The organism is Bradyrhizobium sp. S3.3.6, assembly GCF_040546905.1.
Lineage (GTDB): Bacteria > Pseudomonadota > Alphaproteobacteria > Rhizobiales > Xanthobacteraceae > Bradyrhizobium > Bradyrhizobium cytisi.
Map to the genome: position 1 here is coordinate 1 of NZ_JBEPOT010000024.1, position 46,430 is coordinate 46,430.

General features: G+C 64.8%; 46 protein-coding genes. 24 read left to right on the forward strand and 22 right to left on the reverse strand.

Going from position 1 to position 46,430, the window contains the following annotated elements; genetic code table 11:
• Positions 1–183: 183 nt before the first annotated feature.
• The 10 genes from ABID59_RS36690 to zapE form a co-directional block, all read right to left on the reverse strand.
• Positions 184–714 carry a hypothetical protein gene (locus ABID59_RS36690; protein WP_354086587.1) on the reverse strand — a complete coding sequence of 177 codons (531 nt, stop codon included), beginning with the start codon at positions 712–714 and terminating at the stop codon, positions 184–186.
• Between the two features lie 32 nt (positions 715–746).
• The gene (lpdA, locus tag ABID59_RS36695) at positions 747–2,147 is read right to left on the reverse strand and encodes a dihydrolipoyl dehydrogenase (protein WP_354086588.1); all 1,401 of its coding nucleotides are present in this window, start codon (positions 2,145–2,147) and stop codon (positions 747–749) included.
• Between the two features lie 57 nt (positions 2,148–2,204).
• Positions 2,205–2,966 (reverse strand): SDR family oxidoreductase, encoded by a 762-nt coding sequence (locus ABID59_RS36700; protein ID WP_502916859.1) that lies wholly within the window; start codon positions 2,964–2,966, stop codon positions 2,205–2,207.
• 55 nt (positions 2,967–3,021) lie between these two features.
• The gene (gene odhB, locus ABID59_RS36705) at positions 3,022–4,260 is read right to left on the reverse strand and encodes a 2-oxoglutarate dehydrogenase complex dihydrolipoyllysine-residue succinyltransferase (protein WP_354031118.1); all 1,239 of its coding nucleotides are present in this window, start codon (positions 4,258–4,260) and stop codon (positions 3,022–3,024) included.
• Between the two features lie 199 nt (positions 4,261–4,459).
• Positions 4,460–7,429 (reverse strand): 2-oxoglutarate dehydrogenase E1 component, encoded by a 2,970-nt coding sequence (locus ABID59_RS36710; protein ID WP_354086590.1) that lies wholly within the window; start codon positions 7,427–7,429, stop codon positions 4,460–4,462.
• Positions 7,430–7,566: 137 nt separating this feature from the next.
• Positions 7,567–8,451: a succinate--CoA ligase subunit alpha gene (gene sucD / locus ABID59_RS36715; RefSeq protein WP_148755124.1), complete on the reverse strand. Its 885-nt coding sequence runs from the start codon at positions 8,449–8,451 to the stop codon at positions 7,567–7,569.
• Between the two features lie 34 nt (positions 8,452–8,485).
• On the reverse strand, positions 8,486–8,965 hold the full coding sequence (locus ABID59_RS36720) for a DUF1579 family protein (protein ID WP_148755123.1): 480 nt from the start codon (positions 8,963–8,965) through the stop codon (positions 8,486–8,488).
• Positions 8,966–8,969: 4 nt separating this feature from the next.
• Entirely contained in the window at positions 8,970–10,166 is a 1,197-nt protein-coding gene (gene sucC / locus ABID59_RS36725; protein WP_148755122.1) for an ADP-forming succinate--CoA ligase subunit beta, read from the reverse strand.
• A gap of 214 nt (positions 10,167–10,380) precedes the next feature.
• Positions 10,381–11,349 carry a malate dehydrogenase gene (gene mdh / locus ABID59_RS36730; RefSeq protein ID WP_063980412.1) on the reverse strand — a complete coding sequence of 323 codons (969 nt, stop codon included), beginning with the start codon at positions 11,347–11,349 and terminating at the stop codon, positions 10,381–10,383.
• A 286-nt stretch (positions 11,350–11,635) separates the two neighbouring features.
• Complete coding sequence (gene zapE, locus ABID59_RS36735; RefSeq protein WP_354086591.1) at positions 11,636–12,823, reverse strand: cell division protein ZapE; 1,188 nt, start codon at positions 12,821–12,823, stop codon at positions 11,636–11,638.
• A 193-nt stretch (positions 12,824–13,016) separates the two neighbouring features.
• On the opposite strand from zapE, the gene ABID59_RS36740 reads away from it, so the two are divergent.
• Positions 13,017–13,271, forward strand: a complete 255-nt coding sequence (locus ABID59_RS36740) for a type II toxin-antitoxin system VapB family antitoxin (protein ID WP_148755119.1) — start codon at positions 13,017–13,019, stop codon at positions 13,269–13,271.
• Entirely contained in the window at positions 13,271–13,675 is a 405-nt protein-coding gene (locus tag ABID59_RS36745; protein ID WP_148755118.1) for a type II toxin-antitoxin system VapC family toxin, read from the forward strand. Before ABID59_RS36740 ends, ABID59_RS36745 begins: the two co-directional genes overlap by 1 nt.
• 18 nt (positions 13,676–13,693) lie before the next feature.
• Here ABID59_RS36745 and thpR read toward each other — a convergent pair whose 3' ends face one another.
• Both thpR and ABID59_RS36755 read right to left on the reverse strand, forming a co-directional pair.
• The gene (gene thpR / locus ABID59_RS36750) at positions 13,694–14,230 is read right to left on the reverse strand and encodes an RNA 2',3'-cyclic phosphodiesterase (protein WP_148755117.1); all 537 of its coding nucleotides are present in this window, start codon (positions 14,228–14,230) and stop codon (positions 13,694–13,696) included.
• A 175-nt stretch (positions 14,231–14,405) separates the two neighbouring features.
• Positions 14,406–15,041: an arylesterase gene (locus tag ABID59_RS36755; RefSeq protein WP_187435309.1), complete on the reverse strand. Its 636-nt coding sequence runs from the start codon at positions 15,039–15,041 to the stop codon at positions 14,406–14,408.
• Positions 15,042–15,096: 55 nt separating this feature from the next.
• On the opposite strand from ABID59_RS36755, the gene ABID59_RS36760 reads away from it, so the two are divergent.
• The 4 genes from ABID59_RS36760 to ABID59_RS36775 all read left to right on the forward strand — a co-directional run bounded on the left by ABID59_RS36760 (position 15,097) and on the right by ABID59_RS36775 (position 20,210).
• Complete coding sequence (locus tag ABID59_RS36760; protein ID WP_148755116.1) at positions 15,097–15,819, forward strand: ABC transporter ATP-binding protein; 723 nt, start codon at positions 15,097–15,099, stop codon at positions 15,817–15,819.
• Positions 15,816–18,386, forward strand: a complete 2,571-nt coding sequence (locus ABID59_RS36765; protein WP_354086592.1) for an ABC transporter permease — start codon at positions 15,816–15,818, stop codon at positions 18,384–18,386. Before ABID59_RS36760 ends, ABID59_RS36765 begins: the two co-directional genes overlap by 4 nt.
• Positions 18,387–18,659: 273 nt before the next feature.
• Entirely contained in the window at positions 18,660–19,451 is a 792-nt protein-coding gene (locus ABID59_RS36770; protein WP_148755114.1) for a Bax inhibitor-1/YccA family protein, read from the forward strand.
• A 228-nt stretch (positions 19,452–19,679) separates the two neighbouring features.
• The gene (locus ABID59_RS36775) at positions 19,680–20,210 is read left to right on the forward strand and encodes a GNAT family N-acetyltransferase (protein ID WP_354086593.1); all 531 of its coding nucleotides are present in this window, start codon (positions 19,680–19,682) and stop codon (positions 20,208–20,210) included.
• Between the two features lie 110 nt (positions 20,211–20,320).
• On the opposite strand, the gene ABID59_RS36780 is transcribed toward ABID59_RS36775, so the two are convergent.
• The 3 genes from ABID59_RS36780 to acnA form a co-directional block, all read right to left on the reverse strand.
• Positions 20,321–20,692: a DUF2794 domain-containing protein gene (locus ABID59_RS36780; RefSeq protein WP_148755112.1), complete on the reverse strand. Its 372-nt coding sequence runs from the start codon at positions 20,690–20,692 to the stop codon at positions 20,321–20,323.
• A 519-nt stretch (positions 20,693–21,211) separates the two neighbouring features.
• On the reverse strand, positions 21,212–21,991 hold the full coding sequence (locus tag ABID59_RS36785; RefSeq protein ID WP_148755111.1) for a DUF1223 domain-containing protein: 780 nt from the start codon (positions 21,989–21,991) through the stop codon (positions 21,212–21,214).
• A gap of 230 nt (positions 21,992–22,221) precedes the next feature.
• A complete protein-coding gene (gene acnA / locus ABID59_RS36790) occupies positions 22,222–24,942 on the reverse strand; it encodes an aconitate hydratase AcnA (RefSeq protein ID WP_148755110.1) in 2,721 nt (906 codons plus the stop codon).
• A 243-nt stretch (positions 24,943–25,185) separates the two neighbouring features.
• Between acnA and ccmA the strand changes: the two genes are divergently transcribed.
• The 5 genes from ccmA (at position 25,186) to ABID59_RS36815 (ending at position 28,314) form a co-directional block, all read left to right on the forward strand.
• A complete protein-coding gene (ccmA, locus tag ABID59_RS36795) occupies positions 25,186–25,788 on the forward strand; it encodes a heme ABC exporter ATP-binding protein CcmA (RefSeq protein WP_354086594.1) in 603 nt (200 codons plus the stop codon).
• Between the two features lie 277 nt (positions 25,789–26,065).
• Complete coding sequence (gene ccmB / locus ABID59_RS36800; protein ID WP_148755108.1) at positions 26,066–26,734, forward strand: heme exporter protein CcmB; 669 nt, start codon at positions 26,066–26,068, stop codon at positions 26,732–26,734.
• Between the two features lie 76 nt (positions 26,735–26,810).
• Positions 26,811–27,542 carry a heme ABC transporter permease gene (locus tag ABID59_RS36805; protein WP_354086595.1) on the forward strand — a complete coding sequence of 244 codons (732 nt, stop codon included), beginning with the start codon at positions 26,811–26,813 and terminating at the stop codon, positions 27,540–27,542.
• Positions 27,539–27,724, forward strand: a complete 186-nt coding sequence (gene ccmD / locus ABID59_RS36810; RefSeq protein WP_148755106.1) for a heme exporter protein CcmD — start codon at positions 27,539–27,541, stop codon at positions 27,722–27,724. The genes ABID59_RS36805 and ccmD overlap by 4 nt, the downstream gene beginning before the upstream one ends.
• Positions 27,721–28,314, forward strand: coding sequence for a DsbE family thiol:disulfide interchange protein (locus tag ABID59_RS36815; protein ID WP_148755105.1), 594 nt, complete (start codon positions 27,721–27,723; stop codon positions 28,312–28,314). Before ccmD ends, ABID59_RS36815 begins: the two co-directional genes overlap by 4 nt.
• A gap of 136 nt (positions 28,315–28,450) precedes the next feature.
• Here ABID59_RS36815 and ABID59_RS36820 read toward each other — a convergent pair whose 3' ends face one another.
• Together ABID59_RS36820 and ftsY are read right to left on the reverse strand one after the other, a co-directional pair.
• The gene (locus tag ABID59_RS36820; protein WP_148778471.1) at positions 28,451–29,053 is read right to left on the reverse strand and encodes a septation protein A; all 603 of its coding nucleotides are present in this window, start codon (positions 29,051–29,053) and stop codon (positions 28,451–28,453) included.
• Between the two features lie 127 nt (positions 29,054–29,180).
• The gene (gene ftsY / locus ABID59_RS36825; RefSeq protein ID WP_354086596.1) at positions 29,181–30,128 is read right to left on the reverse strand and encodes a signal recognition particle-docking protein FtsY; all 948 of its coding nucleotides are present in this window, start codon (positions 30,126–30,128) and stop codon (positions 29,181–29,183) included.
• Positions 30,129–30,175: 47 nt separating this feature from the next.
• On the opposite strand from ftsY, the gene ABID59_RS36830 reads away from it, so the two are divergent.
• Positions 30,176–30,877 (forward strand): RluA family pseudouridine synthase, encoded by a 702-nt coding sequence (locus ABID59_RS36830; protein WP_354086605.1) that lies wholly within the window; start codon positions 30,176–30,178, stop codon positions 30,875–30,877.
• A gap of 104 nt (positions 30,878–30,981) precedes the next feature.
• Positions 30,982–32,091 carry a DUF2336 domain-containing protein gene (locus ABID59_RS36835; protein ID WP_354086597.1) on the forward strand — a complete coding sequence of 370 codons (1,110 nt, stop codon included), beginning with the start codon at positions 30,982–30,984 and terminating at the stop codon, positions 32,089–32,091.
• Positions 32,092–32,259: 168 nt separating this feature from the next.
• Here the strand turns inward: ABID59_RS36835 and mtaB are convergent, their stop codons facing one another.
• Positions 32,260–33,513 (reverse strand): tRNA (N(6)-L-threonylcarbamoyladenosine(37)-C(2))-methylthiotransferase MtaB, encoded by a 1,254-nt coding sequence (gene mtaB / locus ABID59_RS36840; protein ID WP_354086598.1) that lies wholly within the window; start codon positions 33,511–33,513, stop codon positions 32,260–32,262.
• Positions 33,513–34,388: a diaminopimelate epimerase gene (dapF, locus tag ABID59_RS36845; RefSeq protein WP_148756088.1), complete on the reverse strand. Its 876-nt coding sequence runs from the start codon at positions 34,386–34,388 to the stop codon at positions 33,513–33,515. Before dapF ends, mtaB begins: the two co-directional genes overlap by 1 nt.
• Positions 34,389–34,601: 213 nt before the next feature.
• Here dapF and ABID59_RS36850 point away from each other — a divergent pair, with 213 nt between their 5' ends.
• On the forward strand, positions 34,602–35,345 hold the full coding sequence (locus ABID59_RS36850) for a GyrI-like domain-containing protein (RefSeq protein WP_354086599.1): 744 nt from the start codon (positions 34,602–34,604) through the stop codon (positions 35,343–35,345).
• A gap of 5 nt (positions 35,346–35,350) precedes the next feature.
• On the forward strand, positions 35,351–36,067 hold the full coding sequence (locus tag ABID59_RS36855) for an SIMPL domain-containing protein (RefSeq protein WP_354086600.1): 717 nt from the start codon (positions 35,351–35,353) through the stop codon (positions 36,065–36,067).
• Positions 36,068–36,229: 162 nt separating this feature from the next.
• Here the strand turns inward: ABID59_RS36855 and ABID59_RS36860 are convergent, their stop codons facing one another.
• Positions 36,230–37,291 carry an MBL fold metallo-hydrolase gene (locus tag ABID59_RS36860; protein WP_354086601.1) on the reverse strand — a complete coding sequence of 354 codons (1,062 nt, stop codon included), beginning with the start codon at positions 37,289–37,291 and terminating at the stop codon, positions 36,230–36,232.
• A 438-nt stretch (positions 37,292–37,729) separates the two neighbouring features.
• Between ABID59_RS36860 and ffh the strand changes: the two genes are divergently transcribed.
• The 6 genes from ffh (at position 37,730) to leuC (ending at position 43,353) form a co-directional block, all read left to right on the forward strand.
• Positions 37,730–39,277, forward strand: coding sequence for a signal recognition particle protein (gene ffh, locus ABID59_RS36865; RefSeq protein ID WP_148756085.1), 1,548 nt, complete (start codon positions 37,730–37,732; stop codon positions 39,275–39,277).
• Between the two features lie 99 nt (positions 39,278–39,376).
• Positions 39,377–39,709 (forward strand): 30S ribosomal protein S16, encoded by a 333-nt coding sequence (gene rpsP / locus ABID59_RS36870; protein ID WP_100181398.1) that lies wholly within the window; start codon positions 39,377–39,379, stop codon positions 39,707–39,709.
• 9 nt (positions 39,710–39,718) lie between these two features.
• The gene (gene rimM / locus ABID59_RS36875; RefSeq protein ID WP_354086602.1) at positions 39,719–40,264 is read left to right on the forward strand and encodes a ribosome maturation factor RimM; all 546 of its coding nucleotides are present in this window, start codon (positions 39,719–39,721) and stop codon (positions 40,262–40,264) included.
• A gap of 109 nt (positions 40,265–40,373) precedes the next feature.
• Entirely contained in the window at positions 40,374–41,129 is a 756-nt protein-coding gene (trmD, locus tag ABID59_RS36880; protein WP_354086606.1) for a tRNA (guanosine(37)-N1)-methyltransferase TrmD, read from the forward strand.
• Positions 41,130–41,238: 109 nt separating this feature from the next.
• Positions 41,239–41,619 (forward strand): 50S ribosomal protein L19, encoded by a 381-nt coding sequence (gene rplS / locus ABID59_RS36885; RefSeq protein WP_148756083.1) that lies wholly within the window; start codon positions 41,239–41,241, stop codon positions 41,617–41,619.
• 327 nt (positions 41,620–41,946) lie between these two features.
• Positions 41,947–43,353, forward strand: coding sequence for a 3-isopropylmalate dehydratase large subunit (gene leuC, locus ABID59_RS36890; protein ID WP_354086603.1), 1,407 nt, complete (start codon positions 41,947–41,949; stop codon positions 43,351–43,353).
• A 137-nt stretch (positions 43,354–43,490) separates the two neighbouring features.
• Here the strand turns inward: leuC and ABID59_RS36895 are convergent, their stop codons facing one another.
• Both ABID59_RS36895 and ABID59_RS36900 read right to left on the reverse strand, forming a co-directional pair.
• A complete protein-coding gene (locus tag ABID59_RS36895) occupies positions 43,491–43,751 on the reverse strand; it encodes a hypothetical protein (RefSeq protein ID WP_148756081.1) in 261 nt (86 codons plus the stop codon).
• Between the two features lie 21 nt (positions 43,752–43,772).
• Positions 43,773–44,066: a hypothetical protein gene (locus ABID59_RS36900; RefSeq protein WP_354086607.1), complete on the reverse strand. Its 294-nt coding sequence runs from the start codon at positions 44,064–44,066 to the stop codon at positions 43,773–43,775.
• Positions 44,067–44,222: 156 nt separating this feature from the next.
• On the opposite strand from ABID59_RS36900, the gene ABID59_RS36905 reads away from it, so the two are divergent.
• The 3 genes from ABID59_RS36905 to ABID59_RS36915 all read left to right on the forward strand — a co-directional run bounded on the left by ABID59_RS36905 (position 44,223) and on the right by ABID59_RS36915 (position 46,174).
• Complete coding sequence (locus ABID59_RS36905; RefSeq protein ID WP_148756079.1) at positions 44,223–44,621, forward strand: metallopeptidase family protein; 399 nt, start codon at positions 44,223–44,225, stop codon at positions 44,619–44,621.
• Between the two features lie 79 nt (positions 44,622–44,700).
• Positions 44,701–45,306, forward strand: coding sequence for a 3-isopropylmalate dehydratase small subunit (leuD, locus tag ABID59_RS36910; protein WP_148756078.1), 606 nt, complete (start codon positions 44,701–44,703; stop codon positions 45,304–45,306).
• An 82-nt stretch (positions 45,307–45,388) separates the two neighbouring features.
• Complete coding sequence (locus ABID59_RS36915) at positions 45,389–46,174, forward strand: glycosyltransferase family 32 protein (protein WP_354086604.1); 786 nt, start codon at positions 45,389–45,391, stop codon at positions 46,172–46,174.
• Positions 46,175–46,430: the final 256 nt, after the last annotated feature.

The following is a 46,430-nucleotide window of genomic DNA, read 5'->3' on the forward strand; positions in this document are numbered from 1 at the left end:
ATGCCCGCCGGCCTCCCGTCCCGGCGGGTAGCTTGAATCACCAAAACGCTGATTTGTGAATCCCCAACGATTCAGTCAGATGGGCTAACGCGCTAATCTCGCTGTCTCTGGAATACTGGATCGCCCGCCCCAGTGCGCAAGTGCGCACAAGGCGGGCAACGACAGTGAGTGTGTGGCGAACGGCTACCGCGCTTCGTGCACGCTCTTGCGGAAGCGCTGGATCAGGCGGAGCGTGCGCGAGGACCAGCCTTCGCCGTTGCCTCTGACGAGCTCCTTGATGCGCCGCTTGACCGGATCGACGATCTCGGCGGCCTTGGCGCGCAGCTTCAGCACCAGCTCGTAGAGCCGCTCGAACCAGTGCATCTCCAGAAGCTTGTCGCGCGTGACGTCGAACACGAAGGCGGTGACGCCGACGCCGAGCATCTTGGCAAACAGGATCGTGAAGAGCGCGCTGGTCCAGTATTCATGTGTGAGCAGCCACAGGCCGACCAGCTTGAGCGGAAACAGCGGGATGATCGGGACGACGAAGACGATCAACGTCATCGCCGGGGAGAGCGCGTCGACGCGCTCCGAAAGCCAGTCCTTGAACCGGGCGAGCGGGATCAGCGCGACAACCCGCGCAACGATCGGCTCGCAATGGTCCCACAGCCAGGCTTCGATCAAAAAGATGATCGCCAGCAGGACCCAGACCGGTTGAAGAAGGCGGCGCAGCATATGTTTCCCGCCCGATTCGGCTCTGGGCGAACCTACATATGGATGGCCCGCTTGCCGACTGCAAGCGCGGCTTCCTTGATGGCTTCCGAGCGGGTCGGATGCGCATGGCAGGTGCGGGCGAGATCCTCCGCACTGCCGCCAAACTCCATGAGAACGCAGGCTTCATGGATCATTTCGCCGGCCTCGATGCCGATGATGTGCACGCCGAGCACGCGATCGGTCTTCGCATCCGCGAGGATCTTCACAAAACCGTCAGTGGTCTGATTGACCTTGGAGCGGCCGTTGGCGGTAAAGGGAAACTTCCCGACCGTATAAGCCACGCCGGCCTGCTTCAGCTCTTCCTCGGTCTTGCCGACGCAGGACACTTCCGGGGTGGTATACACGACGCCTGGAATAACGTCGTAGTTCACGTGACCGGCCTGGCCCGCAATGATCTCCGCAACGGCTACGCCTTCATCCTCGGCCTTATGTGCGAGCATCGGGCCGGCGACGACGTCGCCGATGGCATAGACCCCCTTCAGGCTGGTGGCGAAATGCGGATCGATCTGCACGCGGCCACGGGGATCGAGCGCGACGCCGGCTTCCTTCAGGCCGAGCCCGTCGGTGTAGGGCACGCGGCCGATGCAGACGAGCACGACGTCGGCTTCGAGCGTCTCGGCGGCGCCGCCGGCCGCCGGCTCGATGGTCGCCTTCAGCGTCTTGCCTGAGGTGTCGACCGCGGTGACCTTGGCACCGAGCTTGAACGCAAAGCCCTGCTTCTCGAGGATGCGCTGGAATTGCTTGGCGATCTCGCCGTCCATGCCGGGCAGGATGCGGTCCAGAAATTCAACGACAACGACCTCGGCACCGAGCCGCTTCCAGACCGAGCCGAGCTCGAGCCCGATCACACCGGCGCCGACGATGAGAAGCTTGCCCGGGACCTTGTCCAGCGACAACGCGCCGGTCGACGACACGATGCGCTTCTCGTCGATCTCGATGCCCTTGAGGCGCGCGATGTCCGAACCGGTGGCAATCACGATGTTCCTGGTCTCGATCACCTGCGACTTGCCGTCGGCGGAGACTTCGACCTTGCCGGTGCCCAAAATCTTGCCGGTGCCCTTGAGCACGTCGACCTTGTTCTTCTTCATCAAGAACTCGACGCCCTTGACGTTGCCGTCGATGCCCTGCTGCTTGAAGTTCATCATCGCCGGCAGCTCGAGCTTCGGCGTGGAGACGGACACGCCCATCTTGGCAAAGGAGTGCCCGGCTTCCTCGAACATCTCGGAGGCGTGCAGCAGCGCCTTCGACGGCATGCAGCCGACATTGAGGCAGGTGCCGCCGAGCGTTGCGTCCTTTTCGACCACGGCGACCTTCATGCCGAGCTGGCTGGCGCGCACCGCGCAGACATAACCGCCCGGTCCGGTGCCGATGACGACGAGATCGTAGGGTGCCATGAGAGAAAGTCCCGTAAGTTTAGCGTGATGAGGATGTGTCAGCGTCCGCGCGGCGCGTCAGCGTCCGCCGGACACATCGAAAATGGCTGAGGTGACGTAGGAGGCATCGTCCGACATCAGCCAGACGATGGCATTGGCGATTTCATCAGCGGTGCCGACGCGCTTCATCGGCACCAGATGGGCCAGGCGGTGGTGCCGGTCCGGCTCGCCGCCGGAGGCGTGGATTTCGGTATCGATCAGGCCGGGGCGAATACCGGCGACGCGGATGCCTTCGCTGGCGACCTCATAGCCGAGACCGATGGTGAAGGAATCGATCGCGCCCTTGGACGCGGCATAGTCGACGTAAGTGTTCGGTGCACCGAGCTTGGCAGCAACCGATGACAGATTGACGATGACGCCACCCTTGCCGCCATGCCTAGTCGACATCCGCTTCACCGCTTCGCGCGCACAGAGGATGGACCCGGTAACGTTGACCGCCATGACGCGCTGGATGCGCTCGGCCGACATCTCGTCGACGCGCACGCCGCTCTTGCCGACGATGCCGCCATTGTTGACAAGTGCGGCAAGCGTGCCGAACTGGTCGGCTTGCTTGAACAGGTCGACGATATCGCTTTCCTCGCCGACATCGCATTTCACCGCGATGGCCTTGCCGTTGCCGGCCATGATCGCGGCGACGACCTCGTCGGCGGCCTTCCTGTTGCTGGCATAGCCGACCACGACGCGGTAGCCGCGCGCGGCTGCCGCAAGCGCGGTCGCCCGCCCGATGCCGCGGCTGCCGCCGGTGATGACAACGATTTTATCGGTCACGCGCGCCTCCATGGTTCGACACACGCCGTCGCGCAAAGCGGCGACGGCGCTGGCAGAGCATCGGGGATCAGAGGTCCAGCACCAGGCGCGCCGGATCTTCCAGGCTCTCCTTGACGCGAACCAGGAAGGTCACGGCTTCCTTGCCGTCGATGACGCGGTGATCGTAGGACAGCGCCAGATACATCATCGGGCGGACCTCGACCTTGCCGCCGACGACCATCGGGCGATCCTGGATCTTGTGCATGCCGAGAATGCCGGACTGCGGCGCGTTCAGGATCGGGGTCGACATCAGCGAGCCGTAGATGCCGCCATTGGTGATGGTGAAGGTGCCGCCCTGCATCTCGTCGATCTTGAGCTGGCCGTCACGGGCGCGGCGACCGAAATCGGCGATGCCCTTCTCGATGTCGGCAATCGACTTGTTGTCGCAATCGCGCACGACCGGCACGACGAGACCCTTGTCGGTGCCGACGGCGACGCCGATGTGATAATAGTTCTTGTAGATCAGGTCGGTGCCGTCGATCTCGGCGTTGACGGCCGGGATGTCCTTCAGCGCCTGCACGACGGCCTTGGTGAAGAAGCCCATGAAGCCGAGCTTCGAGCCGTGCTTCTTCTCGAACGCATCCTTGTAGTGGGCCCGCAGCGCCATGACGTTGGTCATGTCGACCTCGTTGAAGGTCGTCAGCATGGCCGCGGTGTTCTGCACGTCCTTGAGGCGGCGCGCGATGGTCTGGCGCAGGCGGGTCATCTTGACGCGCTCTTCGCGGGCGGCGTCGTCGGCCGGCGAGGCGCTGCGCACCTGCACGGCGGCGGCGGGCTGGTTGACCGGGGTCGGCGCAGACGCCGCACGCTCGATCGCGGCGAGCATGTCGCCCTTGGTGACGCGGCCATCCTTGCCCGAGCCCGGAACGGTCGAGGCATCGACGCCGGTCTCGGCGGAGAGTTTTCGCACGGACGGGGCGAGCGGCGCATCGGCCGGCGGCGCCTTCGCAGCCGGAGCGGGAGCCGCAGCAGCAGGCGCCGGAGCAGCGGCGGCGGCCTTGGCGGGAGCAGCAGCCGGCTTTGCACCGGCGGCACCTTCGGTGATCTGGCCGAGCAGCGCGCCGACCGCAACGGTCGTACCGTCAGCGGCGATGATCTCGCTCAGCGTGCCGGCGGAGGGCGCCGGGACCTCGATGGTGACCTTGTCGGTCTCGAGCTCCACCAAGGGCTCGTCGACGGCGACGGGATCGCCGGCCTTCTTGAACCAGCGGCCGATGGTGGCCTCGGTGACGGATTCGCCGAGCGTCGGCACACGAATTTCAGTCATGGTCTTTTCCTTAAGGGATCGCCAATGCGGTCGTGAATTTCATACGTCATTGCCCGCCTTGTGCGCGCTTGCGCACGGGGGCGGGCAATCCAGTACGCCGAGACTTTCGTGATTAAAACGAGCGCCGCGGAATACTGGATGCCCCGCCCTTGTGCGCGATTGCGCACTGGGCGGGGCATGACGACGTCTTGAAAACTTCTTAGCTCAATGCTTCGTCCAGGAACGCCTTCAACTGCGCCTGATGCTTGGACATCAGACCAGTGGCGGTCGCGGCGGAAGCGGCGCGGCCGACATACCGCGGACGCCGGCTCACGCCGTTCACCTGGTTCAGCACCCATTCCAGATAGGGCTCGATGAAGTGCCACGCGCCCATATTGCGCGGCTCTTCCTGGCACCAGATCACTTCGGCCTTCTTGAAGCGGGACAGCTCCGCCACCAGCGCCTTCAGCGGCACCGGATAGAGCTGCTCGACGCGCATCAGGTAGATGTCGTCGATGCCGCGCTTCTCGCGCTCCTCGTAGAGGTCGTAATAGACCTTGCCCGAGCACAGCACGATCCGGCGGATCTTGTCGTCCGGAACGAGCTTGTTGGCCTCGCTCGGCTGCATCTGGGCGTCATCATAAAGGATGCGGTGGAACGTCGTTCCCTTCGCGAGCTCCTCCAGACGCGACACCGCGCGCTTGTGGCGCAGCAGCGACTTTGGCGTCATCACGATCAGCGGCTTGCGGATCTCGCGATGAAGCTGGCGGCGCAGCACGTGGAAGTAGTTCGCGGGCGTGGTCGGATAGACTACCTGCATGTTGTCTTCCGCGCACATCTGCAGATAACGCTCCAGACGCGCCGAGGAGTGCTCCGGCCCCTGGCCCTCATAGCCGTGCGGCAACAGGCAGACGAGACCGGACATGCGCAGCCATTTGCGTTCACCCGAGGAGATGAACTGGTCGAACACGACCTGCGCACCGTTGGCGAAATCGCCGAACTGGGCTTCCCACAGGGTCAGCGTGTTCGGCTCGGCCAGTGAATAACCGTATTCGAAGCCGAGCACGGCTTCTTCCGACAGCAGCGAGTTGATGACCTCGTAATGGCCCTGCTCGTGGCCGAGATGGTTGTACGGCGTGTAACGGCTCTCGTCCTCCTGGTCGATCAGGACCGAGTGGCGCTGCGAGAAAGTGCCGCGCTCCGAATCCTGGCCTGACAGGCGCACGTGGTGATTCTCGTTGAGCAGCGTGCAGAACGCCAACGCCTCGCCGGTTGCCCAGTCGATGCCGGCGCCGGTGTCGATCGCCTTCGAGCGGTTCTCGAGAAACCGCTGGATGGTGCGGTGAACGCGGAAACCGTCCGGCACCTTGGTGATCTTGCGGCCGATATCCTTCAGCGCGCTGACGTCGACGCCGGTGACGCCGCGCCGCGCATCCTCTTCCTGGTCCGCGATCTTGAACCCGGCCCACTTGCCGTCGAGCCAGTCGGCCTTGTTCGGCTTGTAGGAGGTGCCGGCCTCGAACTCTGCATCGAGCCGCGCGCGCCAGTCGGCCTTGGCCTTGTCGACCTCGCCCTCGGTCATCACGCCTTCGCCGATCAGGCGGCGGGCGTAGAGCTCCAGCGTCGTCGGATGAGCCGCGATCTTCTTGTACATCACCGGCTGGGTGAACGCCGGCTCGTCGCCTTCGTTGTGGCCATGCCTGCGGTAGCAGAACATGTCGATGACGACGGGCTTGTGGAATTTCTGCCGGAACTCGGTCGCGACCTTGGCCGCGAACACTACGGCTTCCGGATCGTCGCCGTTCACGTGGAAGATCGGCGCGTCGATCATCTTCGCCACGTCCGACGGGTAAGGCGAGGAGCGCGAATAGCGCGGATAGGTGGTGAAGCCGATCTGGTTGTTGACGATGAAGTGCACGGAACCGCCGGTGCGGTAGCCCTTCAGGTCCGACAGACCAAAACATTCCGCGACCACGCCCTGGCCGGCGAACGCGGCGTCGCCATGCATGAGCAGCGGCATCACCGAGATGCGCTGGTCCGGCGGATCGCCGTGCTGGTCCTGCTTGGCGCGAACTTTTCCGAGCACGACGGGATCGACGATCTCGAGATGCGAGGGGTTCGCGGTCAGCGACAGATGGATGCGGTTGCCGTCGAACTCGCGGTCCGAGGACGCGCCGAGGTGGTACTTGACGTCGCCCGAGCCTTCGACGGCGTCGGGATTGGCCGAGCCGCCCTTGAATTCATGGAACAGCGCGCGATGGGCCTTGCCCATCACCTGCGTCAGCACGTTGAGGCGGCCGCGATGCGGCATGCCGACCACGACTTCCTTCACGCCGAGATTGCCGCCGCGCTTGATGATCTGCTCGAGCGCGGGGATCAGCGATTCAGCGCCATCGAGGCCGAAGCGCTTGGTGCCGGTGAACTTGGTATCGCAGAATTTCTCGAAGCCTTCGGCTTCGACCAGCTTCATCAGGATGGCGCGACGGCCTTCGCGGGTGAAGGAGATTTCCTTGTCCGGACCCTCGATGCGCTCCTGGATCCAGGCCTTCTGGGCGGCATTGCTGATGTGCATGAACTCGACGCCGAGCGTCTGGCAGTAGGTGCGCTCGCAGATCGCGGTGATCTCACGCAAGTTGGCGTATTCGAGACCGAGCACGTGATCGAGGAAGATCTTGCGGTCGAAATCGGCCTCGCTGAAGCCGTAGGTGCGGGGATCGAGCTCTTCGCGGTTGCGCGGGGCTTCGATGCCGAGCGGATCGAGCTTGGCGTGGAAGTGACCGCGCATGCGGTAGGAGCGGATCAGCATCAGCGCGCGGACCGAATCGCGCGTGGCCTGGAGCACATCTGGGGAAGAGACATCCGCGCCCTTGTCAGCCCCCTTGGCTTGCGCCTTGGCGGCGATCTTGGTGCCGATCGCCTTCTCGACCTCGGCCCAGTTGCCGTCGAGCGCGGAGGTCAGGTCGTCCTTCGGGGTCAGCGGCCAGTTGGCGCGTTCCCAGGACGGGCCTTCGGCGTTCTTGCGGACGACAGCGGGCTGGTCGTTGAGGCTCTTGAAGAACTCCTGCCACTCGGCGTCGACCGAGGACGGGTCCTTCTCGTAGCGGGCGTAGATTTCGTCGATGTAGGTGGCGTTGGTGCCCTGCAAAAAGGACGAGAGGGCAAAGGCTGCGTTCGCGTCTTGGCGAGACATACTTGAGTTCCTGGCGATTTCGGTTCGCGCATAACAAACGGCGCTCACGCTGAGCTCCCCGGCAGGGGCTCAGCGCGACAGGCACCATTTATCCTATTTGCTGCGAAACTTCGCCCGGAAAAGCACGAAGGAGTGAATTAGCCTTTCAACTTTTCGGCAAGCGTGTGGCCAAGACGCGCCGGAGACGGCGACACTGTAATCCCTGCGGATTTCATCGCGTCGGTCTTGGAGCCGGCATCGCCCTTGCCACCGGAGATGATCGCGCCGGCATGGCCCATGCGGCGGCCGGGAGGTGCGGTCACGCCGGCGATGAAACCGACCATCGGCTTCTTGCGGCCGCGCTTGGCCTCGTCCTTGAGGAACTGGGCGGCGTCTTCCTCGGCGGAGCCGCCGATCTCGCCGATCATGATGATCGATTCGGTCTTGGGGTCGGCCAGCAGCATTTCCAGGACGTCGATGAACTCGGTGCCCTTGACCGGGTCGCCGCCAATGCCGACCGCAGTGGTCTGGCCGAGGCCTTCCTGGGAGGTCTGGAACACGGCTTCATAGGTCAGCGTGCCCGAGCGGGAGACGATGCCGACCGAGCCGGTCTTGAAGATGTTGGCGGGCATGATGCCGATCTTGCACTCGCCGGCGGTCATGACGCCCGGGCAGTTCGGCCCGATCAGGCGCGACTTGGAGCCGGCCAGCGAGCGCTTCACCCGGACCATGTCGATGACCGGGATACCTTCGGTGATGCAGACGATCAGCGGGATCTCGGCGTCGATGGCTTCGCAGATCGCGTCCGCGGCACCCGGCGGCGGCACGTAGATCACCGAGGCGTCGGCGCCGGTCTTCTCGCGCGCCTCGCGCACGGTGTCGAACACCGGCAGGCCCAGATGGGTCGCGCCGCCTTTGCCCGGCGAGGTGCCGCCGACCATCTTGGTGCCATAGGCAATCGCGGCCTCCGAGTGGAAGGTACCGTTCTTGCCGGTAAAGCCCTGGCAGATGACCTTGGTGTTCTTGTCGATCAGGATGGACATGAGGTCTGCTTTCGCGAAACTAACGAGTGAGAGGTCAGTGGATGCGGCGGTAGACGCCGGTGAGCACGTCAGCCCAGCCTTCCGCGTCCGGCGAGAACTGGATCTTCAACGAGTAGGAATTGTCGTCGATGATCTCGTAGACGTGGCGCGCATTGCCGCGGAGCGAGCCGCGCACCAGCGTCAGGGTCTTACCGACCCACCCGCCGGAGGCGGGCGAGGGCGGCGTGTAGCCGAGTGAATCGTACCAGAACAGCTTGTAGGTCCGGTCGTCGCGGTCCCAGGTGAAGAGGCCGTGAGTGGCGAAGCTCTGCTTGCCCTCACGCATCTGCACCGAGTCCTGGATCAGATAGAAGCCATTGAGATCCATGCGCGCCACGATGCGCGAGGTCGCCGGCCCGCCTTCCATCCAGCGCGACGGAAAGACCACCTCTTCGCCGTTCCATTCACCGGCGAACGCGGCGAGACGCGCATGCTCTGCAAGTGGGGCTGATGCGGAGAGATGGTCCTGGGTCATGGCCTTAGCCTCCCTTGACGGCCTTCACGATCTTCTGCGCGGCGTCGTCGAGATTGTCGGCCGGCACCACGTTCAGGCCGGATTCACGGATGATCTTCTTGCCGAGCTCGACATTGGTGCCTTCGAGACGAACCACCAGCGGCACGCTGAGGCCGACCTCACGCACGGCGGCGGTGACGCCCTCGGCGATCACGTCGCACTTCATGATACCACCGAAGATGTTGACCAGGATGCCCTTCACGTTGGGATCCGCGGTGATGATCTTGAACGCGGCCGCCACCTTCTCCTTGCTGGCGCTGCCGCCGACGTCGAGGAAGTTCGCCGGCGCCATGCCGTAGAGCTTGATGATGTCCATCGTCGCCATGGCGAGACCGGCGCCGTTGACCATGCAGCCGATATTGCCGTCGAGGGTGACGTAGTTGAGGTCGTACTTGGACGCCTCGATTTCCTTGGCGTCTTCCTCGGTCTCGTCGCGCAGCGCGAGCACATCGGGATGACGGAACAGCGAATTGTCGTCGAACGACACCTTGGCGTCGAGCACGCGGAGCTGGCCCTGCTTGGTCACGACGAGCGGGTTGATCTCCAGCATCGACATGTCCTTGGCGACGAAGGCCGCATAGAGCTGCGCGGTGAGCTTCTCGGCCTGCTTGGCGAGATCGCCGGAAAGCTTCAGCGCGTTGGCAACGGTGCGGCCGTGATGGCCCATGATGCCGGTCGCGGGATCGACCGAGAAGGTCACGATCTTCTCAGGGCTATTGTGCGCGACGTCCTCGATGTTGACGCCGCCCTCGGTCGAGACCACGAACGAGACGCGGGAGGTCTCGCGGTCGACCAGGATCGAGAGATAGAATTCCTTCTCGATGTCGGAGCCGTCCTCGATGTAGAGGCGGTTGACCTGCTTGCCGGCGGCGCCGGTCTGGATCGTGACGAGGGTGGCGCCGAGCATCTGCTTGGCGAATTCGGTGACCTCGGCGGCCGACTTGGCGATGCGGACGCCGCCCTTGTCGCCGGCCGAGGCTTCCTTGAACTTGCCCTTGCCGCGGCCGCCGGCATGGATCTGGCTCTTCACCACCCAGACCGGGCCCGGAAGGGCCTTGGCGGCGGCTTCCGCGTCAGCGGCCTTCAGGACCGGAACGCCCTTCGAGATCGCTACGCCGAACTCGCTCAGCAGCGCTTTGGCCTGATATTCATGGATATTCATATGGTCGCTCCCTGAACCCGCGGGCGGAGACCCCTAGGGGCCCACCTCAGTCTTGTGGCTGGCATACCATATACCACAGGAACTGCAACCCGGATTCTATGACATCGAAATCGCGGAACCGGAACCCGCCAGCCTTCACCAAGAGTTGCAGCCGGGGCCCGGAAATGAAACCGCCGAAGACCGGGTTTCGATCTTCGGCGGGATTGGTTGGCCCTTAGCGGCCGAGAAGATCGGGTGCGATCTTCTTGCAGGCATCGACGAGGCCCTGCACCGCGCCGACTGACTTGTCGAAGGCCTCGCGGTCCTTGCCTGTGAGCTCGATTTCGACGACGCGCTCGACGCCCTTGGCGCCGATCACGACGGGGACGCCAACATACATGTCCTTCACGCCGTATTCGCCGTTCAGGTACGCCGCCGAGGCCAGCACGCGCTTCTTGTCGCGCAGATAGCTCTCGGCCATCGCGATTGCGGAGGCCGCCGGCGCGTAGAAGGCCGAGCCGGTCTTGAGCAAATTGACGATCTCGGCGCCGCCGTTGCGGGTGCGGTCGACGATCTCGTCGAGGCGCGCCTGCGAGGTCCAGCCCATCTTGACGAGGTCGGGCAGCGGGATGCCGGCAACGGTCGAGTACTTCACCAGCGGCACCATGGTGTCGCCATGGCCGCCGAGCACGAAGGCGGTGACGTCTTCAACGGAGACGTTGAACTCGTCGGCCAGGAAGTAGCGGAAGCGCGACGAGTCGAGCACGCCGGCCATGCCGACGACCTTCTTGTGCGGCAGGCCGGAGGCCTTCTGCAGCGCCCAGACCATCGCGTCGAGCGGGTTGGTGATGCAGATGACGAACGCGTCGGGGGCGTACTTCTTGATGCCGGCACCGACCTGCTCCATGACCTTGAGGTTGATGGAGAGGAGGTCGTCGCGGCTCATGCCGGGCTTGCGTGGCACGCCGGCAGTGACGATGCAGACCTTGGCGTTGTCGAGCGCTTCGTAGGAGTTGGCGCCGGTGTAGTGCGCGTCAAAACCGTCGACCGGCGAGGACTGCGCGATATCCAGCGCCTTGCCCTGTGGCACGCCCTCGGCGATGTCGAACATCACGACGTCGCCCAGTTCTTTCAGGCCGATGAGGTGAGCCAGCGTTCCGCCGATCTGGCCGGAGCCAATCAAAGCAATCTTGTCGCGCGCCATGTGAACCTGTCCTTTAGACACGTGAGGAGGAAAAACTGAATGGGTGGTTATCCCTTTCGCTTCCGCCGTTCAAGTCGCCGGATGCTCAATTGTCGGGCTTGCCGAGATTGCAGCCAGCATACCCCGTCCGTCATTCCGGGATGCGCCGACAAGCGCAGGCCCGGAATCCATTGGGCGGCAGAGTTGGTGGCACGATGGATTCTCGGGTGCGCGATTGCGCACCATAGCTCGCGACTTCGTCGCGCCCCGGAATGACACCGGCTGGAGGCGGCGGCGAGGATAGGACTTAAGTCTCCACCAGGCCCTTGGTCGAGCCGCTGGCGGCGGAATCCTTGCGGCCGTGAGGCAGCGCCAGATAGGATTCCGAGCTCATCTCGATCAGGCGCGACGCGGTCCGCTTGAACTCGTTGGCCTCGTTGCCCTCATCGGCGAGGTAGAGCGAGATCGGGTTGGCATCGGCCGAGGCCATCAGCTTCACGGCATTGTCATAGAGCGTGTCGATCAGCGTGATGAAGCGCTTGGCCGCGTTGCGCTGGGAAAAGTCCATCACTGGAATATGGTCGACCAGGATGGTGTGATAGTCGTGCGCCAGTCTGAGGTAGTCGGATGCGCCCAGCGGCTTCTCGCAGAGATCGGCGAAGGCAAAGCGCGCCACGCCATGGGCCGAGCACGGCACGTGCAGGATGCGGCCCTTGATCGAAATGTCGCGCGACTTGCATTTGGCGTTGCCGGTCATCTTCGACCAGGCGCGGTCGAGCGCGGCGTGGGCGTCGCCGTCCGCCGGCGTCAGCCACATCGGCACGCCCTGAAGTTTCTCGAGCCGGAAATCGGTGCGCGCGTCGAGCCGCCGCACGTCCATGTGGTCGGTGATCTGCTTGATGAAGGGCAGGAACAGCGCGCGGTTCAGGCCGCCCTTGTAGAGATCGTCGGGCGCGACGTTGGAGGTCGCGACCACGACGGTGCCGAGCTCGAACAGCTTTGCGAACAGGCGGCCGAGGATCATCGCGTCCGCAATGTCGGTGACGTGGAACTCGTCGAAGCAGAGCAGCCAGCTCTCCTCGAAGATCGCATGCGCGGTCAGCGCGATGACGTCGCCGTCGGCGGTCTCGCCACGCGCGATGCTCTGGCGATAGTCGTAGATGCGCTCATGCACGTCCGCCATGAATTCGTGGAAATGCGCGCGCCGCTTGTGCTCGACGGTCGAGTGCTGGAAGAACAGATCCATCAGCATGGTCTTGCCGCGGCCGACCTCGCCATGGACGTAGAGCCCGCGCGGCGCCTCGTCCTTGTCGCCGCCGTTGAACAGGCGGGCGAGCAGCCCCTGCTTGCGCGGCGGCTTGTAGCTCGCGAGCCTGAGGTCGAGCGCCGCATAGGCCTCGGCCACCTCGGCCTGTGCAGCGTCGGGCTCGATCGCGCCGGAGGCAATCTGGGTTTGATAGACTTCGCTGAAGGAGGAACTGGGCGTGGAGAGCATCGCTCTTTACCGCCAGAGACCGGCGGAAATTGCAACTGCGTATTGGCGCAACGGCTTATGCGTCCCGTCCTTCGCGGGCAGATGGCGCGGAGGAGAAGGACCTACCTGCAGGTCTGTTGGGTCCGCCGAACGGATCTATTGTTGCGCTCAACTGGGCTAGAATATACCTATTGAGGAACCAAGGAACCTCAGCATGGCACTTAGCATCAAGGACCCCGAAACGGAGCAATTGGCCCGGAGCCTGGCGCAATTGACCGGCGAGAACATCACGACAGCAACCAGGCGCGCCATTGAGGAGCGATTACGCCGGCTGGGCGGTCAAACTCACAAAGACGCGTTACTGCAGGACATGGCCGAGATCAGGCGACGCTGGAGCGAAATGCGAGTCGTGGATGACCGCACGCCCGAGGAAATTCTCGGATATGACGAGCATGGATTGCCGCGCTGATGGTGATTGATACGTCGGCGATCGTGGCAATCGCGCTCAACGAAGACGATGCAGCAGATATTGAGCGACTGATCGTGGATGATCCGATCCGCCTGATCTCCGCGGCAACCGTACTTGAAGCAACTATGGTGATCGAGACGCGACTGGGCGATGCGGGTGGCCGCGAGTTCGACCTTTGGCTCGTCAAGATCGGCGCCGAGATCGTGTCGGTCGATGCCGGACAAGCCGATGCAGCACGGCGCGCGTGGCGGCGCTACGGGAAGGGGCGTCACGCCGCGTCGCTCAACTACGGTGACTGCTTTTCGTACGCGCTGGCCATCACCCGCAGCGAACCATTGCTGTTCAAAGGCGAGGACTTTGCGAAGACCGACATCAACCGATCGGGCGTGGCGCCGCTGCGATAGCGCGCCGAGGTGAAGACCTTACTCGCACAGCTCGTAGGCGTCCTCGACCACATACGGGCCGCCGCCGGTCGACGCGCGGGACGAGAACAGCACGAACCGCTCGGCCGTGAACGCCTTGCTTGGAAAATAGCCGCGTAGCGACAGATAGTCGGCGACGTCGCGGTCGGTGGCGTCATGCAGCCGGGCCAGCGTGACATGCGGAATGAATTTGCGCCCTTCGGGATCGAGGCCGATCCGCTGCATCAGGCGCTCGAGCTCGGCCTGCAACTCCATCAGCGGCTTGCTCGGCGCGATGGTGGCAACCACCGCGCGCGGCTTGCGGCCGCCGAAGCTTTGCAAGCCCTGCACTTTCACTTCGAAAGGCTTGCGGTCGACGCGAAACAGCATCGATGCGATCTCGTTGGCGGAGACGCCGTCGATATCGCCGATGAAGCGCAGGGTGACGTGATAATTTTCGGGATCGATCCAGCGGGCGCCTGGAAGGCCACCTCGCAAATTGGAAAGCGTCTGGCAGACCTCGGCCGGGATTTCCAGACCAGTGAACAAACGCGGCATCGTTTCGCACTCCCGATGCTTGGGCATGATCCGAGGGTAAGGATCATATCCAAATTTTAGAGCCGGCGACGAATCATCTGTACTTCAATTCCTATCGCAGTTGTGTGACTCTGCGAAGAGTGCCCGAGGCTACACCGGGAAAACCCTGGTTGTCAGGGTTGGCGCTGCCTGCTTTTCAGCGGCGTTGCTCGCCGATCGTGCGCAGGAATGCCTCTACCGTGGGCAGCATGTTGTCGACGATGATGTCGACGCCTTCGGCAGTCGGGTGAATGCCGTCGGCCTGGTTGAGCTTGGCGTCGGCCGCGACACCGTCAAGGAAGAACGGATAGAGCGGCACGTCGAACTGTTTCGCCAGATCCGGATAAATCGAATTGAAGCGCGCGCCATAATCCGCGCCCAAATTCGGCGGCGCCTGCATCCCACACAGCAACACGGCGATCTTGCGCGCCTTGAGACGCCCGACGATGTCGGTCAGCGCCGCGCGCGTCAAGCCGGGGTCGATGCCGCGCAGCGCGTCATTGGCGCCGAGCTCGACGATGACGCCCTCGGTTCCGTCGGGCACCGACCAGTCGAGCCGGTCGCGGCCCCCCGACGAGGTGTCGCCGGACACGCCTGCGTTGGTCATGTCCACGGCTATACCTTTGGCTTGCAAGGCTTTTTGCAGCCTGGCCGGAAACGCGTCCTGGGCCGGAAGGCCGAGACCGGCACTCAAGGAATCGCCCAAAACAACAAGCTTGATCGGCTTGGTCGCTTCTGCCCAAGCCGGGTTCACGACCGTCATCAAAGCGAGCATCAACACGGCTATGTGCATGAAGAATCCGTAACGCCTCTCGACCGCGCGTGCGGAGTTGCCATATGACCGGACCATGGACAGTCGCATCGAATCCTCTTCGCTCGCCGGCACCGCGCCGGACACCATCGCCATCTCCAACGTCAATCTCTCATTGGGATCGGGGGCGGCACGCGTTCACATCCTCAAGGATATCAGCCTGCGCGTCGGCTCGGGGGAGACGATCGGCCTGATCGGCCCGTCAGGCTCGGGCAAATCCACGCTGCTGATGGTGATGGCGGGGCTGGAGCGTCCTGATAGCGGAGAGGTGGTGGTCAACGGCACGCCTTTCAATGCCCTCGACGAGGACGCGCTGGCCCGCTTCCGCGGCCGCCAGGTCGGCATCGTCTTCCAGTCCTTCCATCTGATCCCGACCATGACGGCGCTGGAGAACGTCGCCGTGCCGCTCGAGCTCGCCGGCAATCCCGATGCCAACAAGCGCGCAGCCGAGGAGCTGCAATCCGTCGGGCTCGGTGATCGCCTGCATCATTATCCAACGCAGCTCTCCGGCGGCGAGCAGCAACGCGTGGCGCTTGCGCGCGCGCTGGCACCCGATCCCGCCATCCTCGTCGCCGACGAGCCGACCGGCAATCTCGACGAGACCACGGGAAAGCAGATCATCGATCTGCTCTTCACCAAGCATGCCGAGCGCGGCATGACGCTGGTGCTGGTCACGCACGATTCCTCGCTCGCGCATCGCTGCGATCGCGTGATCCGCCTGCGCTCGGGCCGCATCGACACGCAGACGACCAAAGCATGAGCATTGCTGTCGAACCGATTGCGAAGCCGAACGGCGTCGCACTGTCGCTGCGCTACGCGCTGCGCGAATTGCGCGGGGGCCTGCGCGGCTTCTACGTCTTCATCGCCTGCATCGCGCTCGGCGTGATGGCGATCGCCGGCGTCGGCTCGGTGTCGGCGAGCCTGAGCGACGGCCTCGCGCGCGAGGGGCGCACGCTGCTCGGCGGCGACGTCTCCTTCGTGCTGTTCCAGCGCGAGGCCAAGCCCGAGGAAGTTGCCTTCCTGCGCTCGCGCGGCACCGTCTCCGTGGCCTCCACCCTGCGCGGCATGGCGCGCTCGGCCGAGGGCAAGCTGGCGCTGGTCGAGATGAAGGCGGTCGACGATACCTACCCGATGCTCGGCCAACTCACGCTGGCGCCGCAACTGCCGCTGACCGAGCTGCTCGCGGAGCGCGACGGCGCCTTTGGCGCCGCCGCCGATCCGACGCTTCTTGCGCGTCTCTCCCTCAAGATCGGCGACCGCGTCACCATCGGCTCCGCGACCTTCCAGATCCGCAGCAGCGTCGAGGCCGAGCCCGATAAGCTCGCCGGCGGCATCGGTTTCGGCCCGCGCTTCCTGATCAGCGAGGCCGCCCTGCGCGCCACCGGCCTGATCCAGCCCGGCAGCCTGGTGCGCTGGGTCTACCGGGTGAAGCTGCCGGATAGCGCCAACAGCGACCGTGCCACCGATGCCTTCATTGCGGACGCGCGCAACGCGGCGCCGCAGGCCGGCTGGGAAGTCCGCAGCCGCTCCAACGCCTCGCCACAGCTCGAGCGCAATATCGGCCGCTTCACGCAATTCCTGACCCTGGTCGGGCTCGCTGCGCTTTTGGTGGGCGGCGTCGGCGTCGCCAACGCGGTGAAGAGCCATATCGACCGCCGGCTCGAGGTGATCGCGGCCCTCAAGGCCGTTGGCGCCACGGGGCGCGACGTGTTCGGCATCTATCTCGCGCAGGTCGTCCTGCTCGCCGGGATCGGTTCGGTGATTGGCCTGGCGCTCGGCGCGGCGATGCCGTTTGCCATCGTCGGCCTGTTCGGCAAGCTGTTGCCGCTGCCGGTGGTGCCGGCCGTGCATGCCGGCGAGCTCGCGCTGTCCTTTGTCTACGGCCTTTTGACCGCGCTCGCCTTCGGCCTGTGGCCGCTTGGACGCGTGCACGACGTGCCGGTCGCCGCGCTGTTCCGCGACACCATCGCTGCCGAATGGCATCGGCCGCGGTGGAGCTACCTCGCTTTCATGGGCGTCGTCGTCGCGCTGCTGGTTGCGGTCGTGATCGGCCTGTCCTTCGACAAGCGCATCGCGGCGGTGTTCGTGGCCTCCTCCGTCGTCGTGTTCGCAGTGCTGCGCGGTGTCGCCGCCGTGCTGATGGCCATCGCGCGACGGCTGCCGCGCACGCGCTTCACCATGCTGCGGCTTGCGATCGCCAACATCCACCGGCCGGGCGCACTGACGCCCTCGGTCGTGCTCTCGCTCGGTCTCGGCCTTGCCGTGCTCGTCACCATCACCCAGATCGACGGCAATCTGCGCCGGCAGTTTTTGGCGGCGCTCCCGGACCATGCCCCGTCCTTCTACTTCATCGACATTCCGAGCACCCAGGCCGCACCGTTCGACGATTATCTGCGCCAGATCGCCCCTGGCGCGAAGGTCGAGGACGTGCCGATGCTGCGCGGGCGCATCGTCGGTGCGCGCGGCGTCCGCGCCGAGGACCTCAAGCCCACCACCGATTCCGAATGGGTGCTGCAGAGTGACCGTGGCCTGACCTACACCGGCGAGCTGCCGAAGGGCTCCAAGGTGGTCGAGGGCGAATGGTGGGGCGCCGACTATTCCGGCCCGCCGCTGGTCTCGATGGAGAAGAAGATCGCCGACGGCCTCGGCCTCAAGCTCGGCGACGAGGTCGTGGTCAACGTGCTCGGCCGCGACATCCCGGCGAAAATCGGCAATCTCCGCACCATCGACTGGCAGGGGCTCGGCATCAATTTCGTGCTGGTGTTCTCGCCGAACGCCTTCAAGGGCGCGCCGCATACCCACATCGCGACGCTGACCGAAGCCGGCGGCGATGCGACCGGCGACGGCAAGATCATCAAGCAGGTGGCGGATGCCTATCCGATGGTGACGAGCGTGCGCGTGCGCGAGGTGATGGAGACGGTCGGCGCGGTCGTGACCAACCTCGCGCTCGCGATCCGCGGCGCCAGCGCCGTGACCCTGATCTCGGCGATCCTGGTGCTGGGCGGCGCGCTCGCCGCCGGTCACCGCCATCGGGTCTATGACGCGGTGATCCTGAAGACGCTGGGCGCCACGCGGCTGCGGCTGCTCGGCGCTTATGCGCTCGAATATCTCCTGATCGGGCTCGCCACCGCCGTATTCGGCGTGATCGCCGGCAGCATCGCGGCCTGGATGATCGTAACCCGGCTGATGACGCTGACCTTCGTCTGGCAGGCCGGCAGCGCGGCCGGCGTGGTGGCCGCCGCCCTGATCGTCACCGTCGGGCTCGGGCTCGCCGGCACGCTGCTGGCGTTGAACAAAAAGCCTGCCACGGTGTTGCGCAATTTGTGACAAAAGGTAGCGGGAGGCTGCGCCGGACCGGAATCGCGCGATTCCCCGCGCTTAACCACGTCTGCTCGTCAGGATTGCGCGCCAAGGGCGACATTCGGCCGCGCGTGGACGGTTGCACCGAATGTGTTAGTTTCCCACATATCGGATGGGTTCGGAGCCCCGATTGTTAGCCAAATTTAATGTCGGCAGACATCGGTATCCGAGATAGAGTTTGACGAACCGGCGGCATGGCGACCCTCATGCCGGACCGGGCCAACCAACGGGAATTCGACCATGTCGGACCTAGACCGCAATTACGCTTCTCCTTTCGGCAGGGCCGCCGGGCGTGTTGACGCCGCGACGGTCGATGCCGGTCTGCGCGCCTATATGCTGCGCATCTACAACTACATGAGCATTGGCCTCGCCATCACTGGCCTCGCCGCACTCGGCGTCTACATGGCTGCCGTGACCGACGTTCCGACCGCGGAAGCCGTCCGCGTCGGCAAGCTGTTCCTGACGCCGTTCGGCTACGCGATGTTCGTGAGCCCGCTGAAGTGGCTGTTCATGCTGGCGCCGCTCGCCATGGTGTTCGTGATCTCGGCTGGCATCAACCGTCTCGCCCCCTCGACCGCCCAGATCCTGTTCTGGGTGTTCTCGGCGCTGATGGGCATCTCGCTGTCCTCGATCTTCCTGGTGTACACGCACACCTCGATCGTGCGGGTGTTCTTCATCACCGCGGCGACCTTCGGCGCGCTGAGCCTCTACGGCTACACCACCAAGCGTGACATGAGCGGCATGGGCTCGTTCCTGTTCATGGGCCTGATCGGCATCATCATCGCGAGCCTGGTGAACCTGTTCCTGGCCAGCACGGCGCTGCAGTTCATCGTGTCGGTGGTCGGTGTGCTGGTGTTCGCGGGCCTCACCGCCTGGGATACGCAGCGGCTGAAGAACGACTACATCTACGGCTACGCTTCGGCCGGCGGCGACATCGCCGAGCGCGCGGCGATCTCCGGTGCGCTGTCGCTGTACCTGAACTTCATCAACCTGTTCACGCTGCTGCTGCAGCTCCTCGGCCAGCGCGACTAAGCGCCAGACCTGAGAGAACGGATCCGAACCCCGGCCGCGAGGCCGGGGTTTTTGTTTGGGGCCGAGCTGTCCCCACAAACACCGTCATTGCGAGCGAAGCGAAGCAATCCAGACCCCCCGCGGATGCATTTCTGGATTGCTTCGTCGCAAGGGCTCCTCGCAATGACGGAGTGCGTGGAAACACCGTTGCCTCTTCCAGCCGCCGCACGAACGCTCTAATCTTCGCCCATGTCCACACCCGATATCAGGCCCACAACCGAGGCCGACCTTCCCGCCATTACCGCCATCTATCAGCAGGCCGTCCGCGAGGGCACCGCGACGTTCGAGATCGAGCCGCCTGACCTCGCCGAGATGATGCGCCGCTATTGCACGCTGGTCGACGGCGGCTATCCCTATTTCGTCGCCGTCCTCGACGGCCGCGTTGCCGGCTACGCCTATGCCGGCGCCTACCGGCCCCGCCCGGCCTACCGCTTCACGGTCGAGAACTCGATCTATCTCGATCCCGCCTTCCACCGCCGCGGCATCGGCGCGCTGCTGCTGGAGCGGCTGATCATCGAATGCGAGGCGCGCGGCTTCCGCCAGATGATCGCGGTCATCGGCGATTCCGCCAATGCCGGCTCGATCGGCGTGCATACCAGAGGCGGCTTCAAGATGATCGGCACGCACCCGAATGTCGGCCTGAAGTTCGGCCGCTGGCTGGATACCGTGATGATGCAGCGCGACCTCGGCGAGGGCGCGAGCACCGTGCCGGCGAAATAACCCGGACTCGTAGGGTAGGCAAAGCGTAGCGTGCCCACCGCGGCGATTGAGGAGAGATGGTGGGCACGGCGCTTTGCGCCTTTGCCCACCCTACTGCAGCGTTGGTGTGGCTACACCACCGCCAGTTTCCGGTCGATCACCAGCAGCACGCGGTCGAGCTCGTGGCCGCGGCGCAGGATCAGGCCGGTCGCCGCGATCACGCTGTACATGCCCTGCTTGCGGGCCAGTCGCGGATCTTTCTCGATGCGGTAGATCGGCACTTCGGAGGCGCGGCGATAGACCGAGAACACCGCGCGGTCCTTCAGGAAGTCGATGGCATAGTCGCGCCACTCGCCGTCGGCGACCATGCGGCCGTAGAGATTGAGAATTCGGCTCAACTCGAGCCGGTTGAACGTCACCCGGCTCAGTTGGGCATTCGCAGCGGCGGGGCGCGCCACTGCGCGCTGCTCGCTCGGATCGGCATCCTCCGGCGTCAAGCTCATGCAGCGCCTCCTGTCGCATCAGCACGACCCGCCTCCGCGAAGACCGTCCCCGGAGCCGCGGATCATGACAATGGCATGATTGCGCCAACTGTTCCCCGCCGCAAGAGGCTCTTGAAGGGCTCTTTTGGAGCGCTCTTGAAGGACCGTGGCTTATCTCGCGGACCGGTTGCGAATCATGACACATGCAACGGTGGAACTCCTCAGCGGCAAACCGTCACGGGATCGTTAGCAGGAATCACAGGATCGCCGCTTTTCCGCCCACCGCCCGCCGCCCTGCACTGCGAAAAGACCTCTGTGCGTTGACCCGGTCCTTTCGGTTCCGGATTCCTCAGCCCCCAGCCCCCCGGGGTCGAACAGGATCGGGTCTGTACGCGCGACAAGGAGGGCCAACGCAAGTTGGTCCTTTTTTGTTTGTGTCGGGGTGTCGCTGGCCGCAATTGCGCACCGTAGTTCGCGCTTCGCGCGCCCCGGAATGACGACAGACAAATTGTCTTGAGACGATCTTGAGCGCGCGTCGCTTCAGTGCAGTGACGTGTACGCCGCGCCCAGCATCGCGCCCGGCTTCTCGCGGCTGCCGTCCTGGACATAGACCACCGCACCATCGACGCCATCGCGCGAGGTGAGGTTCTCAAGCGGCACCGTCCAGGTTTCCGGATGTCCGTTCCAGTCGCCGACCTTGAGCAGATTGCGCACCACGTTGTGGTAGGTGATCTGCTGTCCGCGATTCTCGCCGCGGCTGATCTCGATTGGCACCGATTTCGCAATCGAGCAGATCCAGACCTCGCCATGCGAGATCGCCGGCTCGTTGCCCGCGGCCACCGATACATTGATCTGCTTGCCTGCCAGCGACATCGTCACCGGCACGCTCATCACGCCAGTGCCCCTGTCGGTCTTGCCGATCGCGCTTTCGATGCCGGCCCGATCGCTGCCGATGACATGCACAGCGCCATTGACCACGACCTGCGGCGTGTAGACCTCGCGGTCACCGCGCATGCGTGAATAGGCGCGCTGCCGCGCCGAGAAACGCGAATCTGCCAGCGTGTCCTTCCAGCCGAGATAGTCCCAATAATCGATCGGCATGCTCAGCGCGATGATCGAGGGATCCTTGGCGAGGTCGCCGATGACCTTGTCGGCGGGCGGGCAGGAGGAGCAGCCCTGCGAGGTGAAGAGCTCGACCACGGCGCGGGGATCGGCCTGGGCGGGACGGATGACGGCGACGATTGCGCAGATGCCCAGTGCTCCCGACCAGAGTGCGCCGGACCATCGCGAAACCAAATGAGAAGCCATCATTCCAGTCATGTCGAACGTCACATCTCGTCTTCGTGGAGGGATATCCTATCGCCCGATGGTCACCGTAGTCTTACGGGCACGGCGGTCTTACGGGCATGGCGCATTCCGCCCGATGCGAAGTGTCCGCCGGGTGGGCCCATCTGAAGCATGCCGTAATGCACGAAGGCGGCCTTGTGATAGGCCGCCTTTGTTTAACCTTCTACTCACGTCGCAGTGAGCCACCGTTCACAAATTCGCGCTCAGGCCGCGAGCTTGCGCAGCACATAATGCAGAATGCCGCCGTTCCGGTAATAATCGAGCTCGTCCAGCGTATCGATGCGGCAAAGCAGCGAAACGCGCCGCAATGAACCGTCCCCGGACACAATCTCCGCGGTCAGCTTCTGGCGCGGCCTAAGGTCGCCGACGAGGCCACGCAGCGTGACCTTCTCGTCGCCCTTCAGGCCGAGCGACGACCAGGAGGTGCCGTCCTCGAAGGTCAGCGGCAGCACGCCCATGCCGACCAGGTTGGAGCGATGGATGCGCTCGAAGCTCTGGCAGATCACGGCGCGCACGCCGAGCAGACGCGTACCCTTCGCAGCCCAGTCGCGCGAGGAGCCGTTGCCGTATTCGGCGCCGGCGAACACCACCAGCGGCACCTGCTCCTGCTGGTACTTCATCGCGGCGTCGTAGATCGACATCTGCTCGCCGTCGGGCCAGTGCTTGGTGAGACCGCCCTCGGGGATGTTTCCATCCGCGCCCTTGAGCATGAAGTTCTTGATGCGGATGTTGGCGAAGGTGCCGCGCATCATCACCTCATGGTTGCCGCGACGCGTGCCGTACTGGTTGAAGTCGGCGGGCCGCACCTGGTGCTCGCTGAGATATTTGCCAGCGGGCGAGGTGAGCTTGATCGAACCGGCCGGCGAGATGTGGTCGGTGGTGATCTTGTCGCCGAACATGGCGAGGATGCGCGCCTCGACGATATCGGTGACCGGCTCCGGCTCCTTCTTCATGCCGTCGAAATAGGGCGGGTTCTGCACATAGGTCGAAGACATGTTCCAGCGATAGGTCTCGCTCTCGACCGTCTTGATCTTGCGCCAGTTGGCGTCGCCCTTGAACACGTCGGCATACTTCTTCTTGAAGATCGCCGCGGTCACGAACTTCTTCATGAAGGCGTTGATCTCCTTCGTCGTCGGCCAGATGTCCTTCAGATACACCGGCTTGCCGTCCTTGCCTTCGCCGAGCGGCTCGACGGCGAGGTTCTTGGTGACGCTGCCGGCGAGCGCATGCGCGACGACCAGCGGCGGCGAGGCCAGATAGTTCGCCTGCACGTCCGGCGAGACGCGGCCTTCGAAGTTGCGGTTACCCGAGAGCACAGCAGCGGCAACGATGCCGTTGTCGTTGATCGATTTTGAGATCTCCTCCGGCAGCGGGCCGGAATTGCCGATGCAGGTGGTGCAGCCGAAGCCGACGAGGTTGAAGCCGACCTTGTCGAGATCGGCCTGCAGACCGGAATCGGCGAGATAGCCCGCGACCACCTGGCTGCCCGGAGCGAGCGAGGTCTTCACCCACGGCTTGGCCTTGAGGCCCTTGGCCGCTGCGTTGCGCGCGAGCAGGCCGGCACCGATCAAGACGCTCGGGTTCGAGGTATTGGTGCAGGAGGTGATGGCGGCGATCACGACGTCGCCGTGGCCGATCTCGAAGTTCTTGCCTTCGACGGCGAAGCGCTTGTTGGGTTCGTCGGTCTTCTTGTATTCGGTACCGAGCGCGAGCGAAAAGCCTTCGGCGACCGAAGGCAGCGCGATGCGGCCTTCGGGACGCTTCGGACCGGCCATCGACGGCACGACGTCGGCGAGATCGAGCGTCAGCGTTTCCGTGAACACCGGATCGGCCGACTTGGCGGTGCGGAACAGCCCTTGCGCCTTCGCATAGGCCTGCACCAGCGCGACGCGCGGTGCGGCGCGGCCGGAGGTCTTGAGGTAGTCGATCGCGGCGGCGTCGACCGGGAAGAAGCCGCAGGTCGCGCCATATTCCGGCGCCATGTTGGCGATGGTCGCCTTGTCGGCGACGGAGAGATTGTCGAGGCCGGGGCCGAAGAACTCGACGAACTTGCCGACCACGCCGAGCTTGCGCAGCATCTGCGTGACGGTCAGCACGAGGTCGGTCGCGGTGACGCCTTCCTTCATCGCGCCCTTCAGCTTGAAGCCGACGACGTTGGGCAGCAGCATCGACAGCGGCTGGCCGAGCATGCAGGCTTCCGCCTCGATGCCGCCGACGCCCCAGCCGAGCACGGCGAGACCGTTGACCATGGTGGTGTGGGAGTCGGTGCCGACGAGCGAGTCGGGATAGGCGACCTCGAAGGTGCCGGTCTTCTTGCCGACCGTCATCTTCTCCTTCTTGGTCCACACCGTCTGGGAGAGATATTCGAGATTGACCTGGTGGCAGATGCCGGTGCCGGGCGGCACGACGGAGAAGTTCGAGAACGCCTTCTGGCCCCACTTCAGGAACTCGTAGCGCTCCTGATTCTGCTTGTATTCCTCGATGACGTTCTTGCCGAAAGCCTTGTTGTCACCGAAGAAGTTCACGATCACGGAATGGTCGATGACGAGATCGACGGGGACCAGCGGGTTGATCTTCTCGGCATCGCCGCCGAGGCTCTGCATCGCGTTGCGCATTGCGGCGAGGTCGACCACCGCCGGCACGCCGGTAAAATCCTGCATCAGCACGCGCGCGGGACGGAACGCGATCTCATGCTCCAGCGACTTCTTCCGCAGCCACTTCGAGACCGCGACGATGTCCTCCTTCTTGACCGAGCGCCCGTCCTCGTTGCGGAGGAGATTCTCGAGCAGGACCTTCATCGAATAGGGGAGTTTCGAAATTCCCTTCAGACCATTCTTCTCGGCCGTGGGCAGACTGTAATAGACATAGGTCTTGGCGCCGACCTTGAGGGTCTTTTTGCATTTGAAGCTGTCGAGCGAGGTCATGTAGGAAATCCCAATTGTTAGTTATACCCGGCAAGGGGTATCGTAACACCGTCAGCGCAGCAGGTTAGGTCGCTTGCAGGGGCAGGTTGAGTTGCTGCATCAAGTAGTTCCGGGCTTATAGAAGCTTTCTAACCGCGCCGCCACAGCCACAATCGTACCGCAGCAATTCGCGAGCCAAAAATTCTGATGCGCTACCCCCAGTTTTCCTGAGGCCCGGCTTTGAGCGGGTTGAAACGAGGCGAGATGCGGCTCTCTGGACAGGGGCTCACCTGCGTGCGGGGCGGTCGCGAGGTATTTTCCGGGCTGGACTTCGAGGCGGCCTCCGGCGACGTCGTGGCGGTGGTAGGCCGCAACGGATCGGGCAAGACCTCGCTGCTGCGGCTGATTGCCGGCCTGCTCATTCCGGCTGGCGGCAGGATCGTACTCGACGGGGGCGACGCCGAAATGACGCTGCCCGAGCAATGCCACTATCTCGGCCATCGCGATGCCCTCAAGCCGGCGCTGAGCGTGGCGGAAAACCTGTCATTCTGGGCTGATTTTCTGGGGGGCGAGCGCTGCGGCGCCGCTGAAAGCCTCGCCACCGTCGGCCTCGACCACGCCACCGATCTGCCCGCCGCCTTCCTGTCGGCAGGCCAGCGACGCCGGCTCTCGCTGGCCCGGCTGCTGACAGTCCGCCGCCCGGTCTGGCTGCTGGACGAGCCGACCAATGCGCTGGATGTCGCCGGCCAGGACTTGTTCGGCGGCCTGATGCGCGACCATCTGGCGCGCGGCGGCCTGATCATCGCGGCGACGCATACCGCGCTGGGTATCGCGGCGCGGGAGCTGCGGATCGGGGGGATGGTGTGAATCCGATCGACCCTCAGCTTTCCAAGTGGCCGGGCGCCGCCCTCTTCGTTCCCTCCCCCCTTGTGGGGGAGGGTCAGGGAGGGGGGTGCCACACGGCAGCGCCTCTCGGCTCTAGCGCGCGGGAAGCAGGCGCTCTGTTGCTGGCGGCCTATCTCCGACGAGCACGTTCCCCGCGGCTACCCCTCTCCCCAACCCTCCCCCACAAGGGGGGAGGGAGCGCAGTTTGCTTGGGGCATGAGCCGGGCTCTCATGGCCGCCTCTCCGCCGGAGCCCCCCCATGACCGCCCTCGCCGCCCTGATCCGCCGGGACATCCGGATCGCGCTCCGCGTCGGCGGCGGGGCGCTGATTGGCGTGCTGTTCTTCCTCACCGTGGTGGTGCTGATGCCGTTTGCGGTGGGGCCGGACCTGGCGCTGTTGTCGCGGCTGGGGCCTGCCATCCTCTGGCTCGGCGCCCTGCTGGCCAGCCTGCTGACGCTGGACCGGCTGTTCATGGCTGACCATGAGGACGGCTCGCTCGATTTGATCACGATGAGCCGGACGCCGCTGGAACTGGCCTGCGCGGCCAAGGCGCTGGCGCATTGGCTGGCCGCGGGCCTGCCGCTGATTGTCGCAACCCCCGTGCTGGGCCTGTTGCTCAACCTCGACATGGCCGCGACCGGTGCCGTGGCGCTGACGCTGCTCGCCGGCACCCCGGCGCTGACATTTACCGGCATGATCGGTGCGGCACTGGCGGTGACGCTGCATCGTGGTGGCCTCTTGATGGCCGTCCTGGTCCTGCCGCTATCGATTCCCGTGCTGATCTTCGGCGTTGCGGCCTCGCAGGCCGCGATCACCGGGCCATTGTCATTCGGCGCGCCGTTCTCGATCCTCTGCGCGCTGTCGCTGGTCAGCCTCATCGTAGGCCCATTCGCGGCGGCGGCGAGCCTGAAGCATGGACTGGACTGACCTTGACCCCGATCAACTTTCGCTGCGCACTTTGATGCTGATTGCGTGAGCGCGGACCTGCGATTATCAGGATAGGATGACGCTGATCGATCTCGCCAACCCCACACGGTTCCTCGCGCTGAGTGCGCGGGTGGTGCCGTGGCTTGCGGCCGCGACCGTCATCCTGCTCGCGATCGGCCTTTATCAATCCGCTCTCGCGCCCGACGACTATCAGCAGGGCGCGACCGTGAAGATCATGTTCATCCACGTGCCCAATGCGTGGCTCTCAATGTTCGTCTGGGGCGTGATGAGCGTCGCCTCGCTCGGCACGCTGGTGTGGCGGCATCCGCTCGCCGACGTCGCCGCCAAGGCCGCGGCACCGATCGGCGCCAGCTTCACCTTCCTCGCGTTGCTCACGGGCTCGCTATGGGGCCGGCCGATGTGGGGCACTTATTGGGAATGGGATGCGCGGCTGACCTCGGTGCTGATCCTGTTCCTGATGTATCTCGGCCTGATGGCGCTATGGCGCGCGGTTGAGGATCCCTCGCGCGCGGCACGCGCAGCGGCCGTGCTGACGCTGGTCGGTGCGGTCAATCTGCCGATCATCAAATTCTCGGTCGACTGGTGGAACACGTTGCATCAACCGGCCTCGGTGATGCGCATGGGCGGCTCGACGCTCGACAAGTCGTTCCTGATTCCGCTCCTGGTGATGGCGGTCGCATTCACGCTGCTGTTCGTCACACTGCATCTGGCGGCGATGCGCAACGAGATCTTGCGCCGCCGCGTCCGCTCGCTGCAGATGATGCAGGCGAGCCAGAAAGCCGCATGACGATGTCGCTTGGTCCCTATGCGTCATTCATTGTGACCTCCTATGCTGCCGCCGCCATCGTCGTCGCGATCCTGATCGGCTGGGTCGTGCTCGATTATCGCAACCAGGCCCGACGTCTGCGCGAGCTCGATCGCAGCGGCGTCACGCGCCGCTCGGGCCGCAGCGCGGTGGATACACCATGAGCGAGCAATCGACCCCCGCGACGCCGCCGCGACGCACCTTCCTGATGGTGCTGCCGCTGCTCGCCTTCGTCGCCCTTGCCGTGCTGTTCTGGTTCCGGCTCGGCAGCGGCGATCCTTCGCGAATTCCCTCCGCGCTGATCGGCCGGCCCGCGCCGCAGACCACGCTGCCGCCACTTGAGGGATTGCAAGCCGACAGCGTGCAGGTGCCCGGGCTCGACCCCGCTGCGTTCAAGGGCAAGGTCAGCCTCGTCAATGTCTGGGCCTCCTGGTGCGTGCCCTGTCACGACGAGGCGCCGCTGCTGACGGAGCTTGCCAGGGACAAGCGCTTCCAGCTCGTCGGCATCAACTACAAGGATGCACCCGACAACGCGCGGCGCTTCCTCGGCCGTTACGGCAACCCGTTCGGCCGTGTCGGCACTGACGCCAATGGTCGCGCCTCGATCGAATGGGGCGTCTATGGCGTGCCTGAGACCTTTGTCGTCGGCCGCGAAGGCACCATCGTCTACAAGCTGGTCGGCCCGATCACGCAGGAGAATTTGCGGACGGTGCTGCTGCCGGAGATGGAGAAGGCGTTGAAGGCGGGATCTTAGTACGATCTCGTGCCCCGGACGCAGCGCAGCGCTTCTTCAGCGATGCGCTGCAGAGCCGGGGCCCATGCCGCCGCGACCGCGCTTCTAGAGAGAGCCTGGGTCCCGGCTCGCGCTTCGCGCGTCCGGGATCCGAGAATTACCCCTTCCTCACATCTCCCGCCTCGGCCTCGCTGGTCTCCAGCGACACCGGCTCGACGCCGTAGCGCTTGGTCAGCGGCATCTGGGCGATGGCGAAGATCATGGTCAGCGGGGTGACGCCGAACACCTTGAAGTTCACCCAGAAATCCGTGCTCTGGGTGCGCCAGACGATCTCGTTCAGCACCGCCATGCCGGCGAAGAACAGCGCCCAGCGCAGCGTCAGTATGCGCCAGCCCTGCGGGGTCAGGTTGAACATCTGGTCGAACATCACGGCGATGAAGGAGCGGCCGAACAGCAGGCCGCCGCCGAGGATCGCGGCGAACAGGCCGTAGATGATGGTCGGCTTGACCTTGATGAAGGTCTCGTCGTGCAGCACCAGGGTCAGCGTGCCGAACACCAGCACGATCACGCCGGTCACGATTGCCATGATCGGGATGTGGCGCGTCACCACATAGGAGGCGATCATCGCCGCCACGATCGCGACCATGAAGGCGCCGGTCGCGGCGAACAGATTGAACTTCGCATTCACGAAGAAGAACACGAGCAGCGGACCGAGCTCGGTCGCAAGCTTGAACAGCGGATGCGGCTGGGTCTTGTCCATTACCTGACCTTTGTTGTTGTCATGCCCCGCGAAGGCGGGGCATCCAGTACGCCGCGCCGCTGGTTGTAGACCACAGGCGGCTCGGAATACTGGATCCCCCGCTTTCGCGGGGGATGACGAAGGAAACCTACGATTCGATTCCGGCGATCGCACGAGCGAAATCGCGCGCGGTGAACGGCGCGAGATCGTCGACGCCTTCGCCGACGCCGATGAAATGCACCGGCAGCTTGAATTTCTCCGCGAGCGCCACCAAAATGCCGCCGCGCGCGGTGCCGTCGAGCTTGGTCATCACGAGGCCCGTCACCCCTGCGGTGCGATGGAAGGCCTCGACCTGCGACAGCGCGTTCTGGCCGACGGTGGCATCGAGCACGAGCAGCACCGCATGCGGCGCCGAAGCGTCGACCTTGCGGATGACGCGCACGACCTTCTCGAGCTCGTTCATCAGCTCGGCCTTGTTCTGCAAGCGGCCGGCGGTGTCGACCAGGAGCACATCGATGGCCTGCTCCTTCGCCGCCGTCAGCGCATTGAAGGCGAGACTTGCCGAATCCGAGCCCTGCGCACCCGCGATGACCGGCGTCCTGGTGCGCTCGCCCCAGACCTTGAGCTGCTCGATCGCTGCTGCGCGAAACGTGTCGCCGGCGGCCAGCATCACCTTGCGGCCTTCGGACGCGAATTTTTGCGAGAGCTTGCCGATGGTGGTGGTCTTGCCGGAGCCGTTGACGCCGACCACGAGGATCACGAACGGCTTCCTGCCCGCATCGATCTCGAGCGGCTTGGCCACCGGCGCCAGCACCTTCTCGACCTCGATTGCGACCACGTCCTTGACCTCGTCGGCCGAGATCGCCTTGTCGTAGCGCCCGGTGCCGACCGCATCCGCGATCCGCACCGCGACCGAGGTGCCGAGGTCGGCGCGCAGCAGCACATCCTCGATGTCGTCGAGCATGGCGCGGTCGAGCTTGCGCTTGGTGACGAGATCGGCGACCGCGGTTCCGAGCGAGGACGAGGTGCGCTTCAGCCCGTTGGACAGGCGGCGCCACCAGCTCAGCTTGGAGGTCTCGGGGGTGGTATCGTTCATGGTGGCGGTGTGTTAGCCGTTCCCGCTGTTAAACGAAAGTCTTGCAATTGCTCGATGTTCCCGAATTGACCGCTGACGAGATTTTGGCGCGCGTGCTCCATCGCGACGGGCTGATGCTGGTCATCGACAAGCCGTCCGGTCTGCCGGTGCATCGCGGCCCCAAGGGCGGCGCCAATCTGGAAGCCTCCTTCAACGCGCTCTGTTTCGGCCTGCCGCGGCCGCCGGTGCTGGCCCATCGGCTGGACAAGGACACTTCCGGCTGCCTCGTGCTCGGCCGCCATCGCAAGGCGACCGCCTCGCTCGGCCTGCTGTTCAAGCACGGCAAGATCGGCAAGACCTACTGGACCGTGGTCGAGGGCGGCCCTGCCGAGGACGTAGGCACCATCGACATGCCGCTCGGCCGGCTCAATGCGGAGCGCGGCTGGTGGCAGAAGCCTGACCCGGAGGGGCAGAAGGCCGTCACGAACTGGAAGGTGATGGGCCGCGGCGAGGGCTTCACCTGGCTCGCCATGGAACCGGTGACGGGGCGGACCCATCAATTGCGGGTGCATTCGGCTTCGACCGGCTGGCCGATCTTCGGCGATAACATATACGGCCGCGGCCCGCGCTTCGGCGAGCCGAAGCTGCACCTGCATTCCCGCGAGATCGTGGTGCCGATCTCCCGGAACAAGGAGCCGGTCCGCGTCGTCGCACCGGCCCCGCCCCACATGCATGAGAAGCTCCGCGCCTGCGGCTGGAACGGGGAATAACCCCTTCCCCGAGCCATGGTTTACGAAACGTTCAGTGCTCGTCTCTAATGATAACGGTTGCTTAGAACAAGCTTCCGTCATCCGCTCAGGACGAGCAGCGCGTCATGTCCAATGCCGAACTATCGATCATCGACGAGGTTGAAGCCGCCATTCTTCTCGGTTCGGCGGAAAAGGGCCTCGAAACGGCCCGGCGCGTCACCGACCTGTTCCTGTCCTCCGCCGGAAGTTTTGACGACGAGCAGATCGCGCTGTTCGACGACGTGCTCGAGCGCCTGATCGGCACCATCGAGCTGCGCGCCATCGCCGACATGGGCGCGCGCGTTGCGCTCGCCGAAATCAGCGCCCAGCTTGCGCCGATCGCGCAGGCCCCGCCCTCCGTCATCCGCCGCCTCGCCAACAATGACGAGATCCGCATCGCCGGCCCCGTGCTGCAGGAATCCGCGCGCCTCGACGACGGCGAGCTGGTGAAGATCGCATCATCCAAGGGCGAGCCGCATCTGCTCGCGGTCGCCGGCCGCTGGTGGCTGAAGGAGATCGTCACCGACGCGCTGCTGGCGCGCCGCTATCCGAGCGTCAGCCGCCGTCTCGCCGCCAATCCCGGCGCGCGCGTTTCGGGCAACGGATTCACCGTTATTGTCGGCCAGGCCGAGTCCGATCCGGAGCTCGCCGTCAGCGTCGGCGTCCGCGTCGACCTGCCGTCGGAGCTGCGCCGCCAATTGCTGCGCTCGGCGACGGACACGGTTCGCACGCGATTGCTATCACGCGCGCCGCCCGATCTGTTCGATGAAATCCAGAGCGCGATCGCCGCCGTCACCGTCGGCGTCGCGCGCGAGATGTCGGGGGTCCGCGATTTCGAGGGCGCCAAGCGCGCGATCGCGAATCTCAAGGCATCCGGTCAGCTCAATGAGGCGACGCTGCTCGGCTTCGCCAGGCAGCGGCGCTACGAAGAGGCCGTGGCCGCGTTGGCGGTATTGTCAGGGTCGACGGTCGAGGTGATTCGCCCGCTGATGCAGAGCCTGCGCGAAGACGGCCTGCTGGTGCCGTGCAAGGCGGCGCAGCTGAGCTGGGAAACCACCGCCGCCGTGCTCGAAAGCCGCTTTGCGACAGGTGCAATGAAGCCGGCGGATGTTGCGAGGGCGCAGAGCAATTTTGCACGGATGTCGCCGGAGAATGCACGACGTACGCTGCGCTTCTGGCAGGTCCGGGCGTCGTAATTTTCCCTCTCCCCTTGTGGGAGAGGGTGGCTCGCCGCGCAGCGGCGAGACGGGTGAGCGGTCTCTCTCCGCGTGTGAGTCTCTCGCAACAGAGGTCGCTGAAGCAACCCCTCATCCGGCGCTTCGCGCCACCTTCTCCCACAAGGGGAGAAGGGAAGAGACAGCGGATTATGTCGTCAGCCGCTCGCCATCGCTGCCGGCAATCGTGAGCGGCACGACGCTCCCCACGCGCTTGCCCGCAATCGCCACCGGCAGATAGTGCTCGGTGCGCCCCTGGCCATCGCTCTCGATCAGCACCTCACGCGTCGCGCCGATCTCGGCTTGCAGCCGCTGCCGCAACGCTGCCTCGCCCACTGCGCGCAGCCGCTTCGCACGCGCCTTGATCGCTCCGCCGGCGACCTGCGGCATCCGCGCGGCCGGCGTGCCGGGGCGCGGTGAATACGGGAAGACGTGCAGGAACGTCAGGCCGCACTCCTCGACCAGATCAAGCGAGCGGGAAAACATCTCCTCGGTCTCGGTCGGAAAGCCCGCGATGATGTCGGCGCCGAAGACGATGTCCGGCCGCAGCCGACGCACCTGATCGCAGAAGAGGATCGCATCCTGCCGCGAATGCCGTCGCTTCATGCGCTTCAGGATCATGTCGTCGCCGGATTGCAGCGACAGGTGCAAATGCGGCATCAACCGCGCATCATCGGCGATGGCATCCAACAGATCGCGATCCGCCTCGATCGAATCGATCGAGGAGATGCGCAACCGCTTCAGCTCCGGCACGTGCCGCAGGATCTGCCTGGTCAGCAGGCCGAGCTTGGGTGCGCCCGGCAGATCGGCACCGTAGCTGGTGAGATCGACGCCGGTCAGCACGATCTCGGCATGGCCGCGCTCGACCAGCGCCCGCACCTGATCGACCACCGCGCCCATCGGCACCGAGCGCGAATTGCCGCGGCCGTAGGGAATGATGCAGAAGGTGCAGCGATGGTCGCAGCCGTTCTGCACCTGCACGAACACGCGCGGCAGGCCGCCCGCATAGCCGTCGATCAGATGCGGCGCCATCTCCTTCACCGCCATGATGTCGCTGACGGCGATCTTCTCGCTTGTGCCGAGATCGAAGGCGTCGCGCGCCTCGCGCCAGGCGTCGCTGCGCATCTTGTCGTCATTGCCGACGACGCGATCGACCTCGGCCATGTCCGCGAACATGCTGCTTTGTGTCTGCGCCGCGCAGCCGGTGACGACGATGCGTGCACCGGGCCGTTCGCGCTTCAACTTGCGGATCGACTGGCGCGCCTGCGCCACCGCCTCGTTGGTGACGGCGCAGCTGTTGATGACGATGGTGTCTACGAGCCCCGCGCCCTCCGCCTCGCGGCGGATCACCTCTGCCTCGAAGGCATTGAGGCGGCAGCCGAAAGTGACGACCTCGACAGCCATTACCCGGCCGGCGCGAACAGCGCCGGATCGAAATTGCCTTCGTATTCGAAGGTCGCGGTGCCCGTCATCAGCACGTGGTCGTCGCGCTCGCGCCATTCGATGCCGAGCTTGCCGCCGGGCAGCGTCATCTCGACCTTGCGGTCGGTGCGCTTCAGGCGCGCAGCCGCAACCGCAGTCGCACAGGCCGCCGAGCCGCAAGCCCTGGTGAGACCCGCACCGCGCTCCCAGGTGCGCATCGTGATGTGCTCGCGATCGACAATGTGGGCGAGCGTGATGTTGGCACGCTCGGGGAAAATCGGATGATTCTCCAGCAGCGGACCAAAGCGCTCGAGATCATAGGCGTTGACGTCGTCGACCCAGAAGATCGCGTGCGGATTGCCCATGCTGACCACGGACGGCGAATGCAGGATCGGCTTGTCGATCGGCCCGATCTGCAATTCGATGTAGCGGGTGTCGCGAAACTCTTCCGCCAGCGGAATATCCTGCCATCCGAATTTTGGCGCGCCCATGTCGACGGTGTAGAGATCGGCTGCCGGGCCCTGCCAGGCATTGAGCAGGCCGGCCGCGGTCTCGAAGGTCGCCGTGGTCTGCCCGCTCTTCCCAAAAATCTGCCGCACCACGCAGCGCATGCCGTTGCCGCAGGCGCCGGCTTCCGAGCCGTCATTGTTGTAGATGCTGATGAAGGCTTCGGTACCGTCGAGCCGCGGCTTCTGAAGCACCATGAGCTGGTCATAGGGCACGCCGCCCTCCGCGGAGGCTACCGCGCGGGCGTCGTCCGGCGTGACCTTCCCGGCGGAATCGCGCATGTCGACAACGACGATCTCGTTGCCGATGCCGTTCATCTTGGCAAAAGCGTGGTTGGCCAGCGCGCTCATGAAAATTCCCGAATTTCGCCCGCCTTATATGGCGATCCTTGCCGGCTTGGCCAGTGTTTTGCCGTCGAGACCAGGACGCCCACCATGACGCCTGCCATGACGCATCTGTCATGGGACGAATTCGGCGCTCGCGTGTTAGAACGGCGCAGTTCGCGCGAACCGGGATGCGCGGCCGGGTTAAGGCCTTGGTGGGCAAGGTCTGGGGAGAATAAAATGAACACTTTTCGTCGTCTCGCTCTGGCCGCATTGATCCCGGCAGTCGCGCTGTCGCTTAGCCCGTCCGGCGCTCCGGCGCAGACCCCGAGCCCGGCGCCCGCCGCGTCGGCTAGTCCCTCGCCGGCCCCGTCAGCCGCGCCCGCCCCGGCTGCAAGTGCCTCGCCTGCGCCCGCGGCAACTCCCTCGCCGGCACCATCGCCAGCGGCCAGCGCCTCACCGTCGCCGGGCCTGGCGGCACCCCCGCCCGCCGCGTCCGTTACGCCCGCCCCGGTGCAGACCGCCGATCCCTTCGGCCTGGAGACCACGCTCGAGGCCAAGAAGGTCGTGATGGTCAAGGGCACCGCCAATTGGGACTCGGCCTTCGACACGCTGGTCGACGCCTTCAAGGCGCTGAACGCGCTCTTGGACAAGCAGGGCATCAAGCACGCCGGCAATTCGATGATCGTCTACACCTCGACCGACGACACCGGCTTCACCTTCCTCGCCGAGATTCCGGTCGAGCAGGACCCGAAGAACCTGACCAAGGACATGAGCATCGGCAAATCGCCGGAGGGCAAGGCGCTGAAATTCGTCCATCGCGGCTCCTACGACAACATGGACAACACCTATGAGGCGATCACCAATCACCTCGACGACAAGAAGCTGGAGGCCAAGGACACGTTCATCGAGGAGTACCTCACCGATCCCTTGAAGACGGCCGAGGACAAGCTCGTGATCAATGTGTTCGTTCCGCTGAAGTGAGTCCGATGAAAAAGCCCGCCGCCCTTTTTACGTCCCTCGCCGCTATTTTCGCCGCCACGCTGCAGGCCGCGCCCGCGCTCGCCGACGATTTTCCGTCCGCCATCTCCGTGAGCGGCGAGGCGACCGTCTCGGCGGCACCCGATCTCGCGCACATCGATGCCGGCGTCGCCAATGATGCCAGGTCGGCGAAGGAAGCGTCCGACGCCAACAACGCCGCGATGGGCAAGGTGCTGCTGGCGCTGAAGGGCGCCGGCATCGACGAAAAGGATTACCAGACCTCGCGGCTGTCGCTGCAGCCACAATATGCGCCGAACCGCTCGAACGGCGCCTCGCCGGTGGTCAGCTTCCGCGCCTCCAACCGCGTCACCGTAAAAATCCGCGACGTGACCAAGGTCGCCGGCATCATAGACACGCTGGTCAGCGCCGGCGCAAACGATATCGGCAACATCTCGTTTGAAGTGACGCAAGCCTCGAAGCTGCTCGACGACGCCCGCGAGCGGGCGGTCGCCGATGCCCGCCGCAAAGCCGAGATCTATGCCAAGGCCACCGGCGTCACGCTGGGCGCGCCGCTGAGCGTCGCGGAAGGTGGTGGCCCAGTGCCTCTGTTCAAGAGCCGCATGGCCGCAGCCCCGATGGCCGCGCCTGCTGCCGTTGCGCCGGGTGAGGAAACGCTGTCGGTGACGGTGAATGTGAGCTGGGCGATCAAGCCGAAAGAGCAATAACTCTCGTGTCCCGGACGCGCTGCAGCGTGAAACGCTGCTGCGCAGAGCCGGGACCCAGCAAGCGACACGATACAATACGTCGACATGGGCCCCGGCTCTGCAGCGCATCGTCGAAGAGACGCTGCGCTGCGTCCGGGGCACGAGCTGTGTGCGTGGCGAGACCTAAATCTCCACCACCTGCCCGGGCTTCATCGCCACGAACCGCTCCTGCGGAATCTTGGCGGCATCGAGCGCTTCCACCAGCGCCTTCTCCGGCGCGTCGATCGCTTCATCGGTGAGCTGGAACGTGCCGTGATGATGCCCGAGCGCCTGTTGCGCGCCGCAATCATCGAGCGCTTTCACCGCATCTTCCGGGTTCATGTGCTGATCGCGCATGAACCAGCGCGGCTCGTAGGCGCCGATGGGAAGAATCGCCAGACGCAGCGGCCCGTGCTTCTCGGCAACCCGACGAAAATGTCCGCCGTCGCCATAGCCGGAATCGCAGACGACGTAGATTTTCCCCGCAGGCGTCTCCAGCACAAAGCTCGCCCACAGCGCCTTGTTGCGGTCGAACATGCCGCGCGCCGACCAGTGCCGGGTCGGCACCAGAGTCACGGCGACACCGCTACCGAGCTCGACGCGCTCGTGCCAGTCTAACGCTTCCGCCATGATCGAGGAATCGCTGCTGCGCATTGTGACATCGTTGCCGAGCGGGGTGACCACGCGCGGCGCAAAATTTTTCGCGAGCCGCGACAGCGTCGCGATGTCGAGATGATCGTAGTGCCCGTGCGAGACCAGCACGACGTCGATCTTCGGCAGCTTCTCGAAGGCAATGCCGGGATCGTTGTGGCGTTTTGGTCCGGCCCACCCCACCGGCGACACCCGCATCGACCAGACGGGATCGACGAGGATGTTGAGGCCGCCGGTCTGGATCAGCCAGCTGGCGTGGCCGACGAAGGAGAACCGCGCCCTGTCGCCATCGACGCGCTCCGGCGGGGTGTCGGCATGGGGGCTCGGCGCCCAGTCCGGCCATTTCGCGCGCTTTTGGCCGCCGCCGAACTGCCAGCGGAACACCTCACCGAGCGATCTCGGCGGCGCGCCGTCCGGATCGAAGAAGTGCAAGCCGTCGAAATGATCGGAGACCGGGCCGTCATAGGTTTTCATGCGGGAGATCCAAAGGGGAACACCGACCAGCGCACTGGCCCCGGCAAGCAGTCCGAAGATGCGGCGGCGGGTGATCGGCACGGGGCGGGCTTCAGGGATGGTTGGGACGGTCGGACATCACCGCCTATATGGGCGGGGACCGCCGAAAAAGGAACCCATCGCCGGAAACACCCTGTTTTCAAGAGCTTGCCCTGGCAAAGCCACCCCGCCACCCTAACTTTCCTTGACTTTTGGGCGTGAGCGGCGTTTAACCCCGCCACTTTCTCGGAAAGGCTTTCTTTTCGACCCGCCGCCTGGCCCTCGAGGCCGGAGGTCAACGCCCGACAGCGCGATGCGCCCTCGGGCGCAAAGGTGTTTGGACTTTCTTCTCCCTCGCCCCGCTCTTGCGGGGAGAGGGTCGGGGTGAGGGGCTCCCTCCGCGTGTGGCGCGCGTGGAGAGTCCCGTACCCCCTCACCCGCCGCGCAAGGGCGCGGCGACCTCTCCCCGCAGGCGTGGAGAGGTTAAACAGGACAACGGCATTGTTCGACAATCTGTCGGAACGGCTTGGCGGCATTCTCGATCGTCTGACGGGGCGCGGTGCGCTGACCGAAAAGGACGTCGACGCCGCCATGCGCGAGGTGCGCCGCGCGCTGCTCGAGGCCGACGTCGCGCTCGAGGTCGTGCGCAGCTTCACCGAACGCGTCCGCGAGCAGGCGATCGGCGCCACCGTCGTCAAGTCGGTCACGCCCGGCCAGATGGTTGTCAAGATCGTCCATGACGAGCTGATCAACATGCTCGGCGCCGAAAGCCAGACCATCGACGTCAATTCCGTGCCGCCGGTGCCGATCATGATGGTCGGTCTGCAAGGCTCGGGCAAGACGACCACCACCGCAAAGCTCGCCCGCCGCCTGGTCCAACGCGACAAGCGCAAGGTGCTGATGGCTTCGCTCGACATCTATCGCCCGGCGGCGATGGAGCAGCTGGCCGTGCTCGGTCGCGATCTCGACATTCCGACCCTGCCGATCGTTGCCGGCCAGCAGCCGGCTCAGATTGCGAAACGCGCGCTCGAAGCGGGCAAGCTCGGCGGCTACGACATCGTGCTGCTCGACACCGCCGGCCGCACCACGCTCGACGAAGAGATGATGGCGGAGGCAGCTAGCATCAAAGCGGCGGCGAACCCGCATGAAGTGCTGCTGGTCGCGGACTCCCTGACGGGCCAGGACGCCGTCAACCTCGCTCGCGCCTTCGACGAGCGCGTCGGCCTGACCGGCATCGTGCTCACGCGCGTCGACGGCGACGGCCGCGGCGGTGCTGCGCTCTCGATGCGCGCCGTCACCGGCAAGCCGATCAAGCTGATCGGCACCGGTGAAAAGACCGATGCGCTGGAAGATTTCCACCCCGATCGTATCGCCGGCCGCATCCTCGGCATGGGCGACGTGGTGTCGCTGGTCGAGCGCGCCGCCGCCAACATCGACGCGGAGAAAGCCGCGCGCACCGCCGAGCGTATGCGCAAGGGTCAGTTCGACCTCAACGACATGCGCGAGCAGCTCTCGCAGATGGCCAGCATGGGCGGCATCAGCGGCCTGATGGGCATGATGCCCGGCATCGCCAAGATGAAGAACCAGATCGCGGCCGCCGGCATCGACGACAAGATCCTGAAGCGCCAGGTCGCGGTGATCGATTCCATGACGCGCGACGAGCGCCGTCATCCCGACCTGCTCAAGGCCAGCCGCAAGAAGCGCATCGCCGCTGGCTCCGGCCAGAGCGTCGAGCAGGTCAACAAGCTGCTGAAGATGCACCGGAACATGGCCGACGTGATGAAGGCCATGGGCTCGGGCAAGCGCGGTCCGCTGGCCGGCATCGCTCAGGCCATGGGTTTTGGTGGCGGCATGAAGATGCCGTCTCCGGACGAGATGAAGGCGCTGCAGGAGAAAATGCAGGGCGGCGGCGGACAGGGTCTGCCCAGCCTGCCGAAGGATTTGCCGGCCGGTCTTCGCACCGGTCTGCCGAACGTTCCTGGACTGACCGGGCTGAGCGGCAAGCCGACGCTGCCGGGCCTCGGCGGTTTTCCGGGCAAGAAGAAATGAGGAATTCGTCGCGAGGGATCGCATCGGTCTCACGCAACGCGGAATACCAATCAACCGAACAAAACGTACTTTGCAAACCGTACTTCGAAGGAGAACTAAATGTCCGTCGTTATCCGCCTCGCCCGCGCAGGCACCAAGAAGCGTCCCGTCTATCACGTCGTCGTCGCCGACTCGCGCTTCCCCCGCGATGGCCGCTTCATCGAGCGGCTCGGTCACTTCAACCCGCTGCTGCCGAAGGACAACGAGACCCGGCTCAAGCTCGACATGGACAAGGTGAAGGCCTGGCTCGCCAAGGGCGCGCAGCCGTCGGACCGCGTGTCCCGCTTCCTCGATGCCGCCGGCGTCAAGAAGCGCGAAGCGCGCAACAACCCCGAGAAGGCCGTGCCGCGCAAGGAGCGCAAGGCGCAGGCCGAAGCCGCTGCGAAGGGCTAAGGCTCATCCATGTCGGCGCTGATCTGCGTCGCGCGGATCGGCGCCGCGCATGGTGTGCGCGGCGCGGTCAAATTGTGGACCTTCACCGAAGATCCCTTTGCCGTTAAGCGCTACGGTCCGCTTCTCTCCAAGGACGGCAAGCGCCAGTTCGAGCTGGCGCAGGCCCGCGAAGCCAAGGACCATCTGGTCGCGACCTTCAAGGGCGTCGCGACCCGCGATGAGGCCGAGCGCCTCAACGGAATCGAACTCTATGTCGCGCGCGAAAAACTGCCCGCGACCGATGAGGACGAATATTACCATGCCGATCTGATCGGGCTCGCTGCCGTCACCACAGATGGCGGTGCGCTCGGCCGCGTGCTCGCGATCCATAATTTCGGTGCCGGCGACATCATCGAGATCGCGCCCCTCAAGGGCGCGACGATGCTGCTGCCGTTCACCAATGCGATTGTGCCTGAGGTCGACATCGCCGGCGGCCGCGTCGTGATCGAGCTGCCGCAGGAAGTCGAAGGCGAGGATCCCTCTCCGAGTCGTCCCGGCGAAGGCCGGGACCCATAACCACGAGACGTGTTTTTTCGCTAAGCTGATGGCCCCGATCATCGCAAAACGGACTGCGGTGGTGATGAGTCCTGGCCTTCGCTGGGACGACGGAATTTTTAGAAGCACGATGACAAACCCCTCACCCTGGCGCGCGACGGTGCTGACGCTGTTTCCGGAGATGTTTCCGGGGCCGCTCGGCGTGAGCCTGGCCGGCCGGGCGCTGGCCTCGGACCTCTGGGAGATCGAAGCGCGGGACATCCGGGCTTCCGCCACGGACCGTCACCGCAGCGTCGACGACACTCCGGCCGGCGGCGGCCCGGGCATGGTGCTGCGGGCCGATGTTCTGGCGGCGGCCATCGACGCCGTGGGGGTCCGTCCCGACCGGCCGAAACTGCTGATGAGCCCGCGGGGTCGGCCATTGACCCAGGCCCGTGTCGCCGAGCTCGCCCAGGGCCCCGGCCCCCTGATCGTCTGCGGGCGGTTCGAGGGGGTCGACCAGCGGGTGATCGACGCCCGCGCCCTGGAGGAGGTCTCGATCGGCGATTACGTGCTCTCAGGAGGCGAAATCGCTGCGATGGCCCTGATCGACGCCTGCGTCCGGCTGCTGCCGGGGGTGATGGGCAAGGAAGCCTCGGGAACCGAAGAGAGTTTTTCGGACGGCCTCCTTGAGTACCCCCAGTACACCCGTCCGCAGTTGTTCGAGGGGGTTCCGATCCCAGAGATCCTGACCTCCGGAGACCACGCCAAGGTCGCGGCCTGGCGGCGGACGCAATCCGAGGCCCTGACGGCGGCCCGGCGGCCCGATTTATGGGCCCGAATCCCGCCCAAAGCCCCGAATCGTCCCGGACGCCAAAAAACGGCAAAAAACAAGACAGACGGGTGACAAACGCTCCGGCTTGCCTTATAGGAGCGGCCACATCCGCAATGGCTGGATAGACGAATTTCGCGCAGCCCCCGTTTCCAAGGCTGGGCGCGCCGATGGAGATTTACCCATGAACCTGATTCAGCAGCTCGAAAAAGAGCAGTTCGACAAGCTCTCCGCCACCAAGGACATTCCGGAGTTCGGTCCCGGCGACACCGTGATCGTCAACGTGAAGGTGGTCGAAGGCGACCGCACCCGCGTGCAGGCCTATGAAGGCGTCTGCATCGGCCGTTCCGGAGGTGGCCTCAACGAGAGCTTCACCGTGCGCAAGATTTCGTACGGCGAGGGCGTGGAGCGCGTGTTCCCGGTGATGTCGCCGATGATCGACTCGATCAAGGTGGTGCGCCGCGGCAAGGTGCGTCGCGCCAAGCTCTATTACCTCCGCAATCTCCGTGGCAAGTCGGCCCGCATCGTCGAGAAGACTGAGCACAAGGCCGCCGTCAACGAGTAAGCTCCGCTACCAGACGAGTTTCGAAAAGCGCGGGGCTTGGCCCCGCGCTTTTTTGTTGCGTCAGCCGTGCGCGTCAAAGCCCTCGCGATTCCAGATCTCCCTGCTATATATTCCTGGAATGTTTCCAGATCTGACCTACCTCGTAACCCCCCAGCGCATCGTCATCGACGATCGCTCGCGGCTGCCTGGCCGGTTCTTCGGACGCTTCGCGACCTCGGCAACGTCAGAGCTTAGTCCCGCAGCTTAAAGGCTGCGCTCAAGGCTGCCCTGTTGCCCCGCGCGAACCCGCGCATATCCACTGACATACATTGTTCGGAGCTTAAGCTCATGTCCAAGCCGACCACTTTATACGACAAGATCTGGAACGACCATCTGGTGCACGAAGCCGATGACGGCACCTGCCTGCTCTACATCGACCGCCATCTGGTGCATGAGGTCACCTCGCCGCAGGCGTTCGAAGGCCTGCGCGCCACCGGCCGCAAGGTGCACGCCCCCGAGAAGACGCTCGCTGTCGTTGACCACAACGTGCCGACCACCGACCGCACCAAGCCGAACCCGGATCCGGAGAGCATCGAGCAGATCAAGGCGCTCGCCGACAACGCCAAGGAATTCGGCATCGAATATTACAACGAGTTCGACAAGCGCCAGGGCATCGTCCACGTCATCGGCCCCGAGCAGGGTTTTACCCTGCCCGGCACCACGATCGTGTGCGGTGACAGCCACACCTCGACGCATGGCGCGTTCGGTGCGCTCGCCCACGGCATCGGCACCTCCGAGGTCGAGCACGTGCTGGCGACGCAGACGCTGATCCAGAAGAAGGCGAAGAACATGCGCGTCAGCGTCGACGGCAAATTGCCTGAAGGCGTGACGGGCAAGGATATCATCCTTGCCATCATCGGCGAGATCGGCACCGCGGGCGGCACCGGCTATGTGCTGGAATACGCCGGCGAGGCGATCCGCGCACTGTCGATGGAAGGCCGCATGACGGTCTGCAACATGTCGATCGAAGGCGGCGCGCGTGCCGGTCTCGTCGCGCCCGACCAGAAAGCCTATGACTTCCTGCGCGGCCGTCCGAAGGCGCCGAAGGGCGCGGACTGGGATGCGGCGATGCGCTACTGGGAAAAGCTGCGCTCCGACGAGGGCGCACATTTCGACCACGAGCTGCGGCTCGATGCAGCCAAGCTGCCGCCGATCGTGACCTGGGGCACGAGCCCTGAGGACGTGATCTCGGTGACCGGCATCGTGCCCGATCCCGACAAGATCGCGGACGAGGCCAAGCGTCTCTCCAAGCATCGCGCCTTGAAGTACATGGGCCTGACGGCGGGGACCAAGATCACGGACATCAAGCTCGATCGCATCTTCATCGGTTCCTGCACCAACGGCCGCATCGAGGATTTGCGCGCCGCCGCCAAGATCGCGGAAGGCAAGCACGTCTCTGGCCATGTCAACGCCATGGTCGTGCCGGGCTCCGGCATCGTGAAGGAGCAGGCCGAAGCTGAGGGTCTGGACAAGATCTTCATCAAGGCCGGCTTCGAATGGCGCGAGCCCGGTTGCTCGATGTGCCTCGCCATGAACCCGGACAAGCTGGCCCCGGAAGAGCGCTGCGCCTCGACCTCGAACCGCAACTTCGAGGGACGCCAGGGTTTCAAGGGCCGCACCCATCTGGTGTCGCCCGCGATGGCCGCAGCGGCTGCGATCGCGGGTCACTTCGTTGACGTCAGGGAGTGGCGCTGAGCCACTGCCTGCAATTGTGGGTCATCGAATAAACAAAGGGCGCCGCCGAGGCGCCCTTTTCATTTTGATCGTGGTAGCCGCCGTAGTGGATGCCGCCGTAGCGCAAGCCGCCGCCATGATGAACGACGCTGCTCGCGTCACCACCACGGCCCGTAGCCGAACACGAACGGCGCGGGCACGCCGTAGGGATAGGGACGGTAACCAACGGGCCGCGCATAATAGTGCGGATCGGGACGGCGAGAAGTAGGCGCGATCTCGTATCGCACATGCCGTCGCGCATCGAACACCGCGCGCCCGGCGGAGGCATCCGGCAGCTTCGTCACCCTCTGCGCCGCGAAAACGTGAGGCAGGCCGGCGGCGAGCGCAACAACAACGGCCAGTGCGATCCATCTCGTCATGACGACCTGGTGATGCCAAATTCAGCCGCGACGCCAGTAGCAGCTCATATGCGGCACGATCACCGTGCCGCTCGGCCGGAATTCCTGCACGTAGGTGGCGTTGCACTCGCGGACCGCATCCGGCCCCGGGTTGTAGCGCGGATAGACGCCGTCCGGGGTGTAATAGGGCGTGACGCGGAGGCGGGTCTGGGGCCGCTTGCGCGGCGGCGGGACGTCGTCGGGCGAGACCGCCTGGGCCATGCGGACCACGGGGCCAGCAGTCTGCGCAAGGGTCTGGGCATGCGCACCAACACAGACTTGCGAAAACAACCCCATGCACAGTAGCGTCAGCGCTGTTTTCGCTCGCATTTTTCCGCCCACCTGAACCGTCCCCATCGAGGCCCCAAGCTCCCCGTTTTGGCGGCGCCCGTCAACCTCAGAGCGCTTATAAAGCCGGATGCATCGCTGCGGAACCCGCGCTAAGAACAACCCATGTGGACGGACCTGAAAGCACCCTCGCTGGCCGAGATGGAGGTGACGGCGCACGACATTTTCGAGCGCCTGCCGGCGGGATTCCGCGGCCTTTGCGAAGGCCTGATCATCCGCGTCGATGACTTCCCCACCGAGGAGGTCCTGGACGAGATGCAATGCGACAGCGAGTTCGACCTGCTCGGCCTGTTCCAGGGCGTCGGCTTGCCCCAGCAGAGTTTTGGCGACGTGGCGCGGCTGCCCAACATGGTCTGGCTCTACCGCCGGCCGATCCTGGACTACTGGGCCGAGCACGACGAAAGCCTCGGCCATATCGTCCGTCACGTCCTGATTCACGAGATCGGCCACCATTTCGGCCTCTCGGACGACGATATGGCGGCGATCGAGGCTCGGGCAGACTAGGTCTGCCGAAATCGGCCTAGGATTCGACCCCCGATCGCGATAAATACGCGGTCCCTAACCACTCTCGGGAAGCGCAACCATGGACAAGTTCACTACGCTGGAAGGCGTCGCGGCGCCGCTGAAGATCATCAATGTCGACACCGACATGATTATTCCGAAGCAGTACCTCAAGACCATCAAGCGCACCGGGCTCGGCAAGGGGCTCTTCTCCGAGCAGCGCTACAAGGACGACGGCAGCGAGAACCCGGATTTCGTCCTCAACCAGCCCGCCTATCGCAACACGAAGGTGCTGGTCGCCGGCGACAATTTCGGCTGCGGCTCGAGCCGTGAGCACGCGCCCTGGGCGCTGCTCGACTTCGGCATCCGCTGCGTGATCTCGACCTCGTTCGGCGACATCTTCTACAACAACTGCTTCAAGAACGGCATTCTGCCGATCCGCGTCTCCCAGGAAGACCTCGACAAGCTGTTCGACGACGCCGAGCGCGGCGCCAACGCGACGCTGACGATCGACCTGCCGAACCAGGAGATCCGCGGTCCCGACGGCGGCACGGTCAAGTTCGAGATCGATCCGTTCCGCAAGCACTGCCTGATCAACGGCCTCGACGACATCGGTCTCACGATGGAGAAGAAGGCCTCGATCGACACCTACGAGGACAAGCTCAAGCGCGAGCGCGCCTGGGCCTAAGCCTCAAGTTTTGGTTTCAGCCCCGGCGTCATCGGCGCCGGGGCTTTTTCTTTGCCCGCGATATCCCTTATAGCTTCCGCTTATGCTGCCCGAGATCGTCACCTTCTGGCATGGCCCGATGGACGCGCTGCGCCAGACCTGTCTGTGCTCGCAGCTGGCTGCCGGCCACAAGGTCACCGTCTATAGCTTCGACACCATCCCAGGCCTACCGGCGGGCGTCGGCAATGCCGATGCCGAGGCGATCCTGCCGCACGCGTTCTCCGAACGGCTGCGGCCGCCGCAGCCGGACGGCAGCTGGCGCGACTGGACCACGCTGCAGTTCAGCGATTTCTTCCGCATGAAGCTGATGGCAAAGGGCCTCGGCCTCTGGCTCGATGCCGACGTGCTGCTGCTCAAGTCCGCAATAATCGATCCGGGAAAGCCGTACTTCGCCTGGGAACGGCCGCGCCAGCTCGGCAATTCCGTGATCTATTTGCCGCCGCAGCACGGCATTGTCGCGGCCTTCGAAGAGCTGATGGAGCAGGAGGAGCTGACGCCGAACTGGCTGTCGGTTCGCCACCGCATCACCTTCCTGATGCGCCGCCTGCGCGGCGGCTCGAACCGTCTTTCCGATATTCGTGTCGCGATCTTCGGGCCGGCGGCACTGACCGCGCTCGCGCGCCGCACCGGCGAATTGAGATGCGCGCTGCCGAAGCAGTCGTTCTACGCCGTGCACGCCGAGCCAAAGCTGTTCTTCGATCCCTCGAGCTATCTCGGCCTCGTCACCAACCCCGAGATCATCGGCCTGCACATCTCACCCAAAGGCCGCGGCGGCGAGAAGCCGATCCCGGGCAGCCTGTATGCGTGGGCGACGGAGCGGTTTTCGTAGCTCTCCCTCGTGTCCCGGACGCGGTGCGGCACGAAGTGCCGCTCAGCAGGGCGGGGACCCAGCAACACTGCGAGATGGGTCCCGGCTCTGCGCAGCAGCGTACCGGACGATGCTTCGCATCGCCGGGAACGCTGCAGCGCGTCCGGGACACGAGATCGATCGCTAGAGCGTTAGCCCATCTGACTGAATCGTTGGGGATTCACAAATCAGCGTTTTGGTGATTCAAGCTACCCGCCGGGACGGGAGGCCGGCGGGC

Coding starts and splice junctions, on each gene's coding strand:
- ABID59_RS36690 (WP_354086587.1), bottom strand. CDS start 714: ATGCTGCGCCGCCTTCTTCAACCGGTCTGGGTCCTGCTGGCGATCATC.
- lpdA (WP_354086588.1), bottom strand. CDS start 2,147: ATGGCACCCTACGATCTCGTCGTCATCGGCACCGGACCGGGCGGTTAT.
- ABID59_RS36700 (WP_502916859.1), bottom strand. CDS start 2,966: ATGGAGGCGCGCGTGACCGATAAAATCGTTGTCATCACCGGCGGCAGC.
- odhB (WP_354031118.1), bottom strand. CDS start 4,260: ATGACTGAAATTCGTGTGCCGACGCTCGGCGAATCCGTCACCGAGGCC.
- ABID59_RS36710 (WP_354086590.1), bottom strand. CDS start 7,429: ATGTCTCGCCAAGACGCGAACGCAGCCTTTGCCCTCTCGTCCTTTTTG.
- sucD (WP_148755124.1), bottom strand. CDS start 8,451: ATGTCCATCCTGATCGACAAGAACACCAAGGTCATCTGCCAGGGCTTT.
- ABID59_RS36720 (WP_148755123.1), bottom strand. CDS start 8,965: ATGACCCAGGACCATCTCTCCGCATCAGCCCCACTTGCAGAGCATGCG.
- sucC (WP_148755122.1), bottom strand. CDS start 10,166: ATGAATATCCATGAATATCAGGCCAAAGCGCTGCTGAGCGAGTTCGGC.
- mdh (WP_063980412.1), bottom strand. CDS start 11,349: ATGGCGCGCGACAAGATTGCTTTGATTGGCTCCGGCCAGATCGGCGGA.
- zapE (WP_354086591.1), bottom strand. CDS start 12,823: ATGCTCTCCACGCCCAGTTCCTCCTTCAGCGAAGTCTATCAAACCCAG.
- ABID59_RS36740 (WP_148755119.1), top strand. CDS start 13,017: ATGGCACTTAGCATCAAGGACCCCGAAACGGAGCAATTGGCCCGGAGC.
- ABID59_RS36745 (WP_148755118.1), top strand. CDS start 13,271: ATGGTGATTGATACGTCGGCGATCGTGGCAATCGCGCTCAACGAAGAC.
- thpR (WP_148755117.1), bottom strand. CDS start 14,230: ATGCCGCGTTTGTTCACTGGTCTGGAAATCCCGGCCGAGGTCTGCCAG.
- ABID59_RS36755 (WP_187435309.1), bottom strand. CDS start 15,041: ATGCACATAGCCGTGTTGATGCTCGCTTTGATGACGGTCGTGAACCCG.
- ABID59_RS36760 (WP_148755116.1), top strand. CDS start 15,097: ATGGACAGTCGCATCGAATCCTCTTCGCTCGCCGGCACCGCGCCGGAC.
- ABID59_RS36765 (WP_354086592.1), top strand. CDS start 15,816: ATGAGCATTGCTGTCGAACCGATTGCGAAGCCGAACGGCGTCGCACTG.
- ABID59_RS36770 (WP_148755114.1), top strand. CDS start 18,660: ATGTCGGACCTAGACCGCAATTACGCTTCTCCTTTCGGCAGGGCCGCC.
- ABID59_RS36775 (WP_354086593.1), top strand. CDS start 19,680: ATGTCCACACCCGATATCAGGCCCACAACCGAGGCCGACCTTCCCGCC.
- ABID59_RS36780 (WP_148755112.1), bottom strand. CDS start 20,692: ATGAGCTTGACGCCGGAGGATGCCGATCCGAGCGAGCAGCGCGCAGTG.
- ABID59_RS36785 (WP_148755111.1), bottom strand. CDS start 21,991: ATGACTGGAATGATGGCTTCTCATTTGGTTTCGCGATGGTCCGGCGCA.
- acnA (WP_148755110.1), bottom strand. CDS start 24,942: ATGACCTCGCTCGACAGCTTCAAATGCAAAAAGACCCTCAAGGTCGGC.
- ccmA (WP_354086594.1), top strand. CDS start 25,186: ATGCGGCTCTCTGGACAGGGGCTCACCTGCGTGCGGGGCGGTCGCGAG.
- ccmB (WP_148755108.1), top strand. CDS start 26,066: ATGACCGCCCTCGCCGCCCTGATCCGCCGGGACATCCGGATCGCGCTC.
- ABID59_RS36805 (WP_354086595.1), top strand. CDS start 26,811: ATGACGCTGATCGATCTCGCCAACCCCACACGGTTCCTCGCGCTGAGT.
- ccmD (WP_148755106.1), top strand. CDS start 27,539: ATGACGATGTCGCTTGGTCCCTATGCGTCATTCATTGTGACCTCCTAT.
- ABID59_RS36815 (WP_148755105.1), top strand. CDS start 27,721: ATGAGCGAGCAATCGACCCCCGCGACGCCGCCGCGACGCACCTTCCTG.
- ABID59_RS36820 (WP_148778471.1), bottom strand. CDS start 29,053: ATGGACAAGACCCAGCCGCATCCGCTGTTCAAGCTTGCGACCGAGCTC.
- ftsY (WP_354086596.1), bottom strand. CDS start 30,128: ATGAACGATACCACCCCCGAGACCTCCAAGCTGAGCTGGTGGCGCCGC.
- ABID59_RS36835 (WP_354086597.1), top strand. CDS start 30,982: ATGTCCAATGCCGAACTATCGATCATCGACGAGGTTGAAGCCGCCATT.
- mtaB (WP_354086598.1), bottom strand. CDS start 33,513: ATGGCTGTCGAGGTCGTCACTTTCGGCTGCCGCCTCAATGCCTTCGAG.
- dapF (WP_148756088.1), bottom strand. CDS start 34,388: ATGAGCGCGCTGGCCAACCACGCTTTTGCCAAGATGAACGGCATCGGC.
- ABID59_RS36850 (WP_354086599.1), top strand. CDS start 34,602: ATGAACACTTTTCGTCGTCTCGCTCTGGCCGCATTGATCCCGGCAGTC.
- ABID59_RS36855 (WP_354086600.1), top strand. CDS start 35,351: ATGAAAAAGCCCGCCGCCCTTTTTACGTCCCTCGCCGCTATTTTCGCC.
- rpsP (WP_100181398.1), top strand. CDS start 39,377: ATGTCCGTCGTTATCCGCCTCGCCCGCGCAGGCACCAAGAAGCGTCCC.
- rimM (WP_354086602.1), top strand. CDS start 39,719: ATGTCGGCGCTGATCTGCGTCGCGCGGATCGGCGCCGCGCATGGTGTG.
- trmD (WP_354086606.1), top strand. CDS start 40,374: ATGACAAACCCCTCACCCTGGCGCGCGACGGTGCTGACGCTGTTTCCG.
- rplS (WP_148756083.1), top strand. CDS start 41,239: ATGAACCTGATTCAGCAGCTCGAAAAAGAGCAGTTCGACAAGCTCTCC.
- leuC (WP_354086603.1), top strand. CDS start 41,947: ATGTCCAAGCCGACCACTTTATACGACAAGATCTGGAACGACCATCTG.
- ABID59_RS36895 (WP_148756081.1), bottom strand. CDS start 43,751: ATGACGAGATGGATCGCACTGGCCGTTGTTGTTGCGCTCGCCGCCGGC.
- ABID59_RS36900 (WP_354086607.1), bottom strand. CDS start 44,066: ATGGGGTTGTTTTCGCAAGTCTGTGTTGGTGCGCATGCCCAGACCCTT.
- ABID59_RS36905 (WP_148756079.1), top strand. CDS start 44,223: ATGTGGACGGACCTGAAAGCACCCTCGCTGGCCGAGATGGAGGTGACG.
- leuD (WP_148756078.1), top strand. CDS start 44,701: ATGGACAAGTTCACTACGCTGGAAGGCGTCGCGGCGCCGCTGAAGATC.
- ABID59_RS36915 (WP_354086604.1), top strand. CDS start 45,389: ATGCTGCCCGAGATCGTCACCTTCTGGCATGGCCCGATGGACGCGCTG.